Origin of the sequence: Xanthocytophaga flava, assembly GCF_030068545.1 — a bacterium.
GTDB lineage: Bacteria > Bacteroidota > Bacteroidia > Cytophagales > 172606-1 > Xanthocytophaga > Xanthocytophaga flava.
The window spans coordinates 57,672-115,342 of the sequence record NZ_JASJOR010000020.1; the positions used below are offsets into that span (position 1 = coordinate 57,672).

Here is a 57,671-nt window from a genome sequence, read left to right on the forward strand (position 1 = left end):
GCCATGCTGGAAGTAGATCATGGTAATTTTGAAGGTGCCAAAAAGATGATCATTACTCTCAAAGCAGAGATGGAAGTACAAATGAAAAACCTTCCTGAAAATGCGGATCTGTCACGGCAGTACAATACAGTAATGGAATATGAGAAACAAGTCGAGAATGCCAAAACAATGTCTTCTGAAGAACTCAAATACAATCAGAAAGCCTCCCGCAGCTCTAATTATCAGATTCGCAAGAAAAAGTAAAATGCTTTTCCTATCCGGAGTCAATCCATCCGGATAGGAAATTTTTAGTTTTTAGCTTTTTCTACCTTATAGACAAAGTACTTAGTCTCTCCTCTCCATGGTAGTTTATAAAACTTCTCTTTGTAATAAAGCATTACCCGATGGCCATTCAGATTAGCTTCTTTTAGAGCGTCTATCACTTCTTTATCATCCTCATCAACCGAAAAGTCCCATAAGGAAGAAGCAGGGCTACCACTATCATAGGTAAGTCCACCCAGATTCAGTTGACCTTCCATTGTCTTAAAAACAACACCTTTGTGACTGAGCTTTACAATTGTACCGGCTCGTGTGCCATCACTATTACTTCCAAAAAGGAAATATACCAACAAGCCGATACCAATAAGAACGATACCAATTCCAAACGCTTTGAATACATTCATAGACAGTATAAATAGTTTCAGTTAAATTTTTCAAGAATACAAAAAAGCTACTCTATATGCAATAATCGAAAATTGCTACTAGATAAGTTGTTTTGGATAACTTCTATACTGATACTAAAAAAGCCATCCGTTAAAAGATGGCTTCACTACTACTTTATGAGTTATATTATTTAGAGCGGATCGCAATCACTGGATCCATCCGAGCAGCAATAGCAGCAGGAATAATACCTGCCAATGTTCCAATAATAGCAGAAACGCTTATACCCAGGATTATATTATTGGCACGCATCACCAACTCCAAGCTTCCAAACGGAATAAAGGTTAGCAAGAATACCAGAAACAACCCTGCTAATCCACCCAGAACACTTAGAAAAACCGCCTCAAACAGAAATTGGTACAAAATAAAGGCATTTTTAGCTCCAAGTGATTTTTGGATACCAATGATATTGGTTCTCTCCCGAACAGATACAAACATGATATTGGCAATACCAAAACCTCCTACTAAAAGTGAAAAGAAACTAATAACAGCACCACCAGTATACAATGCCCCAAAGATACCTTCTACAGCTGCTACCACCTGTTCTGTACGATTAATTGAGAAAGAATCTTCCTCCATAGGCTTCAGGCTTCGACGTGTACGCATCAATCCTGTAACCTCAGCTTCCAGTTCTTCCATTCCTTTATCTGTTTCCAGCCCACGAATACAGATAGCCGGATCTGAGTTTTTGGTATGATATAGTTTATCAAATGTGCCATACGGAACAAAACAAGCCACATCAAAATCAGGACCACCTAGTAAGGACTCACCTTGTTTTTTCATTGTACCAATAACTACAAAGTTCAGTCCATCCATCTTAAACGTCTTACCAATAGGATCTATACCTGGAAATAATGCATCTACAATATCTGCCCCAATAATGGCTACTTGTCGGGCTGCCGTTGATTCAAGTTCATTAAAGAAACGACCATCGCCCAAAGGAATCTCTACAATTGTCTGATAACTCTCGGTAACGCCCAGCACTGTTATATTACCAATACTGCTACTTCCGTTTTTCATGGTAATACCTCCTTGCTGATCAAAGATAGCAACAGCCTCAGCCATAGTCACACGTTTGGACAGAAACTCATACTCTGCATAATTCACAGAAGGACGATTTACATATTTCCACCAGGGATAGGGACCACCAAAACCAAATGGCCACTTCTGCACATACATAGTCCGGTCACCCAGGAAGGCAAGATTATCTTTTACATTTTTCTCCATCGAGTCAACTAATACGAATACAGCAATGATCGCAAAGATCCCCACTGTAACCCCCAGCAAAGAAAGAATAGTCCGTAATAAGTTGGATCGTAGTGCTTCCCACGCAAAACGGAAGCTTTCAAACATAAGTTGTATATAAATACGCATGTGGCTAAATTACTAATAACCAAGAATGTTTTGAAAAATAGTACCTATAGCCTCTTTATTTATAAAAATCCAGACTGTAGATACCTCGTAGAAAATTTACCTGTGACACAAGGTGAATAGTTTTCCTGGTAAAGTCAACGCATTTCAGGACAAACGGCACTACAGACGGATTGTTGTTTATGTAGTAGTATAAAGGTCTCCGAAATCATCCTTTTACAATAGATCTGTATAGTCAATACAGAGTAGTGAAAATACTTCTTACTATATTTTCTCAGCATAAGCAAATGTTTACCAAGCTATTATTTACGAACTAACAATACAACCGCTTCCTAAAGATGTTATAATTCATACCTCACAACCACTTACAATCTAAAATGAAGACAATAAAATTGGGTATTACTCTTTGTGTGCTCTGGTTCTTATCAGGAGGGTGCAAGGATAAATTAATTGTAAATAAATGTAAACTCTCCTACGATCAGGGAGATGTTCTTTATTTGTCATCAGCAAACACCCCTGCCATTCCTTCTGTTGACCCCAATGCGAGGGGGGTATTTGCAGCAGATCCAGATGGTTTATCTATTGATCAGAATACAGGGTATATAGATATCAATAATAGTGCAACCGGACAGAAGTACCTTGTTAAATATATATCTCTGGACAATAATCAAATCTGTGAAACCTTTATCACTATTAGTGGTGTACGCTATACAGCAGGTGTTTACAATCGGAGCACGGCCAATAGTCTTGTTGTTAATCCTATTTACAATGCCAATTCTGATAGTCGCCTGCCCAGTGGTAATTTTCAAGGAGGTAGAAACCAACAAGGAGTAATTGTATTGCCAGAGGTTACCGCAGCAGATGGAAGTATTGATCTGAAAGGTGTAAACCTTAACAGATTATTTAGTCAGTCCGGTACCATCAGAGATGGATCAGAAGTACAGGTTACTATTCCTTTTTCGCTTAACGATGATAGTGGAGGAATCCAAAATCAGGTAACTCTCAACTTTATATACTACAATGCACAGTCAAGTATACCAGAAGCATTATTAGCGGAAATTAAGGAGCAACAGGAAGAAACCCGGGGAGGCAGGATTAATGGAGAAAAAAACCATCGTCCGCCTGGAGTTATTGTTACTGAGAAGTAATTTTCTGAAGTATGACTTCCTTTTACATAGCCTGTTAGAAAGATGAGAAATAGTATCTTTATTCTTCTGTCTCTATTATCTGTAAGTGCACAACCGCAAAATCCAGACTATAAGAAGGCGGAACAACTATATAAAGAAGCCAATATCTTATTTGAAGAAGAATCAGATGAGGCTGCATTAGCAAAATATCAGCAAGCAAAACGACTGTATGAGTCGCTAAAAGCTGTGAATGCTAACTATGCAGATTTGCTGGTAAAAATGGGATCTCTTGCAGAAATAAAGAACGAACCTAAAGCAGCTATTAATTTCTATAAGGCTGCTTTAGCTCTCAGTAAAAATAATCTGGATTCAGCTCTAACACCTGTTTTTTTTACGGCAACTATCTTATTAGGAGAAGTTTTCTACAAAACAGAACGATATGATTCTGCATTGATTTATTGTAATCAGGCAAAAGCATTCATCAGTAAACAACAGAGAGAACACAATATAGAGCGCCTCTACAATGTATTAGGAGCAATCTATTATGCAGATGGAAATTACCGACAGAGTTTAACACACTTTGAGAAAGCCTTTATAGCCTCCGCGCAGCAGCAAAAAACGCATCCCTCTATATTATGCAGGAATCAACTGAATATAGCTTCTGCAGCTAATAATCTGGAGCAGTATGAGCGGGCATTGCAAGCTTATCGGCAAGCACTTAGCTATAAATATGTCCCCGAAATAGTATATCGCAAAATAGGAGAAACCTATTTAAAGTTAAACAAATCAGATAGTGCCCTCTTTTTCCTCCAAAAGTCGGCAACTACAAATAATCCAGACAATCGGATTGTTGTTTGGAATCACTTGGGTAATCTCTATGCTCAACGAAAAGACTATATACAATCTCTAAATTATTACAATCAATCCATTCAGTTAAATCAAAAGCTGTTTGGTACTAAAAATACAAAACTGGTAACATCCTATCTTGGCATTGGTCAGGTGTATATAGATCAAAAACATTACCTGGAAGCAATCAATACAATACAAAAGGCATTGGTGGTATTACATCTATCTTTTAAGAACACTGATATCTATATAAACCCTGATGATCCGGATAATGTAATTTCCCGACTGGACTTTTATAAAGCATTACGAGCCAAAGCATTGGCACTTCAAAAATATGCACAGCAAACCAGAAAATCTACAGACCTGGAATTCTCCTTTAAAACCTATCAGCTTGCGATAAGGCTAGCCGAACGATTGCGACTTAGTTATGATACAGACGAAGCTAAGTTATTTTTTATTCAGCAGGTTTTCCCTATTTATGAAGAAGCAATCTCAGTAGCGTTTACGTTATATAATCAAACCAAAAAAATCAATTATACCGAACTTGCTTTCTCAATCTCAGAAAAGAGTAAGGCTGCTGTACTTGCTGAAACATTAAGAGGGCTACAAATCAGTCAGCAAAAAGGTGTACCCACAACTTTACTTCAAGAAGAGAAAGAATTACGTCGTAAAATCACCAAACTAACCATTGCTAGTATTGAGACCAAAGATTCTGTACAGATAGTATCTCTAAAAGATCAGATTCGTGATAATGAGATTAATCTGGCTCAGCTGATAAAGAAACTAGATGCAAATGAGAAATATTACCAGTTAAAATACAATACTCAACCTGTAAGTCTGATCCAGATACAAAAGAAAGTACTGAATTCCAATACTGCGTTTATCGAATATTTCTTTGGAAGCCGAGTTCTGTATGCATTTGTAATTACAAATGAAGAGTTTCAAGTCTTTCAACTTCCCATCACTCCTGTATTCAAAGACGCATTGACCAAATATACACTCTCTTTATTTGATCACCATCCATCTCCTATCCAACCTATCTGGGCTAATATATTGTACCAGAATTTAATAACGCCTCTGCTACCTGTTATCAATAACTATCAGAAGCTAATCATTGTACCAGATGGAGAGTTAAGCTATCTTCCTTTTGAGGCCCTTGTTAAAAATCCTAATAGTTTGCATTATCTACTGGATGACTACATTATTCGTTACGCCTACTCTGGAACACTACTGGAATTCACTAATCCTAAACAAAACGTTCAGAATACAGGTGAGGTCTTAGCAATGGCACCTTTTGCAGGCAGTACAGGTAATAGTTTTCGTAGTATACAAATCTCACCATTACCAGCTTCAAAGGCTGAAGTAGAAACAATCGGTGGCCATATCTTTCTGGAATCGGCAGCGACTAAAGAAGTGTTTCTGAAGTTAGTATCACAATCGGGTATTATCCATCTTGCCACTCACGCCACCGCGGATAGCAAGGAACCACTTAACTCGTATATTACCTTCTATCCCAAAGATGCTGATTCCCTATCAGGTTACCGGTTATATACCTCTGAACTTTATAATCTTCAACTGGATAATGTAAAGCTTGTCGTTTTAAGTGCCTGTGAAACAGGTGGTGGGCAACTTGTGCGTGGAGAAGGGGTAATGAGCCTTGCCAGAGCATTTGCCTATGCCGGTTGTCCAAACATTGCCATGACACTCTGGCGAGCTGATGACAAAGCGACAGCTCAAATTACTACACGCATGTATGAGTATCTGAAAAAAGGATATACCAAAGATGAAGCTCTCAATAAAGCAAAACAAGACTATCTCCAGGAAGCACCTTCCTCCAGACGAAATCCGTATTACTGGGCTAATATGGTATTAGTGGGTGATGAAGTTCCTGTATATACCTCTTATCGCTGGATCTGGATTATTGGAGGAATTCTTCTTGCATTGATTGGAACAGGTATCTTCCTCAGAACGACAAATAAGCAGAAGAAACATCTTACACTGGAAAAGCAATCATCCTAAGTAGTCTTTTATAAAAAAATCCCTGTATAATAATCATACAGGGATTTTTTTATAAAAGCTTATTATTGCTTAGGAGATAACTGAATGTATGGAATTATCATCTCTTCCAGCGATACCCCTCCATGCTGGAATGTATCTTTATAATAATTAACGTAGTAATTGTAGTTGTTAGGGTAAGCAAAGAAATAGTCTTCTATTGCAAATACATATGCTGTAGACACATTAATCTTTGGCAGAAAGAAACGCTCTGGCTTACGTACAACAAACACATCTTTATCATCAAAACCCAGATTTTTGCCCTGCTTATAACGTAAATTTGTATTTACATTCCGGTCTCCCACAATCTTGAACGGACGTTTTACCCGAACAGTACCATGATCAGTAGTTACTATCACCTTTACTTTTCTCTCTGCCAGTTTTCTAAACATTTCGATAAGTGGAGAGTGTAAAAGCCATGATCGGGTAATTGAACGATAGGCTGATTCATCAGGGGCTAATTCACGAACCATAGCCATATCTGTACGGGCATGCGAAAGCATATCTACAAAGTTATATACAATCACATTCAATTGATTGGTCATCAGGTTATGCAGGTTCTCATCCAGTGTTTTACCTTGAGAAACATTGATAATCTTATGATAGCTTACTTTGCCATCAATACGATTCTTCTGTAGCTGACGCTTCAGAAATTCTTCTTCATGGTTATTTTTCCCTTCATCATCGTCATCATTTACCCATAGATCTGAATGGTATTTCTCCATATCAGATGGCAACATTCCCGAAAAAATAGAATTACGGGCAAAGGCAGTAGTAGTAGGTAATATGGAATAATAGGTACTTTCCTCTTCCACATTAAAATATTCTGCAAGAATAGGTTCAATAACTTTCCATTGATCATACCGCAGATTATCAATCAGAAAAAAGAAGACAGGTTCATCCCCTAATAATGGAAACACCTTCTTTTTCATTAACTGATGTGACATTAGTGGTTTTTCAACTTTGGGATCATTCAACCAGTCCTCATAACTATCCATGATAAACTTCACAAAGTTGGTATTAGCCTCACTTTTCTGATTATCAAGAACCTCTCCCATACTTTTATTTTCAGAACTATCCATCTCCAACTCCCAATAAATAAGCTTCTTGTAAATATCCACCCATTCATTGTGATCAATACGATCCATATACGCCATGGATATATTACGAAAATCCTGCAGATATCCCTGATTAGTTTTTTCACTCACCAAACGTTTATTATCCAGAATTTTCTTCACAGACAACAGTATCTGATTAGGATTCAATGGTTTAATCAGGTAATCAGCAATCTTTGACCCTATTGCTTCCTCCATAATGTGTTCTTCTTCACTTTTGGTAATCATCACAACTGGAAGATTAGGCTTAGTAGTCTTAATCTGGGTCAGTGTTTCAAGTCCTGTCATTCCAGGCATATTCTCATCCAGAAAAACAATATCATAGTTCTGCTCCTGACATTTATCCAGTGCATCTGATCCGCTATTTACAGGTGTAACATCATATCCTTTGTTTTCCAGAAATAAAATATGTGGTTTGAGCAGGTCAATTTCATCATCAGCCCATAAAATAGAATATCTTTGCATTTCGAAAATTCGTTTAAAAATTAAAAAAGTAATTCTCTACTGGTTATCAGTAGATTATATTTTAAAGCAATGTAAAAAAATTAAAAATTTATCAAAACAATTATACGGTTAGAGTAGATTAAATAAAAATTATCTCTAGATAATCAAATATATCTCATCCGCCTCTATATAAGGTATCAGCTATTTTAGCAGATAACGAAAGAAACGGCTTATTGGACTTTTTTGATTGTATAGACTTATTGACAGTCTGAATTGCATTTACTACTAGCTTTTAGCCATTTTCATGCCAGTTACATTTTAATCTGTAACGTAAATTCTATGATTTAGTTTTCAGGTCACATTTCCGGAAAGAAATCCTTTTAACTGGCTGTATATATTTTTAATCTGTTAGAAAGTTGAATAAACGGAAAATTTTTAATGACCCTGTCTATGGGTTCATCAGTATACATAGTGATTTAATTTTTGATATCATCGAACAGCCTGTCTTTCAACGGTTACGCCGTATCCGGCAAATGGGCTTAGCAGATTATGTATATCTGGGTGCACATCATACCCGATTCCATCATGCTCTAGGAGCAATGCATTTGATGGAATCAACTTTAAAATCGCTATGTTCTAAAGGACATGAAATTACAGACCATGAATGGGAATCGGCTTTACTGGGGATTCTTTTACACGATGTCGGACATGGACCCTGTTCACATGCATTGGAGTATAGCATTTTAAGTGATGTCAAACATGAATCACTTTCTTTGCTAATCATGCAAAGGCTAAATAAAACATTCAATGGTGCACTGGATACGGCACTTCAGATGTTTAACGGCACCTATCCCCGTCGCTTTTTTAATCAGCTTATTACCGGGCAGTTAGATATAGACCGTTTGGACTATCTAAACAGAGATAGTTTCTTTACAGGAGTATCCGAAGGGACTATCGGTTCGGAGCGGATTATAAAGATGCTTGACATCGTGAATGATAACCTGGTTGTGGAAGAAAAAGGCATTTATAGCATTGAAAACTTTCTCAATGCCCGACGACTCATGTACTGGCAGGTTTATCTGCATAAAACAGCAATCAGTGCCGAAACCATGTTAATTCAGGTGATACGAAGAGCCCGAGAGCTGACCCATGCAGGTATTGAAGTTTTTGCCTCGCCTCCACTTTCTTTGTTTCTGAAAGAATCAGTACGTATGGAAAGTTTTCTGAATGATCCTGTATACTTACAGACTTTTCAATGCCTGGATGATTATGATATATGGGGTTCTGTGAAGATATGGATAAACCATTCCGACTTTATTCTATCCTCTCTGAGCAGAATGTTATTGGAGAGAAAACTATTTCGTATTACTCTATCTTCAGAAAAGCCGTCCCGTGAGTTCAGTAAAACGATAAAGAACCAATTAAGTACATTTTATCGTATACCATCAAAAGATGTTCACTACTTGTACATAGAGGGCTCTACCAGCAATGCAGCCTACTTGTCACAAGGTACTGGAATCAATATTCTAACCAAGAAAGGTAAGATTCTTGACATTGCCCTGGCATCAGATTTGCCAAATATCAAAGCTATGAGTAAAATTGTGCGAAAATATTATGCATGCTGGGCAAAAGAAATAAACTGGAAACAGGCTAGTCTATAAAAGTAACACTATCTGATAGTTTCCAATATGAACAAGAATGGAGCAAAACAACATCTAGTGCATCCATTAACTATTTTGAATTGTTTATTCTTCATACATTTATCAACTTATGGAGTTTACCATAGAACAGATAGCCGGAATGCTCAAGGGAAGCGTAGAAGGCAACGGCTCATTATTAGTAAATAAATTAGCTAAGATTGAAGAAGCAACCGCAGGATGTCTGGCTTTTCTATCCAATCAAAAATACGAACCTTATTTATACACAACAGAGGCAACAGCCGTTATTGTTGGTAAAGACTTTGAGCCGAAGAAAGAGTATACAGCTACATTAATCCGTGTAGATAATCCCTATCTGGCATTTACTATCTTACTGGAACAATATCAGCAATTTTTAATGGCAGCAAAGGTTGGTATAGAACAACCTTCTTTTATTGGAGACAATAGTACGACAGGCAATAATATATTTCGGGGTGCTTTTTCCTATATTGGCTCCAATTGTAAAATTGGTAACAATGTAAAAATATATCCTCAGGCGTATATTGGTGATAACGTAACGATTGGCGACAATACGGTTATCTACGCGGGTGCCAAAATTTATAGTGATATAGTAATAGGTAATCGCTGTGTAGTACATGCAGGAGCTGTGATTGGCAGTGATGGTTTTGGATTTGCGCCTCAACCCGATGGAAGCTATCGCCCTATCCCTCAGGTAGGTAATGTTGTCCTGGAAGATGATGTTTGTATTGGAGCCAATACAGTTGTGGATTGCGCCACAATGGGGTCAACTATCATTCGTCAAGGTGCCAAACTGGACAATCTGATACAGATTGCACATAATGTTGAAATAGGTAAACATACTGTTATTGCAGCACAGGCAGGGATATCCGGATCTACTAAAATAGGAAATTATTGCGTGATAGCTGGCCAGGTTGGTATTGTTGGGCATCTTCAGATTGCAGATAAAACCAGTTTTGGTGCCCAATCAGGTGTTTCAAAATCTATTCAGAAAGAAGGATTAAAGTTACAGGGATCACCCGCATTTGACTATAAAGATAATCTCAGATCGCTGGCAGTTTTTCGAAACTTACCACAACTTCAAAAGCGACTTGAAGAATTGGAAGAAAAAATACTAACTTTGTCGATTAATGAAAAATAGTTCAGGGTCCAGAGTTCTTGTTCTGGTCTTAGTATGCTTTGAACCTGAACACAGAACACAGAACTTAACCAATCCTAATGCATCTTAAACAACACACCATTAAGAAAGCTGTAACACTCTCAGGAGTAGGCTTACATACAGGGGTTCCGGCGAATATGACTTTTCTGCCAGCAAAACCTCACCATGGTTACAAATTTCAAAGAATTGATCTGGAAGGGCAACCCATTGTAGATGCAGATGTTGATAATGTGGTAGACCTATCACGTGGTACTACCATTGAACAAAGTGGAGCCCGAATCAATACAGTAGAACATACCCTAGCTGCATTGGTAGGTATGGAAATAGATAATGTTCTGATTCAACTGGATGGACCAGAGCCTCCTATCATGGACGGAAGTTCTATTCAATTTGTACAGGCACTGGAATTTGCAGAAAGAGAGGAGCAGAATGCTCTTCGTAATTTTTATGAAATTACAGAAGAGATTCGCTACAGAGACAAGGAAAGAGATGTAGAAATTGCGGCTCTGCCTCTCAGTGATTATAGAATGACAGTAATGGTTGACTATAACTCTCCAGTACTAGGTAGTCAACATGCTTCTTTGACAGATATCAGTCAGTTCTCTAACGAAATAGCCAATTGCAGAACTTTCTGTTTCCTCCATGAATTGGAAATGCTTCATAAGGCAGGATTAGTGAAAGGTGGAGATCTTAATAATGCTATTGTGATTGTAGACCGCATCATTCAAGATGAAGAATTAGATTATCTGGCAGGGTTATTCAATAAACCCAAAGTAGAAGTTCGCAAAGAAGGTATTCTGAATAATGTAGAGTTACGCTATAAAAATGAACCTGCTCGTCATAAATTACTGGATTTAATGGGAGATCTTGCTCTGGCAGGACGTCCATTAAAGGCACAAATCCTTGCAGCCCGTCCAGGTCATGCAGCAAACGTAGCTTTTGCTAAAAAGATCAAGAAGAAAATGCAGGAGTCTGCCAGCAGTAACATTCCGGTGTATGATCCTAAACTTCCTCCTGTTCTGGATTCACTGGCAATCAGTAACATTCTTCCACATCGTTATCCCTTCCAGTTAATCGATAAGATTATTCACCTGGATGAAAGTTCAGTGACAGGAGTAAAGAATGTAACCATGAATGAGCCATTCTTTATGGGGCATTTTCCAGGTAATCCTGTTATGCCAGGAGTGTTGCAGATAGAAGCAATGGCTCAGACAGGTGGTATCCTTGTACTAAGTACAGTACCTGACCCTGAAAATTACTGGACGTATTTCTTAAGTATTGAAAATTGCCGTTTCCGGAAAATGGTTCTTCCAGGAGATACTATTATTTTCAAGTGTGAGTTAATGGCTCCAATAAAACGTGGTATTGCTAAAATGCAAGGACAGGCTTTTGTAGCTGGTCAGGTTGTATGTGAGGCCGTTATGTCAGCTAGTATTGTTAGAAAAAAATAAATAAACCATATTGTCTGTAAATATGCGATGACAGCCTTAGTGCTTTTCAGATTGTTTTACAGACTTGTGTATATATATCAAAAGAATGAATCAACCATTAGCGTACATTCATCCCGAAGCAAAAATAGGCCCTGATGTAATAATTGAGCCTTTCGCTACTATTCATAAAAATGTTGAGATTGGAGAAGGCACCTGGATAGGAGCCAATGCTGTAATCAACGAAGGTGCTCGTATTGGGAAGTTTTGCAAAATATATCCAGGAGCAATTATTTCGGCTATTCCACAGGATCTTAAATTTGTAGGTGAGGAAACAACCGCTGTAGTTGGCGATTATACTACCATTCGCGAATTTGTCACCATGAGTAGAGGGACTGTAGACAAGTATACTACCGTTGTTGGTAAAAACTGTCTTATCATGGCCTATGCTCACATTGGACACGATTGTATTATTGGAGACAACTGTATCTTAGGTAATGTGGTGCAGTTGGCAGGCCATGTACAGATCGATGATTATGTAATATTCGGGGGATCATGCGCCGTACAACAGTTTTCAAAAATTGGAGCTCATACATACATAGGTGGAGGTTCTCTTGTTCGTAAAGATGTCCCTCCTTTTGTTAAGGCAGCTCGTGAGCCACTAGCCTATAGTGGTGTTAACTCCATTGGACTTCGTCGCAGAGGTTTCTCTAATGAGAAAATCAACGAAATTCAGGAAATTTACCGTTATATCTATCTGAGAGGATTAAATAACGCAGATGCACTGGAATCAATAGAAACTAACTTACCAGCATCTGTAGAACGAGATCTGATTATAGAGTTTATCCGAAGTTCGGAACGAGGCATTATGCGAGGCACTTCAGAATAAAATTAAAAGCCCATTCTAAAACAAGGAATGGGCTTTTTGATTACCAACCATAGCAGAATCATTTCTTTTGATAAACCCTAACATAATCAACTTCCATTGTTTGAGGGAAAATACTGGTATCTACACCTTCTTTCCCACCCCAATCTCCACCAATAGCAATATTTAACAGCAAGTGAAACTTCTGGTTATAAGGCCAGGTAGCAGAATTATTCTGTTTGTCGTTTGTAAAAGTGAAATAAGATTTATCATCTATAAAGAATGTAATCTTCTCCTCATCCCATTCCATGCTATATACATGAAAGGCACTACTAACATCCGATACAGATAATTGATTGCCCTTATTGGTACCAATTGTATGGTTATAAGCCTTGGTATGGATATTGGCATGAATCACTCCCTGATCATATCCTACATGTTCCATAATATCAAGTTCGCCATCATCAGGCCATTTCAAGGGAGTTGTTGACGCCAGCATCCAAATAGCAGGCCATGTACCTTTCCCTGAGGGCAGTTTAGCTTTTACATCAATCCGCCCATACATCCAGTCTCCTTTACCTTTAGTATGTAAACGTGCAGATGTATACTCATTCTGATTGAATTTTTCCTTGCGTGCTTCTATTCTAAGAACTCCATTTTCTACATGCGCATTTTCTATACGTTCTCTTGTATAGTATTGTAGTTCATGATTTCCCCATCCATTTCCTCCTTCTCCATATCCCCAACGGGCAGGATCAGGTAAACCCTTATACTCAAATTCATCACTCCAGACAAGTTGATATCCTTTCTTATGTACTAATGATTCTTTTTTACAAGAGAGCAAACCTATAAATAAAATCAGAGTAAGAAACCCGTATTGCAGACATGTAAACGATTTTAACATGGATATATCAAATTACGTATTCAAATATTTACAAATCTCACAAAAACCATAGAATAATCAATAGCTGACAACCATTTTACTGTTAGTAATTACAGATATGCTAAACTTCCCCTCATCTTAATCGTCAATTTTCTCAGCAAATTTTACTTGTAGTTGATATACTATTTTCGTTTTTTAGCTTCCGTTTCGGTATATATCCAGAACCTGCATTAATTAGTTATGTCTTCTTTTCTTCAAAAACTTCAGACTCGCTGGGGTGTTCACACAGTATGGCAGGTTATTGTAATCCTGATTGTCTTCGCTTTAACAGGTTTTACGGCTATGTATATAAAAAAACCGATCTTTGTATGGCTTGGTATCACACCTACCACTCCTTGGTGGTATAGAACACTGATATGGTTACTTACCATTTTTCCTGCTTATCAGGTCTTTTTATTATTCTACGGATTTCTGTTAGGACAGTTCGCCTTCTTCTGGAACTTTGAAAAACGAATGTTTGGACGTATAGGAAAGTTATTTGGCAAGTAACTTTAAGAAAAGTAACAGAGACAAAAGCTATAAAATAAAAAAGCAGGCTTAAAAGCCTGCTTAGGGAGGAAGATGGGGCTCGAACCCACGACCCCTAGAACCACAATCTAGTGCTCTAACCGACTGAGCTACATCCTCCGTGATTTGGGCTACAAAAGTACAACAAGATTAATATATTCCAAAAACAAATAATTATTTTTTTTATTATCTGTCAAATACAAGTCTTGCACCCTTCTGACTTTCATCAAAATTTCCCTGTTTATACACTAGATTTCCAGACACAAAGGTATGAGTAACAGACGATTTGAATGTTTTCCTTTCAAATGGAGACCAACCACACTTGTAGAAGATAACATCTTTTGAAACTGTCGATTCTTGCTGTGTATTTACTAAAACAAGGTCAGCAAAGTAGCCCTCACGGATATATCCCCGTTGTGAGATTTGAAAGCAATCAGCAGGTGCATGGCACATCTTCTCTACCAATTTCTCTAGTGAGATTCGTCCTTCATGATAAGCTTCCAGCATCAAAACAAGAGAATGTTGTACCAAAGGTACACCTGATGGTGCTTTCCAATAGTTCTGAGATTTCTCTTCCCAGGTATGAGGTGCATGATCTGTAGCTATGATATCCAAATGATTATCCAATAATCCTTCCCATAAAGCTGACTTATGCCGTTTATCTTTTACAGCAGGATTACATTTAATCTGATTCCCCAATGTCTCGTAATCGTCTGCTGTAAACCAGAGATGGTGCACACACACTTCAGCAGTGATTCGTTTCTGTTTTAAAGGAATTGTATTGTCAAATAAGGGTAGTTCATCCCCTGTAGTAATATGCAAAATATGCAGGCGGGTGTTATGCTTCTTAGCCAATGTCACAGCCATTGAAGACGATTTAAAACAAGCTTCTTCATTCCGGATCTCTGGATGAATACGGGCAGGAGCATCTTCGCCATATTGCTGGCGATATTGCTCCTGACGCTGCTTGATAGTTGCTTCATCCTCACAGTGAGTGGCAATCAGCATGGGACTTTCCCGAAATATAGCAGCCAACGTACCTTCATCATCTACCAGCATATTACCTGTAGAGGATCCCATAAATATTTTAATCCCGCATACATCTTTGGGATTAGTCTTAAGTACTTCTGACAGATTATCATTTGAAGCCCCCATGAAAAACGAATAGTTTGCCAGAGAAGTCTGTGAGGCAATCTGATACTTATCGGCAAGTAATTCCTGTGTCAGTGCATTGGGAACTGTATTAGGCATCTCCATAAAACTGGTGACTCCTCCTGCTACAGCAGCCTTGCTTTCTGTATAAATAGATGCCTTGTGTGTAAGACCAGGCTCTCTAAAATGTACCTGGTCATCTATCACACCAGGCATAAGATATTGTCCGTTTGCATCAATTACTTGATCAGCAGATTTATGTTGCAAATCTGTTCCAATCTGTTCGATACGCCCATCTTTTATATATATATCTTTTTCTGTAATTGTACCTTCGTTTACAACTCTGGCATTCAGAATAATCGATGATTTTGTCATAATAAATTGTAAGAAGAGATAGTATGCTTCAAAAATAGTATCTTTTCCAAAGGAAAAATCCTTTGGTATGAAAAAAAGCCATTACTGAATTCAATCATCAGTAATGGCATAAAAAAGAATAGAAGATAGTTTATCTAGTCAACTCATCTAATACCTTTTTAATCGCATCAAAATCTGGCACATCCCCTGCATTTTCCAAAACCTCAGCATATTGAATCACACCATCTCCATCAATCACAAAAGCCGAACGTTTGGATACGCCTTTCATTCCCCACGCAAAGTTTTCATAAAGAGCTCCATAGGCTGTTGAAACTTCTTTGTTAAAATCAGATAGTAAAAGAAACGTAAGGCTCTGATCTTTTTTGAACCTATCCAGTACATAAGGTGAATCTACAGAAATAGCCACAACCTCTGCATTGAGGGCAGTATATTCTCCTATATCATCCCGCATGCTACATAACTCAGCAGTACATACACTGCTAAATGCCAAAGGAAAAAATAAAACCACAAGATTTTTTCCTTTATAATCATCCAGTGAAACTTCTTTTTTGTCTGAATTAGCAGACTTAAAATCAGAAGATACTAATTTGAAAAATGGAGCTTTATCGCCTTTCTGAAGTGCCATATGAAAGAAAACAGGTTGATAGGTAAAACAAAAGAATATGAGTTACAATAAGTGTATGCATGACTGAGTGACTCTCAGAGAAACAACTACATCTTATTGGTATTATTATCCATCTGCTATATACAAAAGTCAGATACAAAGAAACTATAGTATGATAAGAAATAATAGTTCTAAAAATGTAAATTTGGCAAATGCGATTTTAGTAAGGCATATATTAAATCTTATAGCCTCATACAAGTTTTAACAACAGACTACAATGCAAACAACAGACCCTAATATACATATCCGCTCCAGCCAGGATCGTTTTGAAGCACCTGACTTTTATCAGATTGACGATCTTTTAACAGAAGAACATAAGCTCATTCGGGATGCGGTCAGAACGTTTGTTAAAAAGGAGATCTCTCCTATTATTGAGGACTATGCCCAGCGAGCAGAATTTCCGCAGGATATAGTCAAAAAATTTGGTGAGATAGGCGCTTTTGGGCCAACCATACCATCAGAATACGGAGGTGGTGGACTCGATTATATTTCGTATGGCCTCATCATGCAGGAAATTGAACGGGGAGATTCTGGCATGCGTTCAACGGTCTCTGTGCAAAGTTCACTGGTCATGTATCCCATTTATGCATTTGGTACGGAAGAACAAAAGCAAAAGTACTTACCCAAACTGGCTTCTGGTGAAATGCTAGGTTGCTTTGGATTAACAGAAGCAGACTATGGCTCAAATCCTTCTGGTATGCAATCCCATTTTACAGATGAAGGTGACCACTATCTGCTTAATGGTTCAAAGATGTGGATTTCCAATGCGCCTTATGCAGACATTGCAGTGGTATGGGCTAAAAATGAGAATGGGCGTGTTCGTGGCCTTATTGTAGAACGAGGAATGGAAGGTTTCTCTACACCTGAAATTCATAATAAATGGTCGTTGCGTGCCTCTACTACAGGGGAACTGGTTTTTGATAATGTTAAGGTACCCAAAGAAAATTTACTGCCGGGTATAGAGGGTTTGCGCGGTCCTATGCAGTGCCTGGATTCTGCTAGGTATGGTATCGCCTGGGGAGCACTTGGAGCAGCAATGGACTGCTATGATTCAGCGAAGCGTTATGCACTGGAACGCATACAGTTTGATAAACCTATAGCCTCTTTTCAATTGACACAAAAGAAACTGGCTGAAATGTTAACTGAGATTACCAAAGCACAACTCCTCTGCTGGCGATTAGGTATGTTAAAAAATGAAGACAAAGCAACCACTGCCCAAATATCATTAGCCAAACGAAATAATGTAGAGATGGCACTGAACATTGCGCGTGAAGCCCGTCAGATTCATGGGGGTATGGGTATTACAGGTGAGTATCCGATTATGCGCCATATGATGAACCTGGAATCGGTTGTTACCTATGAAGGTACACACGATATTCACTTACTCATTCTGGGTAATGAGATTACAGGTATTCCTGCATTTAAATAGATCATACTTTTCTCTCTTTTCATAAGGCTATTGTGATATACAATAGCCTTTTATTTTGCTTTCCCAGCATCTACATCTCCAGTAATTTTCTGAATAAAATCAGTTATCCAATCCATGGTGATTCAATGATTTGATCCATTAAATTTTATTTACTCATGAAATAATCATAAATTAATCATTAATTATACTATACAGCAGATTATACATAGTAGTATGGAGACAGTTGTTGCTTTCTTTGAACATATACCCAGTAGCTATCGTGCCGCTATCCTTATTGGAGGAATACTGTTGTTCTGGAGTATTGAAGGAATTATTCCACTATCATTAACGCCTTATCATAAGTGGAGACATGCTGGGTTAAATCTGTTTTTTACCTTAACCACTGTTGTTATTAATTTTCTTTTTGCAGCCCTTCTTCTAAAAACAAGTGATTGGACAGCCGATCAGCACTTTGGCCTACTGTATCTAACAACAATGCCCTTGGGGTTGTTTATCTTACTAGGCTTACTATTGCTTGATTTAATTGGAGCTTATCTGATTCATTGGCTGGAACATAAACTAAAATGGCTATGGAAGTTTCATCTTATCCATCATACAGATACATACGTTGATACCACTACTGCCAATCGGCATCATCCAGGTGAAAGTGTTTTTCGGGCTATATTTACTATTCTGGCTGTATTTATATCAGGAGCCCCGATTTGGCTGGTTATGTTATATCAAAGTTTATCTGTGATATTTTCTCAGTTTAACCATGCCAATATTAAGCTGCCAGTTCAACTGGATAAGGTTATAAGCTGGATTATTGTTTCTCCCAATATGCACAAGGTACATCATCATTACAAGCAGCCCCTCACAGATACAAACTATGGGAATATATTCTCACTTTGGGATCGGTTGTTTGGCACCTTTGCTACAGAAAATCCAGCCAATCTAATTTATGGAGTAGATACACATATGGATGCTAAGGAGAATAATCAACTAACTAATTTGCTGCAAATACCTTTTCAACCCTATAGACGCTCCGCTGATATCTCCTATTCAGGAACACACAAAGCAGATAGTGTAACAAAAGATCAACCATCAGTAGGATAGAATACCAATAATTGCTAATTAAACTTGTATTTCAATTTGAATAAATACTAGAGCCTAGTATTTGATCTTATATTCATAGTCTATGCGTTGTATTTCCAAATATACTATACTAGTTGTGCTACTTATCGCACTAAATCAGCAGGCAATTGGACAAAATGTTGCCGGATACCAGGATTTTTTCAAAACTGTACAATTGGCTGCTATTTTTCCAGACTCCAAAACTTTTCCTGACTGTACCCCAAAATATCCGTTGGCAGAAATTGTAAAGAAGTACCAGAAGCAACATACTCTACCCGATTTTGGATTAAAGGAGTTTGTCCTGGCTAATTATACATTGCCTAAGAGTTATTCTTCAGACTTTACATCTGACACCAGCAAGTCTGCAACGGAACACATCATCAGCTTATGGGATGTACTTACGCGAAAACCGGAAAAGCCTATACCAGGAAGTTCGTTAGTGAACCTACCCTACCAATATGTAGTGCCTGGAGGGCGATTTGGCGAAATATATTATTGGGATAGTTATTTTACCATGTTGGGCTTAGAAGCCTCTGGCCGCACAGACCTGGTCCAGCATATGATTGATAACTTTGCATTCCTGATTGACACAATTGGTTTTATTCCGAATGGGAACCGGACATACTATCTGACACGTTCACAACCGCCGTTTTTTGCCTTAATGGTAGGTATTCTCGCCAATACAAAAGGTGACGAGACATATAGCAAATACCTTCCTCAGCTTGAGAAAGAATATGCCTTCTGGATGGGTGGCACTGAAAAGCTAGGCAAACAAAGTGGCACATTCCGAAGAGTAGTACGCATGCAGGGAGGCGAAATACTAAACCGCTACTGGGATGATTCGGCAACACCAAGACCAGAAGCCTATAAAGAAGATGTAGCAACAGCCGATGCTATTTTAAAAAATAGTACCATTCCAATGCCTAAGAAAGCATCAAAGGCATCTCAACAATTTATTATTGATCAAAAGCGAGCTGTTATCTACCGGCATCTTCGTGCTGCAGCCGAAAGTGGTTGGGATTTCTGTAATCGCTGGTTTAAGGACGGCAATTCTATGGAAACAATCCATACTACAGATATTATTCCTGTAGATCTGAATGCACTTATGTATAATCTTGAAATGACTATAAGTAAAGCTTACGCATTGAAAGGGAATGCACAAAAAGCTAAAAGTTATCAAGATGCAGCAGAACGAAGAAAACAAGCCGTACTTATGTATTGTTGGGATAAAAAAGCCCAATACTTTACAGATTATGACTTTATCACCAGGCAAACCACCCAAACCTTCTCCCTGGCAGGCATGTATCCTTTCTTTGTACATATGAATATTGGAACACCCGCGACTGTAGCCCAGCGAATTGAGAAAGATTTTCTGAGAGATGGAGGGGTGCTTACCACCTTAACAAACACAGGACAGCAATGGGATGCACCCAATGGTTGGGCACCTTTACAATGGATCACTTATAAAGGATTAAAAGATAACGGGTACAGCGAACTGGCAGATAAAATTAAAAACCGCTGGATTTCTAATAATGTACGTGTATACAAACAAACAGGTAAAATGGTAGAAAAATACAATGTGACAGATATTACCTTAAAGGCAGGAGGAGGAGAATACCCTGTACAGGATGGCTTTGGCTGGTCAAATGGCGTGTTGCTTCGTTTACTGAAAGAAAAGTAATTAATTCCAGTGATGTAACTATTTTTTATCTTCTTTTCAAAAGAAATTATACTGTCAAAAGATTTGGCATAAGATTTGGTGTATACACTATACACTACGACTATGAAAATATCTTTTAAAACAAAGTAACCAGATAGTACAAACCACGTAAAACACCTATCAGTAATCCACTTTTAAAAACATCCATACAGCATTTCTTCTGATGATTTGTTGTTTTTATTAACTGATTTGATCACTATTTCTGACAATGACAATACCTCTCTGATAGAGAGGTATTTGTTTTTACAGGGGGCTTATAATCTTAATCCAAAACTTTCGCGTTGCGGCCTTTGAGCCACAAAAATCATCCTGTCAGATGTTTCCTTGTCATATGGATTCAACGCATAGTCTCCAAAGATGCTTATCAGTTCCAGATCGGCAACATCAAAATAGTGTAGAAACTGTTCACAACTGATCGCTTTTACTCGCTCCTGAAAATGGAAGGAATTTCCTTCGTCCTCAAACTCAATATCTTTTACAATAAATCCGCTTTCCAGTTTCTTTTGAATATCAAATTGAATTCCATCAATAACTTGTCTGTAATGAGGTTTTAAATTTTTTAAGATCCGGTCTGTATTGAAAAAATCAAGAATTAACTTTCCCCCAGGTTTTAATGCCTCTGTTACTGTACATACCGCATTAATATTCTCTCCTTCTGTTTCAAAATAACCGAAGCTTGTAAATAGATTCAGCACATAACAAAACCTGCTTCGCACATAGGGACGGCGCATATCGTGTACATAGAAATGCAATCGTTCATTTTCAAACTGTTTAGCATAAGAGATATTTTCAGGCGCAATGTCAATCCCTACTACATCAAACCCTTTGGAATTAAGATAGATAGCATGTCGTCCACGCCCACATGCCAAATCAAGTATTTGATCTTCACAGGTAAACTGAAAATATTTTTGCAGATTGTCGATAAACTGGTGCGCTTCTGCATTATCCCGGCTCTTATATAGAATATGATAATAAGGTGAGTTAAACCATTCACTGAACCATTCTCGTTTACTAATAGCGCCTCTGGACTTTTTGCTGCTTACTTCATGCACGACTTCCATATTTTTAATCATTGCAATTTCTATTGTTATTACCTAAACTAATCGTCTGGTAAACATATCTCATGAATAAATTCGACAGGAATAGATGTAGATCCTGTCTCTACTGATAAACAAATACCCGATCAGACAAGTGCAAATGTCAGTTTATTTTCGATGGAAACGAAATTAGGTCATTTTAACTTTTTTTAGTACTTTCGTGAAACAACCGGATATGCGATATTTTGCAATTCCCTTGATTTCAATCTTCCTTCTTTTTTATCTTTCCTGCCTTTTATTACGCTATCCGATCTTGTTCTGTTTTGAGATGAATACCTCAAAACCTTTGAACTGTAACTGTTAATTTGAATTTATATGCGTAAAGATTATTTGAAAGGTGAAGCAGAAGGGCTAACCCCAACAGAACGCGAAATAGAAAAGGCGTTGCGTCCGGTCAGCTTTGAGGATTTTACCGGACAGGATAAAGTTCTTGAAAATCTGCGCGTCTTTGTACAGGCTGCCCGCCAGCGAGGGGAGGCACTTGATCATGTGCTCTTACATGGCCCTCCTGGTTTAGGGAAAACAACCCTTTCATTGATTATTGCCAATGAACTGGGAGCAAATATAAAAATGACTTCCGGGCCAGTTCTGGACAAGCCTAGTGATCTGGCAGGATTACTTACCAACCTCAGTGAAAACGATGTGCTTTTCATTGATGAAATCCATCGCCTTAATCCGGTAGTAGAAGAATACCTGTATTCTGCTATGGAAGATTATAAGATTGATATCCTGCTAGATAGCGGTCCCAATGCCCGGTCTGTTCAGATCGGTTTAAATCCGTTTACGTTAGTAGGTGCTACTACCAGAGCTGGATTGTTAACTTCGCCTTTACGTGCACGATTTAGTATTAATGCCAGGCTGGAATATTACAATGCCAAACTATTAACTTCCATTGTACTACGTTCTGCGGATCTATTGAATACGCCTATTGACGAAGAGGCGGCCTATGAGATAGCCCGAAGAAGTCGGGGAACTCCACGTATTGCCAATAACCTGTTGCGTCGTACACGTGATTTTGCTCAGGTAAAAGGAAATGGTAAAATTACGGTTGGTATTGCAGAAATGGCACTAAACGCACTGGATGTAGATCAACATGGATTAGACGAGATGGATAATCGCATTCTGTCTACCATCATTGAGAAGTTTAAAGGTGGCCCTGTAGGTTTGTCAACTATTGCTACTGCCTGTGGTGAAGAAGCTGAAACCATAGAAGAGGTATATGAGCCGTTTCTGATTCAGGAAGGTTATATTAAACGAACCTCTCGTGGACGAGAAGCAACCGAAATGGCCTACCGTCATCTGGGCATCAATCCACCTGCCGGGCAGGTTAAAGGATTGTTCGACTAAGAAAACAAAGTATCAGCCTTATAGTTTTTACGCTATAAGGCTATTTTTTTATATAAATGCCATTTTACATGACCGAAACAACATTCTGGGAACTGATAGATATATCCAAAAAGCAGACCACAGAAAATAAATACGAACAAACTCAGTTTCTGACTAATTATCTGAGTACACAGACAGAAGAAGAAATATTTTCATTTGAAGAACAATTTCAAAAGTTTTACGCTAAATCCTATACATCTCCCCTATGGTGTGTAGCCTACGTGGCAATGGGAGGCTGTTCTGATGATGGTTTTGATTATTTTCGGGCATGGCTTATTGCGCAGGGAAAGGAAGTATTTGAAAATGCTATGCATAATCCGGATAGCTTAGTGTCTGCTTTTGATACCTTACGCGAACAAAATAGAGGCGATTATCCGGAATTTGAAAGTATGTTGGGTGTTCCCTTAGATGCATATATCAAAAAATATAATTTTGCAGATCGGGATGATGGCATTGATGCTTACTATGCTAGACTAGATGAGTTTCCCAGAGTTCCTTTTCCAGAAATGGTTTTTAACTGGACAGAAGACAATCCAGAAAGTATGAAGAAGATCTGCCCTGCTATTTTTGCCAAATACTGGGATGATCCTTTCTAAAAATGTGTTCATGATTTACAGTCCACAATTTATACCATATGAGATTTAGCATATTGCCTTTTGGTGCTCTAACAGACACTCTATCTGCTTCAGGTATCTCACTTACCAATGAGCAGATTCTAACGATAGAAGATTTGCATCAGTATCTGACAACCACCTACCCTGCTATTGCCCAACAAAAGTTTCGTTATGCAGTCAATCAGGAGATGGTAGATACAACTCATCATCTACAGGATGGAGATGAGATAGCCTTACTCCCACCCTTCTCTGGAGGGTAATAAATATCCCAAACTATAGTTACCCGGCTGTGATCTCCTTTAGAGCCTTGTTATAAAGCATATCCCGCTGTTGGTGAAACGTGCTTTACGACAAGGCTCTTGTTTGTGTTTATGTGAGTACCCCACTGGTAGAGAGCATGTGAGTTATAACTCACATCAATTTTGCTTTTGAACATAATTCTGGCCGCGTTTGCTGTCTGCGCATAGTTCACGGCAAAGGATAATTTTGTAGAAGCGAATCTGTCCCTCTCATTCGTGAGGGTTTGCGCACAAGTCCAATCATTTTTTATTTTGACCTGAATTCCGATCACTTTTTCTCTTGCGCATAACTCACGGCACGGGATGTCTTGCGCATAACTCACAGCAAAACTTTTTCTGCGCATAGTTCACAGCAAGAGAGAAACTGATCAGAGTTCACCGCAGACACTTAGACTGCCGTGAACTCTGATCAAGATATACTGACATAAGATAAAAGTAAAAGTTGATAAGGGATCAGCTTAAATACTCATATGCTCATATTTTGGAATGGCATTGTTTCTTAATGTGCTTCCAACCAGCTAATACCTGTACCTATTCCTATCTCCATTGGTACAGACAGAGGCAGTGCATTTTTCATCAGATCTTCAATAGCAGGTTTAACAACAGATAATTCCTCTTTGTGTGCATCAAAGACCAATTCGTCATGTACCTGAAGAATCATACGGGTACGTAGATTTTCTTTTTTAAGAAACTCATGTATCCGAATCATAGCCAGTTTGATAATATCAGCAGCGGTACCCTGAAGCGGAGCATTCACAGCATTACGTTCGGCAAATCCTCTGTCAGTCTGATTCATTGAGTTAATATCCCGTAAATATCTTCTGCGTCCTAACAATGTCTCTACATACCCTTTGTCCTGAGCTTTGATAATAGAATCATCGATAAACTTCTTTATCAGTGGAAACTCCTGAAAATAGGAATCAATTATTTCTGCCGCTTCTCTACGTGGAATATTCAGTCGCTGAGACAACCCAAAGGCAGAAATGCCATAGATAATACCAAAGTTTATTGTTTTAGCTTTTCGACGCATCTCCGCATTAACTTCTTCTAATGGCACCTTAAATACTTTACTGGCAGTAGAGGCGTGAATATCTCTGCCATTCTTAAATGCATCCATCATAGTAGGGTCGCCACTGAATTCAGCCATCAAACGTAATTCAATCTGGGAGTAATCAGCAGACAGGATCAGATGATCATTATCAACTGGTACAAAAGCTTTTCGAATCTCTCGTCCCCGTTCTGTACGAATAGGAATATTCTGCAGGTTCGGGTTGGTAGAACTTAACCGTCCAGTAGCTGTAACAGCTTGATTAAAGGACGTGTGAATACGTCCATCCCGCGGGCTAATCAGTAAAGGCAACGCATCAATGTAAGTAGACTTTAATTTCTGAAGCTCCCGGTAATCCAGAATATGACGAATGATCTCATGATTGGGTTCCAGCTTGGACAAAACCTCTTCGCCTGTAGCATATTGGCCTGTTTTGGTTTTCTTTGCACCCGGATCAAGCTTTAACTTATCAAAGAGGACTTCTCCTAATTGCTTAGGAGAATTAATATTCAATGTCTGTCCAGCCAAAGCATAAATCTTCTCTTCCAAACCCTTCAAATCACCTTCCAGTGATAAAGATAGTTCCTTTAGTGCTGTTTCATCTATGCGTACACCTGCCTGTTCTATATCGGCTAGTACAGGGACCAAAGGCATTTCCACATCCCAAAACAACTTTTCCAGTTGGTCTGTTTTTAACCTTTTGTGAAAGATATCATATAACTGGAACGTCACATCGGCATCTTCTCCTGCATACTCCGCTACTTTTTCAATTTCTACATCTCGCATAGTCAACTGATTTTTCCCTTTCTTTCCTATCAGGGTTTCAATAGAAACCGGAGAGTAATTCAGGTAATTTTCAGCCAGGTAGTCCATATTGTGGCGTCCTTCTGGTTCAGACAGATAATGGGCCAGCATAGTATCAAACAGCTGTCCTTTTACTTCAATTCCATAATTTTTCAGAATAATCAGATCATATTTAATGTTTTGACCAATTTTCTGGATTTTAGGATTTTCAAATACCCCTCTGAATTCCTCTAATATTTTCTGTGCTTCTGCCTGGTCGGCAGGAAAGGGCACATAATAAGCTTCACCAGCATAGTAGCTGAATGAAAGGCCTACCAATTCTCCCTGGGTAGCATCAATACTGGTTGTTTCCGAATCAAAACAAAAGACCTTCTGGTTATTCAAATGTTTGATTAGCGATTGACGTAGTTCAGGCGTATTGATAACATGATACTGATGCAATGTATCTGCAATAGATTTTCTACCTCCTGTATAATCTAAAAATGGAGGCAACTCTCCTTCTCCCCCAGCCGGTGCAGGCGCTCCAAACAAATCCATCTGGCTACTGTCTGCTGGTTTCTTCGCTTTGGCAACAGATTTAGTTGCTGTTGCCAAAGTGGCTCCATCTTCTCCAAATAATTTTTTCCGGATCGTTCTGAACTCCAGTTCATCCAACAAACGAATCAGTTCTTCTTTATTTGACTCTTGACAGCGAAATGTTTCTTCGTCAAATTCTACAGGTACATTAATATCAATAACTGCCAATTGCCTTGATAATCGAGCCTGATCTGCATATTGTTTTACTAGATCCTGCTGTTTACCTTTTAGTTTGTCGGCGTTGGCAATCAGGTTCTCAATAGTACCATACTCAGCGATTAGTTTCTGAGCAGTTTTTTCTCCAAATCCGGGAATGCCTGGAATGTTATCTACCGCATCTCCCTGCAGACCCAACATCTCTACTACTTGATCTATACGTTCTACTCCCCAACGATTTAACACCTCCGGGATTCCCCACACTTCACTCGCATTCCCCATAAAAGCCGGTTTGTATAGAAAAATGTGTTCTTCTACTAACTGACCATAATCTTTATCGGGAGTCATCATGTATACATCAAATCCATGTTGGGCAGCTCGTTTGGCAATTGTACCAATGATATCATCTGCTTCAAAGCCTTCTTTTACCAACACAGGTATATTCATAGCTTGCAACAGTTGTTTTGTATACGGTACTGCAACCGTAATATCTTCAGGTTGAGCCTGTCGCTGTGCTTTGTATGCGTCAAATGCCACATGACGGAAAGTAGGTGCAGCCGTATCGTAAGCAACAGCAATATGAGTAGGCTTCTCTTTTTTCAGTACTTCCAGTAAGGTATTGGTAAAACCGAAAACAGCTCCTGTATTTAAACCTTTGGATGTAATCCTTGGAGTTTTACCGAGCGCAAAATGTGCACGGTATATTAATGCCATAGCATCAAGTAAAAATAATTTTTTCTGAGACATGAAAAATGTAGGTTCTAAGTTTGATGTCCGAAAGCCTAAAAATTACCTGAAAGCAGTTGTATTATCTCAAACTTTTCCTGCTTTAAGATCTGAGGCTCTAAACTTTTGGCTTTATACATGTAATTTGCCAAAGTTAGCCGTTATATTCATTTCAGACTTCATATTTTTTGTTTTCCTTGAAAAGTGTAATTGCCATTTATGAAAAGATAAGTATTCTTAGCCTGGATGTAGTAGCAGGAGCAGTTTGCTGTAGTGCTATGTTTGCCAGGCAAATGCATATCAAGATATTCTGGTACCAGTATTTTGTACTGGCCAGTAGTGTATGGCTTATCTATACAATTGATCATCTTCTGGATGCATTTCGTAATCCTGTACTTGTAAGTCCGAGACATCGTTTTCATAAAAAATATCAAAAACCGCTTTGTATACTATCCGCAGTGGTATGTGTTGTTACTGCAGGGATTACATTTACCAAACTTCCTATATCTGTTATCTTGTTTGGTATGGCTTTAGGTGCAGCAATGCTAACGTATTTAGCACTTACACATTTTTTTTCTTTTTCATTCTTTTTTAAGGAAGGTTGGGTAGCCTGTCTCTATACGTTAGGCGTATGGGGCAGTGTTGCAGTACAGACCTCCCACATTCGACAATCTCACTTGTTTACAGGATGCATTTTTGGAATTATCATACTGCAACAAGCCATGTTACTGGCTTGGTATGAATCAGAAGAGGATACTCAACAAGAGATGCTTTCACTTATGCAACGCCAAAATGTAACCCGTCTTCATCTTTTTCTGAAAATGCTGATTATACTGGCACTGGCTGCTACTTTAGGGGGATTGCTTTTACTTAATAACACAGTATTGGACCAGAAGGTCTGGTTAACATTAGTAATTATTGCCTCTCTGTTAACTTTCATTACTTTCTTTCCTGATCGTTTCCGGGAAGGATACAGGTATCGTTTTTTGAGTGATGGTATCCTACTTCTTCCTTTATGGATAATAATTGGGCCATTTTAGGCGCAAAATCAAAAAATCTTCTGTCAGAAGTTAGTGGCATTACCATTACGTACTGTATTTTTGTTTTTGAAGCAGGTAGTTTTGGATTGTTTTGTTGTCTTCAAAACATTGAAAAGGATACCTGTTATCCAAACTACATTCTTATATATAAACCAACTATACAACCAATGAAGTATCTGATGAAGTATCTGTTATGTATGCTCATAGTTCTTGGGAGCCTGATAGCGTGTTCGCCTTTAAAACACAATTTGTCTCAAACCCCAACTTCTGATAAAGAAAATTCAACAGCAGTAGCCTCTACTTCTGATGTGCAGGCACAACCCGCACAAGCTCAGACTTCTATTGCAGAAGATAAAGCGACAGAAAATACTACACCCATATTCAGTGCTACTGAGATTCTGAAAAAAACGCAAAGAGCTGAAAATATACAACCTGATGGATTGGCTAGTACCAACCGCAAAGCTCTTACAGAGACATTGCGTAAACCAATGGGCCTATCCAAACTTGTACTAAAAGCAGCAGAGAAGAAAATTGCGAAGGAGATTAAGAAAAGACGTCCTGCACAACAAGATGGAACTATTCTTGGATTGAGACCTATATTGTTCTTTTCTCTGGTAGCTGTGGCAGTAGGTATTATCCTATTATTCATTGCAGGCAAATCTCAGTTCTTCTCTATTTTAACTATGCTACTCCTAATAGGCGGACTTTTAATGTCTTTAGCAGCTTTTCTGGATATTATTTAAGTAAACTGAGAACAGATATTGACTATGTCACAGATCTCTGAATTTGGAACTATTCTTCTCTTTATTATTGGAGCCATTGCATTCTTCCTGATTGCGATGTTTTCGGCCAGACTTCTTCGTCCTGACAGACCCAACTCTGAGAAACTCTCTACCTATGAGTCTGGGGAAGAACCAATTGGCGATGCATGGGGAAGATTTAATGTTCAGTTTTATATTGTAGCCTTAGTATTTATTCTGTTTGATGTAGAGATTGTGTTTCTATTTCCCTGGGCAGTAGTATTCGGAGATGCCAATCTCAACTCTGCCACACAAGGGTTATGGAGTTGGTTTACATTGATAGAAATGTTCATATTTGTAGCTATTCTGTCACTGGGACTCGCTTATGCCTGGGTGAAAGGTTATCTTGATTGGGTTAAGCCCAAACCTGAACCCATTGACTTTGAGTCCAAAGTGCCTGCTTCTCTCTATGAACAAATAAATGAAAAATATGCAGTAAGAAAAGATGTAAACAAAACTGTGTAATAATTTCTACACGAGTTATTTCCAAAGATTGAATTTCTCTCCCCAACACACCCATATATAAAATCTATATATGGGTTTTTCTTTGCCCCAAAAGGAAAACTTAAATTATGTTAAAATGGCATTGAAATAGTATTTACTACCCAAACAATACCTACTTTCGTAAACCATTTACCCATAGTTATTCATCTTACCCTCATTGCCCAACAGGAGGAGGCTCATATATATGAAAAAGCAACTATTTTTTCTCCTACTTTATCTAGGATTAATGAGCGGAGGAATCTGTACTATTCAGGCACAAGTATCCCGCTTCTCTCGGGGAGGGGTACTGGTACAAGGGTTCACCTTACAGAGAGATAGTATGACTGTGGCACCCTATGTAACTATAATCAATAAACGGAGTCAGTTTGGAACTATTAGTGCAGACAATGGGTACTTTTCTATTTTCGCAGAAAGAGGTGATACACTTGAATTCTCGGCTGTAAACCTCCAAACAGCCATTTATGTACTTCCTGCCTATTATGCCGCCGATAGAGTAGCTGTACGGGCAGTGATGAATTCAAAGACCTATCAGCTAAATGAGGTGGTTGTTCGCCCTTATACAGAAAAACAGTTTAAAAAAGATTTTCTGGCCTTACAGCTTCCAGATGATCAACCAGAGCTTCAATTACCTGCTATTCCGCGTCTGGCTACTCCGTCTTCTGTAGCACAGAGTGGTGCGGGGGTTGGAGTTGTCTTTTCAGGCCCTTTAACAGCCCTCTATAACAGTTTCAGCAGAGAAGCTAAATCCAGAAAAAAGCTGGCGAAGATGATGGCAGAAGATAAACGAAAAAAAATGTATGAAGCGAAAGTTAATCCTTTTTTTGTGGGCAAAATCACAGGATTATCAGGAGCAGACCTGGATGAATTTATGAAATATTGCACACTTTCTGAAGAATTTGTTATCGAAGCCAACGAATATGATGTAGCCATGGCCTTACAGGAATGTCTAAAAAACTTCAAGGCTGAACGGAACTAGATCAAACATTCATATACATAGTTTTTGAAATAAAAAGGGATAAGGTTTGTATACTTATCCCTTTTTTGTTAGTTGCGAACCAAAACATTTTTACATGTTTTTTTGAAAATTCTATACAAAGCTTTTTTCTTTAGGTTCAGTTTTTTCAACTGGTACGTTTAGTATTTTTTAGACCACTTAACTCCAGATAAAGTCTTTAACTAAAGAACTACCAATTCTTAAAATTTCAAAAATCTCCTGAATACTTATGATAGAAAAAGACGGTAGAAGTCGTGTTGTCATTGAACATGTACAGCCGCAAATCAATAGTGGACGTTTTCCAGTCAAACGAACAGTTGGTGAAAGGCTCACCGTAATAGCAGATGTTTTTGCAGATGGTCATGATGAAGTGAGAGCTGCGTTGCTGGTAAAGCATGAACAGGACAGCGATTGGCAGGAAATTCCTATGGAATTTCAAGGAAACGACCGTTGGGAAGCATCTTTCACTCCAGAGAAAAGAGGTGTATATGAATATACCGTACAAGGCTGGGTAGATCACCTCCTAACTTGGCAAAAAGGTCTTAAAAAGAAGTTTGAGGCAATTCAGGATGTAGGAGTAGAACTACTCATTGGTGCGAATTGGATTGAAGAGGCAGCTGAACGTGCACCGGCTCATGATGCTCAAACCTTGCGTAACTGGGCAACACAGCTTCGTAACGAATCCAATCAATCAGCAGGAGTAACTTTTGCATTAAGCCAGGAGGTAACCAAACTGGTAGAAGCCTATCCGGATAAAAAATATGCTAGTCTGTACCATAGAACACTTTTCATGGAAGCAGAACGGCAGAAAGCCTTATTTAGTACCTGGTACGAATTCTTCCCAAGATCAGCATCCAATGAACCAGGGAAACACGGAACATTCAAAGATTGTGAGCAAGTGCTACCTCGCATTGCCGAAATGGGTTTTGATACTATTTATCTTCCACCTATCCACCCTATTGGAGATTCTAACCGAAAAGGAGCTAATAACTCTGTAACAGCTCAGCCTGGTGAACCAGGTTCCCCGTGGGCTATCGGAAGCAAAGATGGCGGACACAAATCCATTCATCCTCAGTTGGGGAGTATAGATGATTTTGTCAGCCTTGTAAACAAAGCAAAAGACTTCAATATTGAAGTTGCTATTGATGTGGCTTTTCAATGCTCACCTGACCACCCCTATGTAAAAGAACATCCGCAATGGTTCCGCTGGCGTCCAGACGGTAGTGTTCAGTATGCAGAAAATCCACCCAAGAAATATCAGGATGTACTCCCTATCAACTTTGAGACAGAAGATTGGGAAAACCTCTGGAAAGAACTAAAAAGTGTTTTTGAATATTGGATTGATAAAGGAGTATATATATTCCGTGTAGATAATCCTCATACCAAATCGTTTATATTCTGGGAGTGGTGTATACGTGAAATACGCCGTCAACATCCGGATGCGATCTTTTTAGCAGAGGCCTTTACTCGTCCGCGGGTAATGGAACAGCTTGCCAAAATAGGCTTCAATCAGTCATACACATATTATACATGGCGTAACACCCAGTTTGAGATCAAACAGTATATGACTGAGTTGACGAAAACAGATATGCGTGAATATTATCGTCCCAACTTCTGGCCTAATACGCCAGATATTTTGCCAGAAATGCTACAAAATGGTGGAGAATCCGCACATATTAGTCGTGTGGTTATGGCAGCAACGCTCTCTTCCAACTATGGATTATATGGCCCGGTATATGAGTTTGGAATCAATACACCTGTCTATGCAGGTAAGGAAGAGTATTTGGACTCAGAAAAATACGAAGTTAAACACTGGGATTGGAATCGGAAAACTAAAATCCGGGATGTAATGACAAGGATTAACCGCATTCGTCGTGAAAACCCGGCATTACAAACAACCTGGAATATTGAGTTTGGGGAAACAGATAACCAGCAATTATTGTGCTATGCTAAAGTTGATGATTACAAAAGCAATAAGATACTGGTTGTTGTCAATCTGGACCCTCACCATGTTCAATCCGGCTGGATAAAAGTACCTGTACAATACTTGAATCTGTCAACCGGATCAACTTACACAGTTAATGATCTGATGACAGATACACGATATCAATGGCATCACGAATGGAACTATGTAGAGTTGCATCCGGGAGTTATGCCTGTACACGTATTCAGGATTGAATAAAACCCAATGGTGCATCAGCTTACCATTAAGCCTGCAGAACTTTGTAGGCTTTTTGTTTTGCACAATACGAAAAAGCTTTATTTTTCGCACAGAAAAGTACAATAAGCCATACAAATAATTTAACTATAAAAGAATACTATTCCGAAATACCCAGTAACGTAAAACTGTCCTATACAGTGACTCTTTACTTTCAGAACTACTCATATGGCCAAAAAAGTGATTACTCAGGATCCAAACCTGCGTTGGTATAAAGACGCAATCATTTACGAATTACACATTAAAACATTTGCAGACAGCAATGGCGACGGAATTGGTGACTTCCGGGGATTAATCCAGAAACTGGATTATCTTGAAGATTTGGGAGTAACAGCAATCTGGCTACTTCCCTTTTATCCTTCTCCACTTCGTGATGATGGCTACGACATTGCGGATTATTATGCGATAAATCCTTCCTATGGTAATATTCAGGATTTCAAAACACTCCTGAAAGAAGCCCACCGCAGAGGATTAAAAGTAATCACAGAGCTGGTACTTAATCATACATCTGATCAGCATCCATGGTTTCAACGTGCACGGCTTGCCAAACCCGGTTCTGTATACAGAGACTTTTATGTATGGAGTGATACAGACAAAAAATACCAGGATGTCCGCATCATCTTTACCGATTCTGAACCTTCCAACTGGACATGGGATCCTGTAGCAGGTGCATATTATTGGCACAGGTTCTTCTACCACCAGCCTGATCTTAACTATGATAACCCTAAAGTTCAGGAAGAAGTTTTCAAAGTATTTGATTACTGGTCCGATCTGGGAGTAGATGGTTTCCGGATTGATGCAGTACCTTATCTATTTGAACGTGAAGGGACCAATGGTGAAAACCTTCCGGAGACACATGCATTCTTGAAGAAGATGCGTGCCCATATGGACAAACACTACCCGGATAAAATGTTTCTGGCAGAGGCCAACATGTGGCCAGAAGACTCTGCCAACTATTTCGGCAATGGAGATGAGTGTCATATGAACTATCACTTTCCGATCATGCCTCGTATGTACATGTCGGTAAAGATGGAAGACCGCTATCCAATTATGGATATCATTGACCAGACACCTTCTATTCCTGATGCCTGTCAATGGGCAATATTCCTTCGCAACCATGATGAGTTAACACTGGAAATGGTGACGGATGAGGAAAGGGATTATATGTATCGAGTGTATACAAAAGATCCTACAGCCCGAATCAATCTAGGTATCCGCCGCCGTCTGGCTCCTCTGATGGAAAACAATCGTCGCAAGATTGAATTGATGAATGTATTGCTATTCTCTCTTCCAGGAACTCCAGTAGTATATTACGGTGATGAGATTGGTATGGGTGATAATTACTACCTGAAAGACAGAGATGGAGTGCGCACTCCTATGCAATGGAGTGGAGATCGTAATGCAGGCTTCTCTAAAGCCAATCCTCAGCAGTTGCTACTCCCACTGATTACGGATCCTGAGTTTACGTATGAGTCAGTAAACGTAGAAAATCAGCAAGGTAATCAAAACTCACTGCTTTGGTGGACAAAGAGAATCATCGAAGCTCGTAAAAGACATAAGGCATTCAGCAGAGGTGAAATCCAGTTTTTACACCCTGCCAACGCAAAAGTTTTGTCCTTCATCCGTTCCTATGAAGATGAGCAAATCCTGGTCGTGGTAAACTTATCTCGTTTTCCTCAGGCAGCAGAATTAGATCTTGAAGCTTATAAAGGATATACACCAACTGAAGTTTTCAGTCAGAATGCATTTCCTGTTATCAAAGATGCACCTTACCTGTTTACACTATCAGCTCATGGCTACTATTGGTTAGTACTGAAAAAAGAAGAAACAACAGATACTACCTACGAAGGTACACAAATGCCTGTTCTTGAACTTACAGACTGGGAAGAACTATCCGAAGCCAAGAAAACAAAGTTTATCGAAAATAAACTCCTGCCTGGCTACCTGAATTCCTGTCGATGGTTTGGAGGTAAAGCCCGTACAATCCAGAATATTCAAATTGTTGAAAACATAACCATCCCTGTGCTGGAAGGTGAGGCAGCATTCTTTGTAATCGAAGTCAACTACAATGAGGGATTACCAGAAATGTATTCTTTGCCTCTAACACTGGCTTTTGGTGATCAGGAGAAAAAAATCAGAGACAACTATCCGAAAGGTATCATTGCACCTGTACAACTTGGGACCAAAAAAGGTATTTTGTATGATGCAGTATATAGTGACGAGTTTCGGAATACTCTCTACCGTTTAATGGCTCAGAAGAAAAAACTTCATATTGGAGACAGCGAATTAAACGGATATATATCCAAAGACGCAGAAAAAGCAATTAAGAAAATAAAAGCTGATGATATAAAATCGAAGATATTGAATGCTGAACAAAGCAATACATCCATTATCTTCAACGATCAGTATTTCTTTAAGATTTACCGCAAATTAGATCGGGCACACAACCCGGATCTGGAGATTACCCGTTTCATAACAGAGAATACAGAGTTTACCAATGTTCCTAAGTTTATAGGTGCTTTGGAATTTCAGCAGGGTAAGCAATTGCCGATGGTATTAGGCATGATGCAGGAGATGGTTCCTAACCAAGGCGATGCCTGGGCATATATCGGAGATGTATTGAGACGCTTCTTTGACCGGAAACTTACAGAAGATCGTTCACTGAAAGTCCCAACGCCAGTAGGAACGCTGACTAATCCTGTTGAATTTGAACAAATTCCTGAAATTATGCAGCAGCTGTTAGGTGGTGCTTATGTTGAGCGGGTTCGTTTACTGGGGCAACGGTCAGCGGAAATGCATTTGGCACTTGCCTCACATCCGGAACAGAAAGGGTTTGAAGCAGAAGCTTACTCATTACACTATCAGCGGTCTTTATATTCTTCACTGGTATCACAGGTTCGGAACTCGTTTGATTTGTTGAAGAAGAAATTAAACTCATTGCCTGAATCTGTAAGAGCCGAAGCGGAAGAAGTAATGGGAATGCGTCAGGATATTTTGAAGTTCATGCAACGAGTATATGATCACAAAATCAATACGGATAAGATTCGTACACATGGTGACTATCACCTCGGACAGGTTCTATTTACCGGAAAAGACTTCATTATCATTGATTTTGAAGGCGAGCCAATCCGTTCGTTTAGTGAACGTCGTCTGAAACGTTCGGCATTACGTGACGTAGCAGGTATGATTCGGTCATTCCACTATGCAGCCTTCTATCAGTTGATTCAGAATGATCGATTCCGGGCTGAGGATATAGCATACCTAGAGAAATGGGCAGAACAGTGGTATCATTATGTTTCCAGCTTCTTTATGCAAGCCTACATGGGTAAGGCTAAAGGGCAAAACTTTTTACCAGATACTCAGGAAGACATTGATCTGCTGCTTCAAATCTTTATTCTGGAAAAAGCAATCTATGAGCTTAATTATGAACTGAATATGCGTCCGGATTGGGTACTGATTCCGTTGCGTGGTATCAAATACATAATGAATGACTATTTAAAGAAGGCCTGATTAGTGTTATAAATAAAGAAAGGTCCAGTATTCTATAATGCTGGACCTTTTCTTTTGTTCAATGCCCTATAACAAGGCACCTAATCTATTGTAGTATAGTCTATAGAAACCTTATTTTACATTTGTTTTGATTGACAACTCATCCAATTGTTTCTCTGAAATAATGGATGGAGAATCAATCATTACGTCACGACCTGCATTATTTTTAGGGAAGGCAATGAAGTCACGAATAGAATCAGCACCTCCAAACAAAGAACACAGACGATCAAAGCCAAAAGCAATACCTCCATGCGGTGGAGCACCATATTCAAAAGCCTCCATTAAAAAGCCAAACTGATAACGTGCTTCTTCATCACTAAAACCAAGCATAGAGAACATCTTAGCCTGTAGCTCACGATTAAAGATCCGTATAGAACCACCACCTACTTCTACTCCATTGATCACCATATCATAGGCATTGGCACGTACGCTTCCCGGATCGGTATCCAGCAATGGAATATCTTCTGGCTTAGGAGAAGTAAATGGATGGTGCATAGCAAACCAGCGACTTTCTTCCTCACTCCATTCCAGTAAAGGAAAGTCAACTACCCAATGCACTGAATATTCATCTGGCTTACGCAATCCTAATCTATTACCCATCTCCAGACGCAATTCATTTAATGCTTTACGTGTTTTATTCGCCTCACCTGATAAAATCAGAATCAAATCTCCTTTCTCCGCACCAAACGCCTCAGCCCACTTTTTCAAATCTTCTTCACTATAGAATTTATCTACTGAGGATTTAAGTGACCCATCTGTGTTATAACGTGCATACACCAGACCTTTCGCTCCAATCTGAGGCCGTTTTACAAACTCCGTTAGTTCGTCTACCTGCTTACGGGTATAATCAGCACATCCTTTTGCACAAATACCTACTACCAGTTCAGCATCATCAAACACACCAAATCCTTTTCCTTTGGCTATCTCATTCAATTCTACGAATGTCATTCCAAAACGGATATCCGGCTTATCTGAGCCATAGTTCTTCATAGCATCAGCATAGGTCATTCGAGATACTTCACCGATCTCCATACCTTTCACATTTTTAAACAAATGCCTTACTAACCCTTCGAAGGTGTTTAGAATATCTTCCTGTGTGATGAACGACATCTCGCAGTCAATCTGTGTAAACTCTGGCTGGCGGTCAGCACGCAAATCCTCATCACGGAAACATTTTACAATCTGATAATACCGATCAAATCCAGATACCATCAACAATTGTTTAAAAGTCTGCGGAGATTGTGGCAACGCATAAAATTCACCTGGATTCATCCGGCTAGGAACCACAAAGTCGCGAGCCCCTTCAGGAGTAGACTTAATCAATACAGGTGTTTCAACTTCAATAAAATTTAATCCGTCCAGATAGTTACGTGTTTGTTGCGCCATCTTATGACGCAACTGTAAATTCTGACGAACGGGAGTACGACGCAAATCCAGGTAACGATATTTCATGCGAAGATCATCTCCTCCATCGGTTGTATCTTCAATAAGAAACGGAGGCAATTTTGCCGGGTTTAAGATTTCCAGCTCAGTTACCAGAATCTCAATGTCTCCGGTAGGCATATTCGGATTCTTGGAGATTCGTTCAATAACTTTACCTGTTGCCTGCAATACAAATTCCCGACCTACCAGTCGTGATTTTTCCAGCAATGCTTTATCCGTTTTCCCTTCTTCAAAAATAAGCTGAGTAAGTCCATAGCGGTCACGCAAGTCTATCCAGTGCATATGTCCTTTGTCACGTGAACGTTGCAACCAGCCACAAACTGTAACAGTTTGTCCTACATGATCAATTCGGAGTTCTCCACAAGTGTGTGTTCTAAGCATAATATAGTAACTTAAGTCTAAGGTCAGATGTCAAAAAAATAACGAATCTCCCTATCTGACAGTCTCCAAAACCAGATATATTGAAGAAATTCGTCTTTTATAAAGAATGCCCGCAAATTTTTGGAAAACGAATCATATAAACAAGGCTTATAAGAAGTATTACACAATATTTTCTTATAACCTCATTTGAAAACTAATTTATTTCTTCTATCACTGTTTGTTTTTCAATCCGTTCATCTACAATGACAAATCCTGCTTTCAGATAATTATGCAAAGCAGCAGGATGATCCTGATCCATAGTATCCAATGACAACTTATTAGGGTTGTCCTCAAAAACTTTTCCAATGACCCACCGTAAAAAATATTTACCCAATCCAATCCCTCTAAACTCTGGTACTAACCCAAAGAATGTTAAAAAATACTCGCTGGTATTCTGACAGTCTACTTCTGCATAGCCTGCAGGTACACCACCGACATATAGTACATAAATGTTTATCAACGGATTCTGAATAATAGACAACAGCTCGTCCTTTGTTTTAAGAAGCCTGTCTGCCCATCCAAATTCTTGTCCGACTTCTTTATACAGAAAAAGATAAAAAGCTACTGTTGGATTTTTTAAACGAATAATTTCTACATCTTCCAGTTGATTTGGCATTTGCAGGAAAGAATGCTTTCTGAACTCTAAGTATGTTCTTTTTACAAGTTTATAGGTTACTTTTTGAGTCATTTTGAACTAATAGAATAAAATACTACACAGATCAGGACAAATTTACAACCTTGCCAAAAATACAGAACAAACCAATTATTCGTTATAGAATACGGTATTATGTTTTTACAAAGCTGTAACAGCTAAAGTAATTACATAATCTAAACCTTTTGAATGAATAGATTTGACCGTTATAGATCTTTCCATTAAACAATAAATGGAAAACAAAATCTAACTAATGATTCTTTTGGTGAGTCAAAAACTCATCATTTCCTTATACTCAGAACCACGCAACTATGAGCCGAAAAACAGTAGCCATTATTGGAAGCGGAATCGCAGGTATTGCCACTGCAATCCGATTAGCCGCCAAAGGATTTAGAGTAACCATATTTGAAGCAAACAGTTATCCAGGTGGTAAATTATCTGAGTTTGAATTAGAAGGCTATCGTTTTGATGCAGGCCCTTCTTTATTTACAATGCCTCATTTTGTTGAAGAATTGTTTCTGATTGCAGGTAAAAACCCGGCTGATTATATTGCATATGGTAAGCTTCCCGTTATCTGTGAATATTTTTATGAAGATGGTACTCATATACGAGCCTATTCCGATCCTGAAAAATTTGCAGAAGAAATTGAACAGAAAACAGGGCAATCCAAGAAAAGTGTCTTATCTTATCTAAAGCAAAGTGCATTCAAATATGAAGTAACAGCTAATCTTTTTTTAAAACGATCTCTACACAAATTATCGACCTGGTTAAATCTGGATGCGATCAGGGGGTACTGGAACCTTCCAAAACTAGATGTATTTCAAACATTAAATGAAGTAAACGAACGCCATTTCCAAGATCCTCGTGTTGTGCAGCTTTTTAACAGGTATGCTACCTACAATGGATCTAATCCTTATGAGACTCCAGGAATAATGCATATTATTCCGCACCTGGAGTATAATGTTGGAGCTTTCTTTCCAGCTAAAGGGATGTATAATATCACGCAAAGTCTCGTTCGTCTGGCAGAAGATATGGGAGTGCTATTCTGCTATAATACCCGTATTAATGAAATTGTTGTGTTAAACAACAAGGCAGTAGGAGTACGTCCCAATAAAATTGATGGTCGGCCAGCACCAACCTATGAATCGTTTGATGTAGTAGTCAGCAATATGGATATTGTAAATACCTATCGTAAGCTACTCCCTCATGTGGCAGCACCTACCCGTATATTAGAACAACCTAAATCCAGTTCTGCCTTAATATTTTATTGGGGTATTACCAGATCTTTTTTCGAACTGGATCTTCATAATATATTTTTTAGTAAAGACTATCAGCATGAATTTGATTGCTTGTTTCATAAGCAAACCATTTCCAATGATCCAACCATCTACATCAATATTACTTCCAAGTACAAACCTGATGATGCTCCTTCCGGATGCGAAAACTGGTTTACAATGATTAATGTCCCTAATAACTCCGGTCAGGACTGGGATGGTCTGATAGACGAAGCTCGTCGAAATATTATTCTCAAGTTAAGCAGGATTCTGAAAACAGACATAAGTAAACTTATAGCCTGCGAATACATTCAGGACCCTAGAACTATAGAAGCACGAACCTCATCCAGTCAGGGTGCATTATATGGTATTAGTTCCAATAATCGTTTTGCAGCATTTCTTCGACATGATAACAAATCATCTAAGGTAAAGAATCTGTACTTTGTTGGAGGCAGTGTTCATCCTGGAGGCGGTATACCGTTATCTCTTCTTTCTGCCAAGATTGCGGCTGGCATGGTAAAGGAACCCTCATAATGATAAATTAATAGAGGAAATAACTACCCAAAACTGTAAGTACTGAAAAATATTGTACCCATGTAAGAATATTCGTATTTTTACACATTTTATTCTAATCAGGTCTATAATAGCCTTAGAATAACAACACTTTAGCATCCATTAGCTGTGGAATTAAATACACGATGTTTACAGAGCTTACTTTCATAAAATAATTTTACACTCAGCTCCATACATGTTATAAAATCTGTATAATTATTGCGTATTACACATATAAAATAACTAGTACTGAATTGACCTTTAAATAGTACTTAAAGACTAGCTTACTATAATCAGTCTGAATTACTTATCCTATTGTCAGATATAAGGAAAAGGATCCATCTGGTATTCTGCCTTTCTATTAAATATTCTATAAGATTATTTATATATATAGTAATCAAATCACATATTCTTTAGCCTTCCGTTGTATAAAAGTCAGGATTCTCTTTGCATTGTTCATTGAATCACTTATATTTGCGTCCCAATTTTTAAAACTTTATTCTATTTTATAAATCATGTACGCAATTGTAGAAATCGCAGGTCAGCAAATCAAAGTTGAAAAAGATCGGTTCGTCTATGTTAACAGACTAGATGGAGAAGCCGGCGCTGACTTGACATTTGACAAGGTATTGCTTGTCGATAACGGCGGAGATGTGTCAGTAGGAGTACCGACAGTATCAGGAGCCTCTGTTTCAGCTAAAATTCTGGAACATGTAAAAGGAGAAAAAGTGATTATTTTCAAAAAGAAACGCCGTAAAGGATATCGTAAGAAAAACGGTCACCGTCAGCAATATACCAAGATCATGATCAATGGTATTTCCTTATAATCTTTTTCTGATTTTAAATTCTTAATTATACAAAGAAATGGCACACAAGAAAGGGGCCGGTAGTTCCAAAAACGGTCGCGAATCGCATAGCAAACGCCTGGGTGTGAAAAAATTTGGCGGCCAGGTAGTAAAAGCTGGTAACATCATTGTTCGTCAACGTGGAACTCAACACCACCCTGATGTGAATGTAGGTATTGGTAAAGACCATACATTATTTGCACTGGTAGACGGTCGTGTTACATTCAGAAAAGGCTTTAAAGGACGTTCTTTCGTTTCTGTTGAGCCTACTGAAGTAGTTGCCGTAGCAGCTGAGTAATTCAGTTATATAGACATGAGAGCCGATAGCGAAACCGTTATCGGCTTTTTTATTATCTGCCTTTTTCTGAAAAAGGCGACATCGTTGCAACCATTCTCCTAGTGTAAATGTTGAAAAAGAATATCAATCTATCATTCTAATCTTGCGTGTCATGCTTTCCAGATATGTAAATATTTACACAGAGGCAAACCCAAATCCCAATTCTCTGAAATTTGTCGTTAATTTTATGCTTGTCCCTGAAGGCGTTAGCTTTGATTTTCCGGATGCTAAATCTGCAGCAGAATCTCCGTTAGCGACAGAATTTTTCAAATTTCCGTTTGTTAGAAGAGTATTTTTCATGAGTAATTTTGTCACTCTCACTAAGGCTGAAGAGGTAGAATGGAATAGTGTAATTCCGGATATGAAGCAATTTTTAAAAGAATACTTCGAAGCCAACAAGCCTGTACTTGAAAGCGAAAAAGCGCAAACCAGTCATATTATCTTCAATGACGATGATCCTGAGATCGTGAAAAAGATCAAACATTTACTGGATGAATATGTCCGTCCGGCAGTTGAATCGGACGGTGGGGCAATCACTTTTCACTCATATGATGATGGAATTGTAAAGCTTTTGTTGCAAGGTTCTTGTAGCGGATGCCCATCTTCTACACTTACGTTAAAATCCGGGATAGAAAATTTACTTAAACGTATGCTCCCGGAAATTAAAGAGGTAGTAGCAGAAGGAGCATAGAAAACATTAATAATCAATAAGTTAACAACAAAATAACAAAGCTTGGATGTATCTATACTTCATAGACATATCCAAGCTTTGTTATTTGTTAAAGGTTTACTAACCAATGTATTATTCGTTTAAAAACTGAAGTGCAATTAAGCAAAATAGCTGGTAATTATGTAATGTGAAATTACAGCAGACTATTAGGTGTCTGTCAGGTATTGAAAATTATGAGCGTAGCTATGATTGTGACAAAGTTTTGTAATCATGTTTTAGGGATCCTCTGTATTGCATTATCACTAGGTGCTGCACCAGTTGGTGGATACTCTCATCCCTCTCTTCCTTTTGAAAAAATTCAGATTAAGTCCAAGAAACCAAATAGTCCAACAGTCGAGTTGTTGACTCATGAATGTCAGTTAGATCCATTGACGCAAAGCAAAATCTACAGAGGAATTCAGTTTCAATACGACTTCTATGCACAACACCTTGGCTATGATTTTAGCAGCAATCTGGTTGTACGTATACGTATTTTCAGAGATGCCGATACGTATCGTGCATTTATAGATGCTAACTATCCTCATATTCCCAAAACATGGATAGGAGTATATTTATCAGGAGTAAATGAAATTCTGGTAAGCCTGGAAAAAGACGAAGATGCTTTTTATAAAAATATATTTCATGAAACTAGTCACCTTCTGTTGACAGATAAAGTAAAGAACTGTCCAAATTGGCTGAATGAAGGCCTGGCCGAATATTTCGAGTTCATGGACATTGAAGGAGAAGAAGTTGTAATTCACCCACAGGTTATTAAAGATACACGCATTAAGAACTGGTTGAGCAATCACCGCATGCCAGATCTGCTTTCGTCTATTTCCATGACAAACAAAGAGTGGAACTTTAATGACAATGTTTCTGAAACAGATGAACCCCGCACATTAGGATGGTCTATAGCATACTTTATGATGTCAAATCAACAGGGACAAGACTGCATCAAAGGCTTGCTTAGTCATCTGGCTAAAAATGCCCGTGATACACAAGCATCAGTCCAGGCAATAGATATGAGCTATCCAGGAGGAAGTAAAAAGTTGGTACAAGACTGGAAAGAATGGATTCCCAAAGAGCATCTGAACCATGAATACCTGGTTTCACCTGAAGAAAATCAAACTCAGACCGCACTTATAAATGAATAAGATTTATACTAAAGAAAAAGCCCATACAAGACATATGTATGGGCTTTTTCTTTAGTATAAGCTGAGTCATATCGAACGTTGAAGAACAACTACCTATCCGAATAAAGCATTATAGTATTCACAAGGCAGAAGGACTTACGTTTAATGCAAAGATGTTGCTTGTGTGAACTCTCCTCAAAAAAGTTTGCCGTGAGTTATACACAACAGAAAAAATAATCGAAGTTCTGGTCAAAATAAAAAATACTGTGACTACTATACAAAATGTTTGTTCACCAATGATATTGTCTTACCCTTGTTAAAAATAGTTTACCATGCATTTTATGCTGACTTGAAACTTTTTTACAAAGCATTCAATTTCTTTTCATCAAATTTGAGATGTTTCATACTTACACAAAAAAGGCTCATACATATATGAGCCTTTTTTGCATTGCAGATAGTATAGTACTATTGAGCAGATACAACTGATAGTTCAAATACTAAAGGAGAATAAGGAGGTATACCAGTTGTTCCTGATTCTTTATAACCCAAAGAAGATGGCATCATAAAAACAGCTGTTTCTCCTACTTTCATTAATTTCAATGCTTCTGTAAAACCTGCAATCAGACCTGAATTAGTCAGGTAAAAATTGGAAGTTTGCCCTGTTGGAGTCTGGTCGAAAATCTGACCATCCAAGAACGTTCCCTTATAGGTTACAGTTGCCTGCGATTTACCACTAACAGCTGTTCCGGAAGGATTCTTTTTCTTAAAGTATGCATACAAACCTGTTTGGGTCTTAACGACACTATCTTCAGGAAATTTTTTACGGGATATATAATCCTGTAATGCCTCATCCTCTGTTTGTACAGCAACAAGCTTCAAGTCAAAAACCAATACAGAATAAGAAGGAACAACTCCATTATAGGCAGCATTTGACCCAAATCCCAAGTAGAATGGTACAATGGCAATAGCACTATCTCCCGTCTTCATGTAACCTACCACTTCCTCAATACCAGGAATTACATAATTACCTCGATAAGGAAATCTAAGAAACTCATCAGGCTTATTTCTCGCAGTATCAAAAACAGTCCCATTAGTCAGCTTTCCAACGTATGCCATTACAATCTGGCTGCCTGTAGAAGGAGCTTTTGCAGCAGAATTATAGTTGGTAACTTTATAACGAAGACCAGAGGTTGAGGCTTGAACCTGTAAATTTTTATTAGTGATGTACTGTTGAATAATTTGTTCATTGCTCTTCACATTATTCTCATATGTGTTATCACCATTCAATGAACAAGCTTGTAAAAGCAAAATTGCGGCTAAAAAAAGGTAACTAATCTTTTGCATAAACTAAAGTAAGAAGGTTGGTTGCAAAGTAGACACTCTAAATCATAATTTGGTTGCATTACAATAAGAACTATTCACAAAAAACATTTTAACTCTGGACATCAGTACTTTGTCCTTATGGCTATTTATCGGAGATAAACAATTCCTGTTTATATTGAGGAACTACATCCAGAAACTTCTGTATCGTATCGTTTAACGACACCAGAGATCTTCCACCTGCAGCATTTTTATGTCCACCCCCATTGAAATACTTTCGGGAGAACTCGTTTACGGAGAAATTCCCTACTGAACGGAATGAAATACGAATCATACCTTCACGTTCAGTAAAAAGTGCAGAGAATACAATATTGTCAATGGACAAACCATAATTTACCAAACCTTCTGTATCGCCTGTCTGTGAGTGATATTTATCCAGCTCATCTGCACTGATAGCAAAATAAGCAATTCGATATTCAGGCAACACAACCAATTTATCCTTCAGAGCAAAACCCAGAAACCGCATACGTTCCTCTGTATTGGTATCGTAAATCAGTCGATTTACTTTTGATATCTCTACTCCCTTATCTATCAAAGCCGCACATACCAGGTGCACATCCTTAGTAGTATTTGAATGCCGGAAAGAACCTGTATCTGTCATTATGCCTGCATACAAACATTCTGCAATCGAGAGATCTATCTTATCGACATCCCCTAGATCTGTGATAAGTTCATATATTAATTGACAGGTTGCCGCAGCACTGGTTTTACTCAATGTATAATCAGCAAAAAGCTCTGGCTCCAGATGATGGTCTATCAGTACTTTTTTAGCAGGGGAACGTCTGACAATTTCACCAATCTCTCCAATTCGGCTTAAGGAAGGAAAATCTAAACAAAAAATCACATCCGCATCCTGAAAGATCTTTTCAGCTTTGGCAGCATTGCCTTCTGCTTCAAAATTAATCACGCCTTCATTGCCATCCATCCATTGCAAAAATTTCGGATAATCGGTAGGGGTGATAACCTGAACAGTATGGCTTTTCTTTTTAAGATATCCTGCAAGCCCCAATGAAGATCCCAATGCATCTGCGTCAGGTTTAGGATGGGTAATGATCGCAATTCTTTTTGGAGAACCGAGGAGTTCCTTAAAAGCCTCAAAATTTTGCATGTCACACAAGAAAAAAGTGGAGAAAACACATAATTTATTTTGAAAAAAGCCTACAAAAATCAGGATAAAAATGGTCTAAAACAAACATGATTTTTATCGCATCTATTTGGATCGTGCTTTCATCAGGATTAATGGCATCATTGATACGATCTACTCCAAATCACCTGTAACCCATATTCGCATTAATGACAAAACATAAGTAAGTTCATAAAAAAACGCCTGTAAATTTGGCTTACGTACCCCTTTCGGTTAATTTCGCGCCGCAAAACGCTTACACCAGCCAGATAAAGTCGGTATAAGCTATAAAATCTTAACTTTTCATTTCCTAATTAATTAACCTTTATGGCAGGAAACCGCACATTTACGATGATTAAACCCGATGCTGTGAAAGACGGACATACGGGCAGTATTTTAAAGATGATTGAAGCCGCCGGGTTCCGGATTGTAGCTTTAAAACTGACTCATCTGACAAGTGAAAGAGCTGGCCAGTTTTATGAAGTTCACAAAGAAAGACCTTTCTATAAAGATCTTTGTGCCTATATGTCTTCCGGAGCTATTGTAGCCGCTATTTTAGAGAAAGAGAATGCGGTAGCTGATTTTCGTAAACTGATTGGTGCTACAAATCCTGCCCAGGCAGAAGAAGGTACTATCCGCAAGTTGTTTGCAAAATCACTGGAAGCAAACGCGGTACATGGTTCTGACTCTGATGAAAATGCAGAAATTGAAGGCAACTTCTATTTTGCACGTACAGACAAATATTAATATCTGTTTTTGATATAAGTCCTCTTCTCAACAAAGAGGACTTTTTATTTCTGACGAGGGATATCCTAGTGATGTCCCTCTCCTTTTTTAGTGATATTACTAGCAATTACTATTGAGATTACCAACAAAACAGCAGTCCCAAAGAAAGCATAACTGAAAGAAGAAGGCACCTTACAGCTGCTCAGTGTAGCCATCAGTAAAGCCAAAAGAAAAGGAGTTCTTAATTTTTTCATGAGATTATTTTTGTATCAGGATTCATTTCTTGAATTCGGGGCAGCAATTTACAATATTTCCTCATTTGCACCTCTTATATGTAAGAGGTTTTTACATTTTTGTATTTTGGGCACACAAAATTAAATGTATGCCCATTTCAACAACAGTTCTCTAATTAACCAATAATCCACTCCGTTTCAACAATGCCTTTGGAGATGGCTCCTGCCCTCTGAAGCGTTTGTATAATTCCATTGGCGCCTCACTCCCTCCCTTTGAAAGAACGTTTTCCCGGAATGCATCTGCAACCTGACGATTAAATATACCTTTTTCCTTAAAGTACTCAAATGCATCAGCATCCAGCACTTCTGCCCACTTATAACTATAATATCCAGCCGAGTATCCCCCTGCAAAAATATGCGAGAAGGCAACACTGGTATTAATTCCTTCTGTTTCAGGGAAAAGGCTGGTTTGAAGAATAGCCTGACGTTCAAACTCAGCTACATCCGAAATAGGTTGTGCATTACCATGATAAGCCATATCCAGCATACCAAAGCTAAGTTGACGAAGAGTACCATATCCCTCCATAAAGTTAGCACTGGCAATAATCTTTTCAATCAATTCCTGTGGAATTGGCTCATTGGTCTCATAGTGACGTGCAAACAAATCCAGAGCCTCTTTTTCATAACACCAGTTCTCCATAATCTGAGAAGGCAGTTCAACAAAATCCCAATAAACGTTGGTACCGGAAGTAGAACCATATGTACACTTGGACAACATACCATGTAAGGCATGCCCAAATTCGTGGAAAAGTGTAGTTACCTCGCCAAAAGTTAGCAGAGAAGGCTTGGTTTCTGTTGGTTTCGTAAAGTTACATACAATGGACACATGTGGGCGAATGTCTTTTCCATTCAGTATACGCTGATCCCGATAGCTTGTCATCCAGGCTCCATTTCGTTTGCCTTCTCGTGGAAAGTAATCCGCATAAAAAACGGATACAAAGTTTCCATTATCATCTGTTACATCGTAGGCTGTAACTTCAGGATGATAAACTGGAATTTGTTTATTCTCTTTAAAATTTAATCCAAAAAGTTTATTCGCTACCTTAAATACTCCATCAATTACATTTTCCAGCTTGAAATAAGGCTTCAGAATTTCATCATCAATAGCATATTTTTCCTTCTTAAGCTTCTCTGAGTAAAATGCATAATCCCAACGTTGCAATTTTTCCTCAGCAAATCCCTGTGTTTTGGCATATTGGGTTAACTCCTGCATTTGTTGCTCAGCAACAGGTTTTGCATATTCCAAAAGTTCATCTAAAAAATGAATTACCTTTTTAGGGGCTCCTGCCATTCGTTCTTCTAATACGAAATGCGCATGGGATTCATATCCTAACAGCTGGGCACGTTTGTGACGCAATGCAACTATATTTTTAACGATCTCACGATTATCATTTTCATTTCCGAGAAAAGCACGTGAGTTATAAGCCATTGCTAACTTTCTGCGTAATTCTCTGTTTTCACCATAAGCCATAAATGGCATATAGCTTGGAGCTTGTAAAGTGAAGGCCCATCCACTCTTACCTTTCTCCTTGGCAGCCATCTTAGCTGCTTCTCTTACAAATTCAGGTAAGCCAGCCAGATCTTCTTCATTATCCACTTCCAGCAGAAATGCATTCGTCTCATTTAGCACATGCTCTCCAAAAGTAAGCGACAGTTCAGATATCTTCACATCTATCTCCCGTAAACGAGCTTTGTCATCTTCATTCAGGTTAGCTCCGTTACGTGCAAAGCCTTTATAGGTTTTATCCAGAAGGGTTTTTCCTTCAGCAGATAAATTAAGTTCATTACGCTGGTCATAAACAGTTTTTATCCGATCAAATAAAGCCGCATTCAATCGTATATCATTGCCATACTCAGACAATAAAGGGGATGCATCCTTTACAATTTTTTGTAGTTCCGGACTTGTTTCAGCAGAGTTCAGATTAAATAATATAGCAGATACCCGATCCACTAATGATCCACTCTGGTCCAGGGCAGCGATTGTATTTTCGAACGTGGGGGCTTCCGGATTATTTACAATAGCATCAATCTCTTTTTTACCAGCTTCAATAGCCTCTTTTAAAGCTGGTAAATAATGTTCATTCTTAATCCTGTCAAATGGAAAGGTTTCATGGGGTGTCTGAAAGCTTTCCAATAAAGGATTTTTGGTTATTTCGAGCTGGGTGTTCTGTATGTTAGTCATAGTATATCAATTAGGTATTCGGATGTATATTATACACAAATGAAACAGATTTTTAGGAAACGACCATAGATCCCTGTTAGTTCTTAAAAAAGAGTATTTTTGTCTCCTATCAAAGACGGATATCAATGTACAACCGATCTATTTAGATATTTTATTTTTTTATAAAATTTTCTTGAAAACAAGTTTGTAGTTAGTATTGAAATACCGTACATTTGCGCCTCATTTCTGTTTTCTATTCAGACAGAAAGACTAACTTCAGAAAAGTTTACATGGTTTTATAAAATATTAATTGTAGCGAACATGGGAGTTACCAGATTAAAAAGAAAAGAGAAACGCAATCGTGCGGTTGCTAATAACCGTCAGTCACGTATCAATCAATTGAGCAAAAAGCCAATCATCAAAAATATTGATGTTGAAGCAATTAAGGCTGAATTTGAAGCGAAAGCTGCAAAATAAGGTTTTTCTTCTCAAAAGAACATTCTTCAAGAAGGTGGAAACAAATTTGTTTTCACCTTTTTTGTTTTTAGATTCTATTCGATCAGAACACACAACCATCAGAGAAGTATTTACTCCATGAAAGTATTTCTACGCAAGATGCTGGCGGCGATATATGCTTATGTCCAGGCATTTTCATTTATCAATCACCATCGTTTATGGAAGCTTGTATTGATCCCTGCTATTATCTATCTTCTTATATATGGAGCATTACTTACTGTTATCATTCTGAACACAAATCTGTTAAGCGATCCTCTTGCTCATTGGATTCATGCAGATACCCTTTCAGGACCATTGGGAAATATAGCAAGGGGAGTGATATCCTGGCTAGTCAGGGCTCTTGTTTTCATGCTATATTTTAAGCTATTCCGATATATTGTACTCATTTTATCATCTCCTGCGATTGCCTTAATAGCAGAAAAAACACAGGAAATACTAACAGGGGTAACTCATCCTTTTGATCGAAAGCAATTCATATCTGATGTATGGAGAGGCATTACATTATCATTTCGCAATTTACTCACCGAATGGCTTATTACCATTCCTCTTTACTTTCTGCTCTTTATTCCTGTACTTGATATCTTTGTAGGTGTTGTCATTCTCCTGATAGAAAGCTATTTTGTGGGATTTTCCATGATGGATTATCGAAATGAATTTTTGCGGATGTCAGGTAGAGATAGCCGTCTGCTTATCCAACAAAACAAAGGTATGGCAATAGGTATTGGACTGATATTCTCTCTGCTTTTAGCCATACCATTTTTAGGAGCGCTAGTAGCTCCGGCATTGGCAGTAGTAGCGGCTGCCTTAGTGATGGAACAAAAATTCTGAACCAGATTTCTTTTATCTCTCTGGTAATGTCACTTCTTTCAGAATACGTTTTAAATCTGTGAGGATGCTTCCCATATCACGCAATACAGGCAATGAGGTAATTGCATGAATCTCAGCCAGACATTGTAATTGAATCTGCTTCGCCTCTTCAATACTGTCTGCCAGCTTTGAGTAAGCAACTTCAGAGCCTGACACAACGGCTTCTCCATATAATTCAATACATTGAGCAGTTATGGAGATAGCGGATTTTAAACTTTCTGTAGCTCTACTGTCAGGCTTCCAGGCCATCTCAGTGTATAAATCAAATATAGCTCGCCTCACCCCCCGAATCTGTACGGTTATGTGTTCCAGATACCGAATATTCTGATCCAACTCTGTTAATCGCTTTTTTACTCGAGAAAGGAATGGAGTATACCGTAAGGCCTTTTCGGCTGTACGTGCAGCAAGAATAGCCGCTTCTGTCTTTTCTACCAATACAGCAATAGTCTCTCTGGCTTTTTGATTATTCTCTTCACTCTCCAATAATAATGTCAATCCACCCAGAGCCTGAGCAGATACACTGCTTAGAGTCAAAATATGGGTTTGTATAGTTGGAATAATTTTTTGAGGGACAATCAATGCATTAACGGCAATGGCAATAGCTGAACCTAAAAATGTCTCAACGACTCGATTGAGTACATATCCCTGTGTACCTCCAAAGGCTAATACAATGAAAGAACTTACGGCCACCTGTGAAATGATCTGGCTATTCATACGAAATACTTTTGCCAAAGCCATTCCCAACAGAATCACCAAAAAAATGGAGATAGTTCCCATAGGAAACCAATGTCCAATCAACATACTAACCAATACCCCACCTATCAATCCTATAATACGTTGTGTAGCTTTCTCCCAGGAGTCAGCTACAGTTACTTGTACTGTTAGTATAGCAGCTAGAGGAGCAAAATACGGATATTGTGCATGCAGTAGCTGAGCGGCTACAATCCATGACAATGCAGCAGCAAGTGCCGTTTTGAATGCTTGTAATGAAAGTCCTAACTTCTCTAACAGAGCTTGAATCTGTTTCATGGATGAGAACAGTTAACTTGGATAAAAGTACATAAAAAAATGCCTGCACCAGAACCTATATGATCACGTGCAGGCAATGTACACAAAAACCTTTTCCTTTGTCAGAATTACATAGGCTCTTCTAACTGAATAGTGATAGTACTATTCTTCAAGGCTAAACTCCCCGGAGATTGTGATTGATTTACAACTCGACCTCTTCCCGAATAGCGCACCCTCAGACCACGGTTTTCAAGAATATACAAGGCATCCCGCAATGTCATACCTGTTACATCGGGCACTTTACCTGGTTTTCCTTGTCGGCTAGCCCAACTTATACTTTTACTTCCTGCCACAGCAACTGCCCACTCCTGAAGATTTCCATCGGCATGATTAGAAATACCGATTTCATTGCACAAATACTGCATATCATCCAGATTGCCAGCCCTCACAACCGGAAAGCCAGAAACTTTGCCTCGCTCGGGCATCATTTTATGCATTTCTACATCCAACGCATAAATCTTATCTGCTACTTCTTTGAATACCGGAGCAGCTACATCCGACCCATACTGTTCAAATCCCTGAGGTCCATCAATAACAACAATACAACTATATTTTGGACGATGAGCAGGAAAAAATCCAGCAAACGACGTATAATAACTTTTTGTATAACGTCCATTACGGAGCTTCTGAGTCGTTCCGGTCTTTCCAGCAATTTTGTAGGCACTACCCGCAATATTTTTAGCTGTCCCTCTCTCCACAACACCTTCCAGCATTCGGGTAACTTTTTCAAGAGTTGCATCTGAACAAATTTTCTCATTCATCACACGTCCCTGATAGGCTTCAAGAGTTTCATCCGCTGTACGTATTTGTCTCACAATAATAGGCTGGATCAGTTTCCCATGATTGGCTACTGCATTATAAAATGTGAGAATCTGCAAAGGTGATATTTCATTTTCATATCCAACTGCCATCCATGGAAGAGATAACCCACTCCAGGTAGGATTTTTGGGGGTTCTGATTAATGGCACAGCCTCTCCCATCATCTGAAAACCTAAGGGTCTTGTAAGTCCGAAAGATTCGAGATAGTGAATAAAACGGTCAGGCTTATTCCCGAAATTCTGATGAACCAGCTTCACAAAAGCAATGTTCGATGATACTTCAAAAGCTTCCTGTACTGTCACTTTTCCGTGTGCCTTTGCATCCCGCATTACCCGATCATAAAACTTGTATTCCCCATTTCCGGTTTCGATACTATCCGTAGGTGATACACGGGTTTCTTCCAATAAGGCAATCATGGATGCCAGCTTAAACGTAGATCCAGGGTTTGTTCTACCTTGTGGCCCTACTGCATAATTGTAATTTTCACCATATACCCCATCCCCTATTTTACCGAGATTGGCAATTGCCTTGATTTCACCGGTAGCCACTTCCATTACCATAACACAACCATAGTTAGCTCTGTGTTTCTGTAAAGCTCTCAACAATGAGGTTTCTGCCACATCCTGCACATTAATATTGATTGTAGTCTGGATATCAAACCCCTGTTCCGGATCTACCTCATCAGCATCTCCTATAGGTTTCCATGCGCCACCAGACATTCGCTGAAACAAGGCTCTTCCATTTTGTCCTGCCAGTTGCTTATTATAGCTGAATTCCAACCCAGCACCTTGTTTCTTGTCATTTAAAAACCCAATAGTTCGCTGAGCCAGAAATTTAAAAGGCCTGTAGCGTCGATCCAATCGCTCAAAGATTACTCCTCCTTTATTACGGCCATATCTGAATATCGGCCATTTTTCCATCATCTTCTTACCCTGATAATCTATTAGCTTCTGATTCATAACCAGATACTGCTTTTGGTCCCCATCCTTCACACGTTCATTAAACTTTCGGATATCTTTAATCCTGCGACGGTATTCATCAGGTGTACGATCACCAAAATAGTTGGATAGTAAAAGAGCCAGAGAGTCTAATCCTTTAGCAATTGTAGTATCCTTTGCCACTGTAGGATCAATGGCAAGCCGGTAAAACGGCAAAGAAGTTGCCAGCAAACTACCATCATCTGCATAGATGTTTCCCCGTACAGCTTTTACAATACGGTAGTCCGTCATACGTTTACGGGCTATGGTATGCCATTTTGCTCCATCAACCCATTGCAACCAGACAATACGCACAATAACTCCAATGGCAAATACGGCAACCAGAAGATAGGCTATCCGAACCCTTACCAGGATGGCTTTTTTTATACTCATAGGTTTATAAAGTGGTAGTCAGAAGATTTTTAGTTCGTAATCATTCTGTTGTACAAAAATCGGAGATTGGTATTTCATTCGCAAACAGATTTTTGATTGGGATTAGTGTATATCCTGTTTTTTACTTCTCATTAGCTTATTCGAAAAAGTATTGTGCAACGGGTTCTATAATCAAACGAAAAAATAAGCCTCAAAAATTGTTTGTTAAATCGATATTTCTAATATTGAAACCCGCTTAACATGTTTAGTAACGATTGATTTTACCTATAATTAAAACATATTAGTAACCAGCCTATTTTTCTGAATGAAACTAATTGAACAAGTATCTTTATGGTGCCGGGAAGGCAGTGCAGACAAGGTATATGAAGTGGATCTATATGAAGTAGGAACAGATAAATATGTAGTAAACTTCCGTTATGGAAGACGAGGTGCAACATTAAAGGATGGAACGAAAACAGCTTCATCAGTAGATCGTACCAATGCAGATAAGATTTTTAATGCACTTATTGCTGAGAAAAAAAAGGGAGGATACCAGGAAACAGGCCGCTTTTCAGCCACACAGCAATCTACAGTCACAAGAACTGCTCCTACGGTTGTCAAAACTAATCAATACTCAGACAAAAAAGAATTTATACTCGCCAAACTACGTGAGGCTATTCAACCTGGTTTCAAGGATACTAAATGGCCTCTCTCACGTATTATATGGCGTGTAGGAGAACTCCGTATCTCAGAAGCAGTTCCAGACTTAACCAAACTCGCGATTAAATCTGATGCCCTACAGCAATATTGTATCTGCTGGGCATTGGGTCGGTGTGGTGATCGGGGTGCTACTATTTTGCTGGAACAATTGTATCTGGCAGCCGCCTCCAAAGATTTTGTAAAACGTATAGCGTTGGTTAGCCTTCTGGCATTGGCAGACGAAACAAAAAAGAATTTCCTTCTGGATAGCATTTTCCAAAAACTTCATCCGGATATGCAGGCAGCTGTATTATCAGGAAAAACAGAGTCTGTACATTTTGCATTCAATGTAGGAATTGCAGAACGGAAAATGACCTATGAAGTATTGGAACACCTCTATCTGCTGTCAGAAAAATATGCTTATATACGACCAGTAGTTGTTTCTTCACTACAGGTATTGGCATTACAACCAGGAATCTTCAAGTACATTCGTCATATTTATAAGATTGCAGAGTTTCGTGAAGATGCAGAGGTGTTTGCAACAATAGCGTATCGGTTTGAAAAACAGAATGCATATTTCCGTCAAAGTCGTTGGGGAGGAGGTGCTTATGCACCTGGTACATGGGATTGGATCAACGATACCAAAACAGAAATGAATAAGAATAACAGCCGACTGGCATTTTCCAATACTACAAAGGAATATTTTGTCCGTCGTAGCTGGCGTACCTTGCGCACTCTGGGGGAAGATCAGCAAAGCGAAAGTTATGCAAAAGCAGCAACGGCCTTCCTGCTGCAATATTCAGATATCAAAGATAAGACTGATCCTCGTCAGGTTAATAATACCTGGTATGAATGGAACAGCCGAAGTTATAAAACCCGTGTTACCCATTACCCAGCCTTTGCCAATTGTCTGAACTTATTCTCTATTCTGTATCAAAACAGTTCCCGATATGAATTAAAGAAAAATACAAAGGCTTGGCGTTTCAAAACTAATAGTAAACCAGATACGCTTTCAACCCAACGTGAAGAAGCATTTCCGGAACATTGGGATAAGCATCCAGAATATCTTGCACAGCTTCTTACAGATAGCCGTTGTGAGCTGGTACATGAATTTGCCGTCAAAGCATTACGAGCCAATCCAAAGTTATCAGAAATAGCAGATAGCAAGTTTGCTGTCAAACTCCTGGAAAAGGAATATGATGTAACTGTTCAACTAGGTCTTGAGCTGGTTAAACAGTTTTATAACCCACAAAATCCGGATGCCGAACTAGTTAGTCTGATTGTAAAACACCCTAAACAATTTGTAAGGGAGTTAGGTAAGCAGTGGATTGAAGCACAACCTGAGTATTTTGCTAGTCAGACATTTGTGTTTGCAGATCTGATTATAAATCCATACGAAGATGTGTGGGAATGGGGTCGTCTTCTTTTGAGCAAAGTTCATCTGACAGAAGAACAGGCTCAGATGCTGATTGTCAAAACGATTACTGAGTTACTGGAATTAAACCCTGATGATCCTCAAAGCAATACCATTGCAGAGGGAGCTGGTTATACATTGGTTACTTACTTTATCAGTCTATTACAGGATGTAAGTCTGGAAGTAGTACAGGAATTGCTGCAACATCCCGTACCTATGGTTCAGGTATTAGGGGCAGGTATCCTTGTCAAACATGTAACTCCTGTTACTGAATTCCCTTCTGGTCTTATCTCATCTCTTATTAATTCGTCTGTACCACAGGTACGTGGTATTGGTGTTCAGCTATTTGGAAAGTTACCGGATTCACAACTACTGGCTAGCCAGGATATTTTGTTTGCATTTTGCACATCACCTTTTGCAGAAATACGTCAGGCAATTTTTCCTACAATCGGAAAACTAGCAGCACAATCACCTGAATTTGGAGTAAGTTTCATCAAAGAACTGATTCCGGTTTTGCAACACAAACAGGAAATAGAAGGGCTGCATGAGGATTTATTAATGTTAATACAGCAAGGATTAACTGCCTATCTCTCTTCCATATCATCAGAAGATGCATGGATTATGTTGGGTTCGCGACGTGGAACTACACAACGTGTAGGCTTCCTGGTGATTAGACATACTATCTCTCCGTCTCAGTTATCGGTTCGCGATATCATTAAAATGGCAAATCATGAACTGCTGGAAGTACGGGAGTATGCATGGGCTATTTATACACAACAAATAAGCCGAATGAAACAAGAAGCGAGTGAGGCACTACGAATTCTGGATGTAAAATGGAGTGATAGCCGACAGTTCGGATTTGACTATTTCCGGAAGAATTTCACAGCGGATGACTGGACCCCAACGCTATTGATAAGTGTATGTGATAGCACCAGAGAAGATGTACAACAATTCGGAAAAGAAGTAATTACCCGGTTCTTCAAAACAGAAAACGGATCAGATTATCTACTTCAGCTCAGCCAACATCCGTCACAGAATCTTCAGGTGTTTGCAACCAACTATCTCGAACAGTTTGCCACAGACAGTCTGGAGCATTTACAGAAACTGGAATTATACTTTATTACTGTACTTTCTCAGGTAAACAGGTCAGGCATGGCAAAAACGCGCATATTTAATTTTTTGAGACAGGAAGCACTTAAAAATGAACAGTCAGCAGCCTTAGTCAGCAAAATAATAGCACGTCAGTCTGCCACTATGGCTATTGACAATAAAGCAGCTTGTATCCGTATTATGTATGATATCCGAAAAAGCTATCCAACTATTGATCTACCATTGACAATAAAGGAAACTCCTGTGACACAATTTGTTACATCTAACTAATTCATTACAACAA

At 38.7% G+C, this 57,671-nt stretch carries 45 protein-coding genes and 1 tRNA gene (1 of these 46 only partly in view); 29 read left to right on the forward strand and 17 right to left on the reverse strand.

Going from position 1 to position 57,671, the window contains the following annotated elements; all coding sequences use genetic code 11:
- Positions 1–243, forward strand: partial view of a vWA domain-containing protein gene (locus QNI15_RS25420; RefSeq protein ID WP_314034396.1) — the 3' portion only. The gene continues 1,032 nt to the left of window position 1, outside the view; the window shows 243 of its 1,275 coding nt (coding positions 1,033–1,275); its start codon lies beyond the left edge, outside the window; its stop codon occupies positions 241–243.
- Positions 244–287: 44 nt separating this feature from the next.
- On the opposite strand, the gene QNI15_RS25425 is transcribed toward QNI15_RS25420, so the two are convergent.
- Together QNI15_RS25425 and QNI15_RS25430 are read right to left on the reverse strand one after the other, a co-directional pair.
- Positions 288–662, reverse strand: a complete 375-nt coding sequence (locus tag QNI15_RS25425; RefSeq protein WP_313983342.1) for a hypothetical protein — start codon at positions 660–662, stop codon at positions 288–290.
- Positions 663–828: 166 nt separating this feature from the next.
- Positions 829–2,052, reverse strand: a complete 1,224-nt coding sequence (locus QNI15_RS25430; RefSeq protein ID WP_314034398.1) for an ABC transporter permease — start codon at positions 2,050–2,052, stop codon at positions 829–831.
- A gap of 395 nt (positions 2,053–2,447) precedes the next feature.
- Between QNI15_RS25430 and QNI15_RS25435 the strand changes: the two genes are divergently transcribed.
- Together QNI15_RS25435 and QNI15_RS25440 are read left to right on the forward strand one after the other, a co-directional pair.
- Entirely contained in the window at positions 2,448–3,218 is a 771-nt protein-coding gene (locus tag QNI15_RS25435) for a hypothetical protein (protein ID WP_314000112.1), read from the forward strand.
- A gap of 42 nt (positions 3,219–3,260) precedes the next feature.
- Entirely contained in the window at positions 3,261–6,062 is a 2,802-nt protein-coding gene (locus tag QNI15_RS25440) for a CHAT domain-containing protein (protein WP_314034400.1), read from the forward strand.
- Positions 6,063–6,124: 62 nt separating this feature from the next.
- Here QNI15_RS25440 and porX read toward each other — a convergent pair whose 3' ends face one another.
- Positions 6,125–7,678, reverse strand: a complete 1,554-nt coding sequence (gene porX, locus QNI15_RS25445) for a T9SS response regulator signal transducer PorX (protein WP_314034402.1) — start codon at positions 7,676–7,678, stop codon at positions 6,125–6,127.
- Between the two features lie 395 nt (positions 7,679–8,073).
- Between porX and QNI15_RS25450 the strand changes: the two genes are divergently transcribed.
- The 4 genes from QNI15_RS25450 to lpxA all read left to right on the forward strand — a co-directional run bounded on the left by QNI15_RS25450 (position 8,074) and on the right by lpxA (position 12,808).
- Positions 8,074–9,318 (forward strand): HD domain-containing protein, encoded by a 1,245-nt coding sequence (locus tag QNI15_RS25450; protein WP_314000106.1) that lies wholly within the window; start codon positions 8,074–8,076, stop codon positions 9,316–9,318.
- Positions 9,319–9,427: 109 nt separating this feature from the next.
- Positions 9,428–10,474: a UDP-3-O-(3-hydroxymyristoyl)glucosamine N-acyltransferase gene (lpxD, locus tag QNI15_RS25455; RefSeq protein WP_314034404.1), complete on the forward strand. Its 1,047-nt coding sequence runs from the start codon at positions 9,428–9,430 to the stop codon at positions 10,472–10,474.
- 77 nt (positions 10,475–10,551) lie between these two features.
- Entirely contained in the window at positions 10,552–11,943 is a 1,392-nt protein-coding gene (locus tag QNI15_RS25460; RefSeq protein ID WP_313983322.1) for a bifunctional UDP-3-O-[3-hydroxymyristoyl] N-acetylglucosamine deacetylase/3-hydroxyacyl-ACP dehydratase, read from the forward strand.
- Positions 11,944–12,028: 85 nt separating this feature from the next.
- Positions 12,029–12,808, forward strand: coding sequence for an acyl-ACP--UDP-N-acetylglucosamine O-acyltransferase (gene lpxA / locus QNI15_RS25465; RefSeq protein WP_313983319.1), 780 nt, complete (start codon positions 12,029–12,031; stop codon positions 12,806–12,808).
- Positions 12,809–12,866: 58 nt separating this feature from the next.
- Here lpxA and QNI15_RS25470 read toward each other — a convergent pair whose 3' ends face one another.
- Entirely contained in the window at positions 12,867–13,688 is an 822-nt protein-coding gene (locus QNI15_RS25470) for a glycoside hydrolase family 16 protein (RefSeq protein WP_314034406.1), read from the reverse strand.
- Positions 13,689–13,907: 219 nt separating this feature from the next.
- Here QNI15_RS25470 and QNI15_RS25475 point away from each other — a divergent pair, with 219 nt between their 5' ends.
- Complete coding sequence (locus QNI15_RS25475; protein WP_314000100.1) at positions 13,908–14,216, forward strand: DUF6787 family protein; 309 nt, start codon at positions 13,908–13,910, stop codon at positions 14,214–14,216.
- A gap of 63 nt (positions 14,217–14,279) precedes the next feature.
- On the opposite strand, the gene QNI15_RS25480 is transcribed toward QNI15_RS25475, so the two are convergent.
- From QNI15_RS25480 to QNI15_RS25490, 3 genes are all read right to left on the reverse strand, one after another.
- Positions 14,280–14,355 (reverse strand) — tRNA-His (locus QNI15_RS25480).
- A 65-nt stretch (positions 14,356–14,420) separates the two neighbouring features.
- Positions 14,421–15,761, reverse strand: a complete 1,341-nt coding sequence (locus QNI15_RS25485; protein ID WP_314034408.1) for a dihydroorotase — start codon at positions 15,759–15,761, stop codon at positions 14,421–14,423.
- Between the two features lie 130 nt (positions 15,762–15,891).
- Positions 15,892–16,386: a peroxiredoxin gene (locus QNI15_RS25490; protein WP_314034410.1), complete on the reverse strand. Its 495-nt coding sequence runs from the start codon at positions 16,384–16,386 to the stop codon at positions 15,892–15,894.
- Between the two features lie 256 nt (positions 16,387–16,642).
- Between QNI15_RS25490 and QNI15_RS25495 the strand changes: the two genes are divergently transcribed.
- The 3 genes from QNI15_RS25495 to treF all read left to right on the forward strand — a co-directional run bounded on the left by QNI15_RS25495 (position 16,643) and on the right by treF (position 20,648).
- A complete protein-coding gene (locus tag QNI15_RS25495; protein ID WP_314000094.1) occupies positions 16,643–17,854 on the forward strand; it encodes an acyl-CoA dehydrogenase family protein in 1,212 nt (403 codons plus the stop codon).
- A 213-nt stretch (positions 17,855–18,067) separates the two neighbouring features.
- Positions 18,068–18,949 (forward strand): sterol desaturase family protein, encoded by an 882-nt coding sequence (locus QNI15_RS25500; RefSeq protein WP_314034412.1) that lies wholly within the window; start codon positions 18,068–18,070, stop codon positions 18,947–18,949.
- 115 nt (positions 18,950–19,064) lie between these two features.
- Positions 19,065–20,648 carry an alpha,alpha-trehalase TreF gene (gene treF, locus QNI15_RS25505; protein WP_314034414.1) on the forward strand — a complete coding sequence of 528 codons (1,584 nt, stop codon included), beginning with the start codon at positions 19,065–19,067 and terminating at the stop codon, positions 20,646–20,648.
- A 293-nt stretch (positions 20,649–20,941) separates the two neighbouring features.
- Here the strand turns inward: treF and QNI15_RS25510 are convergent, their stop codons facing one another.
- Complete coding sequence (locus tag QNI15_RS25510) at positions 20,942–21,748, reverse strand: class I SAM-dependent methyltransferase (RefSeq protein WP_313983295.1); 807 nt, start codon at positions 21,746–21,748, stop codon at positions 20,942–20,944.
- A 351-nt stretch (positions 21,749–22,099) separates the two neighbouring features.
- Between QNI15_RS25510 and ruvB the strand changes: the two genes are divergently transcribed.
- From ruvB to QNI15_RS25525, 3 genes are all read left to right on the forward strand, one after another.
- Entirely contained in the window at positions 22,100–23,131 is a 1,032-nt protein-coding gene (gene ruvB / locus QNI15_RS25515) for a Holliday junction branch migration DNA helicase RuvB (protein WP_314000087.1), read from the forward strand.
- Between the two features lie 68 nt (positions 23,132–23,199).
- A complete protein-coding gene (locus QNI15_RS25520; protein ID WP_314000085.1) occupies positions 23,200–23,766 on the forward strand; it encodes a DUF4240 domain-containing protein in 567 nt (188 codons plus the stop codon).
- Between the two features lie 38 nt (positions 23,767–23,804).
- Positions 23,805–24,044 (forward strand): MoaD/ThiS family protein, encoded by a 240-nt coding sequence (locus QNI15_RS25525; protein WP_314000083.1) that lies wholly within the window; start codon positions 23,805–23,807, stop codon positions 24,042–24,044.
- Between the two features lie 538 nt (positions 24,045–24,582).
- Here QNI15_RS25525 and polA read toward each other — a convergent pair.
- Positions 24,583–27,414, reverse strand: a complete 2,832-nt coding sequence (polA, locus tag QNI15_RS25530) for a DNA polymerase I (RefSeq protein ID WP_314034416.1) — start codon at positions 27,412–27,414, stop codon at positions 24,583–24,585.
- A gap of 176 nt (positions 27,415–27,590) precedes the next feature.
- On the opposite strand from polA, the gene QNI15_RS25535 reads away from it, so the two are divergent.
- From QNI15_RS25535 to treS, 6 genes are all read left to right on the forward strand, one after another.
- Complete coding sequence (locus tag QNI15_RS25535; RefSeq protein WP_314034418.1) at positions 27,591–28,433, forward strand: hypothetical protein; 843 nt, start codon at positions 27,591–27,593, stop codon at positions 28,431–28,433.
- The gene (locus QNI15_RS25540) at positions 28,409–29,176 is read left to right on the forward strand and encodes a hypothetical protein (protein ID WP_314034420.1); all 768 of its coding nucleotides are present in this window, start codon (positions 28,409–28,411) and stop codon (positions 29,174–29,176) included. The genes QNI15_RS25535 and QNI15_RS25540 overlap by 25 nt, the downstream gene beginning before the upstream one ends.
- Positions 29,177–29,200: 24 nt before the next feature.
- On the forward strand, positions 29,201–29,698 hold the full coding sequence (locus QNI15_RS25545; protein WP_313983279.1) for an NADH-quinone oxidoreductase subunit A: 498 nt from the start codon (positions 29,201–29,203) through the stop codon (positions 29,696–29,698).
- Positions 29,699–29,921: 223 nt separating this feature from the next.
- Positions 29,922–30,713: a hypothetical protein gene (locus tag QNI15_RS25550; protein WP_314034422.1), complete on the forward strand. Its 792-nt coding sequence runs from the start codon at positions 29,922–29,924 to the stop codon at positions 30,711–30,713.
- Positions 30,714–30,960: 247 nt separating this feature from the next.
- Positions 30,961–32,913 (forward strand): alpha-1,4-glucan--maltose-1-phosphate maltosyltransferase, encoded by a 1,953-nt coding sequence (locus tag QNI15_RS25555; RefSeq protein ID WP_314034424.1) that lies wholly within the window; start codon positions 30,961–30,963, stop codon positions 32,911–32,913.
- A gap of 204 nt (positions 32,914–33,117) precedes the next feature.
- Entirely contained in the window at positions 33,118–36,459 is a 3,342-nt protein-coding gene (treS, locus tag QNI15_RS25560) for a maltose alpha-D-glucosyltransferase (protein ID WP_314034426.1), read from the forward strand.
- Between the two features lie 111 nt (positions 36,460–36,570).
- Here treS and aspS read toward each other — a convergent pair whose 3' ends face one another.
- Together aspS and QNI15_RS25570 are read right to left on the reverse strand one after the other, a co-directional pair.
- Positions 36,571–38,322 (reverse strand): aspartate--tRNA ligase, encoded by a 1,752-nt coding sequence (gene aspS, locus QNI15_RS25565; protein ID WP_314034427.1) that lies wholly within the window; start codon positions 38,320–38,322, stop codon positions 36,571–36,573.
- Positions 38,323–38,515: 193 nt separating this feature from the next.
- Positions 38,516–38,977 carry a GNAT family N-acetyltransferase gene (locus QNI15_RS25570; protein WP_314034430.1) on the reverse strand — a complete coding sequence of 154 codons (462 nt, stop codon included), beginning with the start codon at positions 38,975–38,977 and terminating at the stop codon, positions 38,516–38,518.
- 347 nt (positions 38,978–39,324) lie between these two features.
- Between QNI15_RS25570 and crtD the strand changes: the two genes are divergently transcribed.
- The 5 genes from crtD to QNI15_RS25595 all read left to right on the forward strand — a co-directional run bounded on the left by crtD (position 39,325) and on the right by QNI15_RS25595 (position 43,884).
- Positions 39,325–40,821 (forward strand): 1-hydroxycarotenoid 3,4-desaturase CrtD, encoded by a 1,497-nt coding sequence (crtD, locus tag QNI15_RS25575; RefSeq protein ID WP_314034432.1) that lies wholly within the window; start codon positions 39,325–39,327, stop codon positions 40,819–40,821.
- Between the two features lie 533 nt (positions 40,822–41,354).
- On the forward strand, positions 41,355–41,666 hold the full coding sequence (gene rplU / locus QNI15_RS25580; protein ID WP_313983263.1) for a 50S ribosomal protein L21: 312 nt from the start codon (positions 41,355–41,357) through the stop codon (positions 41,664–41,666).
- A gap of 37 nt (positions 41,667–41,703) precedes the next feature.
- Positions 41,704–41,982, forward strand: coding sequence for a 50S ribosomal protein L27 (rpmA, locus tag QNI15_RS25585; RefSeq protein ID WP_314034434.1), 279 nt, complete (start codon positions 41,704–41,706; stop codon positions 41,980–41,982).
- Between the two features lie 151 nt (positions 41,983–42,133).
- Entirely contained in the window at positions 42,134–42,712 is a 579-nt protein-coding gene (locus tag QNI15_RS25590) for a NifU family protein (RefSeq protein WP_314034436.1), read from the forward strand.
- 212 nt (positions 42,713–42,924) lie between these two features.
- Positions 42,925–43,884, forward strand: coding sequence for a DUF1570 domain-containing protein (locus tag QNI15_RS25595; protein ID WP_314000062.1), 960 nt, complete (start codon positions 42,925–42,927; stop codon positions 43,882–43,884).
- 444 nt (positions 43,885–44,328) lie between these two features.
- Here QNI15_RS25595 and QNI15_RS25600 read toward each other — a convergent pair whose 3' ends face one another.
- Complete coding sequence (locus tag QNI15_RS25600; protein WP_314000060.1) at positions 44,329–45,207, reverse strand: FKBP-type peptidyl-prolyl cis-trans isomerase; 879 nt, start codon at positions 45,205–45,207, stop codon at positions 44,329–44,331.
- Positions 45,208–45,328: 121 nt separating this feature from the next.
- A complete protein-coding gene (locus tag QNI15_RS25605; RefSeq protein ID WP_314000058.1) occupies positions 45,329–46,351 on the reverse strand; it encodes a DHH family phosphoesterase in 1,023 nt (340 codons plus the stop codon).
- 342 nt (positions 46,352–46,693) lie between these two features.
- On the opposite strand from QNI15_RS25605, the gene QNI15_RS25610 reads away from it, so the two are divergent.
- The gene (locus QNI15_RS25610; protein ID WP_313983247.1) at positions 46,694–47,113 is read left to right on the forward strand and encodes a nucleoside-diphosphate kinase; all 420 of its coding nucleotides are present in this window, start codon (positions 46,694–46,696) and stop codon (positions 47,111–47,113) included.
- 65 nt (positions 47,114–47,178) lie between these two features.
- Here the strand turns inward: QNI15_RS25610 and QNI15_RS25615 are convergent, their stop codons facing one another.
- Both QNI15_RS25615 and QNI15_RS25620 read right to left on the reverse strand, forming a co-directional pair.
- Positions 47,179–47,346: a hypothetical protein gene (locus tag QNI15_RS25615; RefSeq protein WP_313983244.1), complete on the reverse strand. Its 168-nt coding sequence runs from the start codon at positions 47,344–47,346 to the stop codon at positions 47,179–47,181.
- Positions 47,347–47,497: 151 nt separating this feature from the next.
- The gene (locus tag QNI15_RS25620) at positions 47,498–49,567 is read right to left on the reverse strand and encodes a M3 family metallopeptidase (RefSeq protein ID WP_314034438.1); all 2,070 of its coding nucleotides are present in this window, start codon (positions 49,565–49,567) and stop codon (positions 47,498–47,500) included.
- A gap of 300 nt (positions 49,568–49,867) precedes the next feature.
- On the opposite strand from QNI15_RS25620, the gene QNI15_RS25625 reads away from it, so the two are divergent.
- Both QNI15_RS25625 and QNI15_RS25630 read left to right on the forward strand, forming a co-directional pair.
- A complete protein-coding gene (locus tag QNI15_RS25625; RefSeq protein WP_313983238.1) occupies positions 49,868–50,023 on the forward strand; it encodes a hypothetical protein in 156 nt (51 codons plus the stop codon).
- A gap of 117 nt (positions 50,024–50,140) precedes the next feature.
- On the forward strand, positions 50,141–50,890 hold the full coding sequence (locus QNI15_RS25630) for an EI24 domain-containing protein (RefSeq protein WP_314034440.1): 750 nt from the start codon (positions 50,141–50,143) through the stop codon (positions 50,888–50,890).
- A 12-nt stretch (positions 50,891–50,902) separates the two neighbouring features.
- Here the strand turns inward: QNI15_RS25630 and QNI15_RS25635 are convergent, their stop codons facing one another.
- Both QNI15_RS25635 and QNI15_RS25640 read right to left on the reverse strand, forming a co-directional pair.
- Positions 50,903–51,958 carry an FUSC family protein gene (locus QNI15_RS25635; RefSeq protein WP_313983233.1) on the reverse strand — a complete coding sequence of 352 codons (1,056 nt, stop codon included), beginning with the start codon at positions 51,956–51,958 and terminating at the stop codon, positions 50,903–50,905.
- Positions 51,959–52,065: 107 nt separating this feature from the next.
- Complete coding sequence (locus QNI15_RS25640) at positions 52,066–54,186, reverse strand: penicillin-binding protein (protein ID WP_314000050.1); 2,121 nt, start codon at positions 54,184–54,186, stop codon at positions 52,066–52,068.
- Between the two features lie 304 nt (positions 54,187–54,490).
- On the opposite strand from QNI15_RS25640, the gene QNI15_RS25645 reads away from it, so the two are divergent.
- Complete coding sequence (locus tag QNI15_RS25645) at positions 54,491–57,658, forward strand: WGR domain-containing protein (RefSeq protein ID WP_314034441.1); 3,168 nt, start codon at positions 54,491–54,493, stop codon at positions 57,656–57,658.
- The last annotated feature ends 13 nt before the right edge of the window (positions 57,659–57,671 follow it).

Coding starts and splice junctions, on each gene's coding strand:
- QNI15_RS25425 (WP_313983342.1), bottom strand. CDS start 662: ATGAATGTATTCAAAGCGTTTGGAATTGGTATCGTTCTTATTGGTATC.
- QNI15_RS25430 (WP_314034398.1), bottom strand. CDS start 2,052: ATGTTTGAAAGCTTCCGTTTTGCGTGGGAAGCACTACGATCCAACTTA.
- QNI15_RS25435 (WP_314000112.1), top strand. CDS start 2,448: ATGAAGACAATAAAATTGGGTATTACTCTTTGTGTGCTCTGGTTCTTA.
- QNI15_RS25440 (WP_314034400.1), top strand. CDS start 3,261: ATGAGAAATAGTATCTTTATTCTTCTGTCTCTATTATCTGTAAGTGCA.
- porX (WP_314034402.1), bottom strand. CDS start 7,678: ATGCAAAGATATTCTATTTTATGGGCTGATGATGAAATTGACCTGCTC.
- lpxD (WP_314034404.1), top strand. CDS start 9,428: ATGGAGTTTACCATAGAACAGATAGCCGGAATGCTCAAGGGAAGCGTA.
- QNI15_RS25460 (WP_313983322.1), top strand. CDS start 10,552: ATGCATCTTAAACAACACACCATTAAGAAAGCTGTAACACTCTCAGGA.
- lpxA (WP_313983319.1), top strand. CDS start 12,029: ATGAATCAACCATTAGCGTACATTCATCCCGAAGCAAAAATAGGCCCT.
- QNI15_RS25470 (WP_314034406.1), bottom strand. CDS start 13,688: ATGTTAAAATCGTTTACATGTCTGCAATACGGGTTTCTTACTCTGATT.
- QNI15_RS25475 (WP_314000100.1), top strand. CDS start 13,908: ATGTCTTCTTTTCTTCAAAAACTTCAGACTCGCTGGGGTGTTCACACA.
- QNI15_RS25485 (WP_314034408.1), bottom strand. CDS start 15,761: ATGACAAAATCATCGATTATTCTGAATGCCAGAGTTGTAAACGAAGGT.
- QNI15_RS25490 (WP_314034410.1), bottom strand. CDS start 16,386: ATGGCACTTCAGAAAGGCGATAAAGCTCCATTTTTCAAATTAGTATCT.
- QNI15_RS25495 (WP_314000094.1), top strand. CDS start 16,643: ATGCAAACAACAGACCCTAATATACATATCCGCTCCAGCCAGGATCGT.
- QNI15_RS25500 (WP_314034412.1), top strand. CDS start 18,068: ATGGAGACAGTTGTTGCTTTCTTTGAACATATACCCAGTAGCTATCGT.
- QNI15_RS25510 (WP_313983295.1), bottom strand. CDS start 21,748: ATGGAAGTCGTGCATGAAGTAAGCAGCAAAAAGTCCAGAGGCGCTATT.
- ruvB (WP_314000087.1), top strand. CDS start 22,100: ATGCGTAAAGATTATTTGAAAGGTGAAGCAGAAGGGCTAACCCCAACA.
- QNI15_RS25520 (WP_314000085.1), top strand. CDS start 23,200: ATGACCGAAACAACATTCTGGGAACTGATAGATATATCCAAAAAGCAG.
- QNI15_RS25525 (WP_314000083.1), top strand. CDS start 23,805: ATGAGATTTAGCATATTGCCTTTTGGTGCTCTAACAGACACTCTATCT.
- polA (WP_314034416.1), bottom strand. CDS start 27,414: ATGTCTCAGAAAAAATTATTTTTACTTGATGCTATGGCATTAATATAC.
- QNI15_RS25540 (WP_314034420.1), top strand. CDS start 28,409: ATGGATAATAATTGGGCCATTTTAGGCGCAAAATCAAAAAATCTTCTG.
- QNI15_RS25545 (WP_313983279.1), top strand. CDS start 29,201: ATGTCACAGATCTCTGAATTTGGAACTATTCTTCTCTTTATTATTGGA.
- QNI15_RS25550 (WP_314034422.1), top strand. CDS start 29,922: ATGAAAAAGCAACTATTTTTTCTCCTACTTTATCTAGGATTAATGAGC.
- QNI15_RS25555 (WP_314034424.1), top strand. CDS start 30,961: ATGATAGAAAAAGACGGTAGAAGTCGTGTTGTCATTGAACATGTACAG.
- treS (WP_314034426.1), top strand. CDS start 33,118: ATGGCCAAAAAAGTGATTACTCAGGATCCAAACCTGCGTTGGTATAAA.
- aspS (WP_314034427.1), bottom strand. CDS start 38,322: ATGCTTAGAACACACACTTGTGGAGAACTCCGAATTGATCATGTAGGA.
- QNI15_RS25570 (WP_314034430.1), bottom strand. CDS start 38,977: ATGCCAAATCAACTGGAAGATGTAGAAATTATTCGTTTAAAAAATCCA.
- crtD (WP_314034432.1), top strand. CDS start 39,325: ATGAGCCGAAAAACAGTAGCCATTATTGGAAGCGGAATCGCAGGTATT.
- rplU (WP_313983263.1), top strand. CDS start 41,355: ATGTACGCAATTGTAGAAATCGCAGGTCAGCAAATCAAAGTTGAAAAA.
- rpmA (WP_314034434.1), top strand. CDS start 41,704: ATGGCACACAAGAAAGGGGCCGGTAGTTCCAAAAACGGTCGCGAATCG.
- QNI15_RS25590 (WP_314034436.1), top strand. CDS start 42,134: ATGCTTTCCAGATATGTAAATATTTACACAGAGGCAAACCCAAATCCC.
- QNI15_RS25595 (WP_314000062.1), top strand. CDS start 42,925: ATGAGCGTAGCTATGATTGTGACAAAGTTTTGTAATCATGTTTTAGGG.
- QNI15_RS25600 (WP_314000060.1), bottom strand. CDS start 45,207: ATGCAAAAGATTAGTTACCTTTTTTTAGCCGCAATTTTGCTTTTACAA.
- QNI15_RS25605 (WP_314000058.1), bottom strand. CDS start 46,351: ATGCAAAATTTTGAGGCTTTTAAGGAACTCCTCGGTTCTCCAAAAAGA.
- QNI15_RS25610 (WP_313983247.1), top strand. CDS start 46,694: ATGGCAGGAAACCGCACATTTACGATGATTAAACCCGATGCTGTGAAA.
- QNI15_RS25615 (WP_313983244.1), bottom strand. CDS start 47,346: ATGAAAAAATTAAGAACTCCTTTTCTTTTGGCTTTACTGATGGCTACA.
- QNI15_RS25620 (WP_314034438.1), bottom strand. CDS start 49,567: ATGACTAACATACAGAACACCCAGCTCGAAATAACCAAAAATCCTTTA.
- QNI15_RS25625 (WP_313983238.1), top strand. CDS start 49,868: ATGGGAGTTACCAGATTAAAAAGAAAAGAGAAACGCAATCGTGCGGTT.
- QNI15_RS25630 (WP_314034440.1), top strand. CDS start 50,141: ATGAAAGTATTTCTACGCAAGATGCTGGCGGCGATATATGCTTATGTC.
- QNI15_RS25635 (WP_313983233.1), bottom strand. CDS start 51,958: ATGAAACAGATTCAAGCTCTGTTAGAGAAGTTAGGACTTTCATTACAA.
- QNI15_RS25640 (WP_314000050.1), bottom strand. CDS start 54,186: ATGAGTATAAAAAAAGCCATCCTGGTAAGGGTTCGGATAGCCTATCTT.
- QNI15_RS25645 (WP_314034441.1), top strand. CDS start 54,491: ATGAAACTAATTGAACAAGTATCTTTATGGTGCCGGGAAGGCAGTGCA.